Source organism: Nonomuraea sp. NPDC001684 (genome assembly GCF_053596515.1).
In genome coordinates this window covers 1-53,531 of the sequence record NZ_JBSFGJ010000011.1, presented here as the reverse complement: position 1 = coordinate 53,531, position 53,531 = coordinate 1, and the positions used below count along the sequence as shown (strand labels likewise).

The 53,531-nt window shown below is 72.6% G+C and carries 61 protein-coding genes and 1 pseudogene (1 of these 62 running past the window's edge); 36 read left to right on the top strand and 26 right to left on the bottom strand.

Annotation, left to right across the window (positions count from 1 at the left end):
• The 7 genes in view from ACWCSD_RS04405 to alc are tightly spaced (at most 16 nt apart) and all read left to right on the top strand, a layout consistent with a single transcriptional unit that may run on beyond the window.
• Positions 1 to 384 carry the 3' portion of an ABC transporter ATP-binding protein gene (locus ACWCSD_RS04405; RefSeq protein WP_397154229.1) on the top strand. Its footprint begins 546 nt before the window's first position, so the window shows 384 of its 930 coding nt (coding positions 547–930); its start codon lies beyond the left edge, outside the window; its stop codon occupies positions 382 to 384.
• A gap of 16 nt (positions 385 to 400) precedes the next feature.
• Positions 401 to 1,186 (top strand): ABC transporter ATP-binding protein, encoded by a 786-nt coding sequence (locus tag ACWCSD_RS04400; RefSeq protein ID WP_449913033.1) that lies wholly within the window; start codon positions 401 to 403, stop codon positions 1,184 to 1,186.
• Positions 1,183 to 2,637, top strand: coding sequence for an amidohydrolase family protein (locus ACWCSD_RS04395; protein ID WP_449913032.1), 1,455 nt, complete (start codon positions 1,183 to 1,185; stop codon positions 2,635 to 2,637). Before ACWCSD_RS04400 ends, ACWCSD_RS04395 begins: the two co-directional genes overlap by 4 nt.
• Complete coding sequence (locus ACWCSD_RS04390; RefSeq protein WP_449913030.1) at positions 2,634 to 3,887, top strand: DUF6986 family protein; 1,254 nt, start codon at positions 2,634 to 2,636, stop codon at positions 3,885 to 3,887. The genes ACWCSD_RS04395 and ACWCSD_RS04390 overlap by 4 nt, the downstream gene beginning before the upstream one ends.
• Position 3,888: 1 nt before the next feature.
• Positions 3,889 to 4,671 carry an aspartate/glutamate racemase family protein gene (locus ACWCSD_RS04385; protein ID WP_449913028.1) on the top strand — a complete coding sequence of 261 codons (783 nt, stop codon included), beginning with the start codon at positions 3,889 to 3,891 and terminating at the stop codon, positions 4,669 to 4,671.
• Positions 4,671 to 6,011, top strand: coding sequence for an allantoinase AllB (gene allB / locus ACWCSD_RS04380; RefSeq protein WP_449913027.1), 1,341 nt, complete (start codon positions 4,671 to 4,673; stop codon positions 6,009 to 6,011). The genes ACWCSD_RS04385 and allB overlap by 1 nt, the downstream gene beginning before the upstream one ends.
• On the top strand, positions 6,008 to 7,162 hold the full coding sequence (gene alc, locus ACWCSD_RS04375; protein ID WP_449913026.1) for an allantoicase: 1,155 nt from the start codon (positions 6,008 to 6,010) through the stop codon (positions 7,160 to 7,162). Before allB ends, alc begins: the two co-directional genes overlap by 4 nt.
• Before the next feature lie 2 nt (positions 7,163 to 7,164).
• Here alc and ACWCSD_RS04370 read toward each other — a convergent pair whose 3' ends face one another.
• The 4 genes from ACWCSD_RS04370 to ACWCSD_RS04355 form a co-directional block, all read right to left on the bottom strand.
• Complete coding sequence (locus ACWCSD_RS04370) at positions 7,165 to 7,686, bottom strand: EF-hand domain-containing protein (RefSeq protein ID WP_387679623.1); 522 nt, start codon at positions 7,684 to 7,686, stop codon at positions 7,165 to 7,167.
• A gap of 97 nt (positions 7,687 to 7,783) precedes the next feature.
• Positions 7,784 to 8,230 (bottom strand): hypothetical protein, encoded by a 447-nt coding sequence (locus ACWCSD_RS04365; RefSeq protein ID WP_449913025.1) that lies wholly within the window; start codon positions 8,228 to 8,230, stop codon positions 7,784 to 7,786.
• Positions 8,227 to 9,609 carry an ATP-binding protein gene (locus tag ACWCSD_RS04360; RefSeq protein WP_449913024.1) on the bottom strand — a complete coding sequence of 461 codons (1,383 nt, stop codon included), beginning with the start codon at positions 9,607 to 9,609 and terminating at the stop codon, positions 8,227 to 8,229. Before ACWCSD_RS04360 ends, ACWCSD_RS04365 begins: the two co-directional genes overlap by 4 nt.
• A complete protein-coding gene (locus tag ACWCSD_RS04355) occupies positions 9,606 to 10,280 on the bottom strand; it encodes a response regulator (RefSeq protein WP_449913022.1) in 675 nt (224 codons plus the stop codon). Before ACWCSD_RS04355 ends, ACWCSD_RS04360 begins: the two co-directional genes overlap by 4 nt.
• A gap of 138 nt (positions 10,281 to 10,418) precedes the next feature.
• Here ACWCSD_RS04355 and ACWCSD_RS04350 point away from each other — a divergent pair, with 138 nt between their 5' ends.
• The 3 genes from ACWCSD_RS04350 (at position 10,419) to ACWCSD_RS04340 (ending at position 12,247) form a co-directional block, all read left to right on the top strand.
• Positions 10,419 to 10,922: a hypothetical protein gene (locus ACWCSD_RS04350; protein ID WP_449913021.1), complete on the top strand. Its 504-nt coding sequence runs from the start codon at positions 10,419 to 10,421 to the stop codon at positions 10,920 to 10,922.
• Between the two features lie 172 nt (positions 10,923 to 11,094).
• Positions 11,095 to 11,430, top strand: coding sequence for a hypothetical protein (locus ACWCSD_RS04345; protein ID WP_397154249.1), 336 nt, complete (start codon positions 11,095 to 11,097; stop codon positions 11,428 to 11,430).
• Between the two features lie 10 nt (positions 11,431 to 11,440).
• Complete coding sequence (locus ACWCSD_RS04340; RefSeq protein ID WP_449913020.1) at positions 11,441 to 12,247, top strand: inositol monophosphatase family protein; 807 nt, start codon at positions 11,441 to 11,443, stop codon at positions 12,245 to 12,247.
• Positions 12,248 to 12,272: 25 nt separating this feature from the next.
• On the opposite strand, the gene ACWCSD_RS04335 is transcribed toward ACWCSD_RS04340, so the two are convergent.
• The 3 genes from ACWCSD_RS04335 to ACWCSD_RS04325 form a co-directional block, all read right to left on the bottom strand.
• On the bottom strand, positions 12,273 to 12,737 hold the full coding sequence (locus tag ACWCSD_RS04335; RefSeq protein WP_449913018.1) for an HIT family protein: 465 nt from the start codon (positions 12,735 to 12,737) through the stop codon (positions 12,273 to 12,275).
• Positions 12,738 to 12,846: 109 nt separating this feature from the next.
• Positions 12,847 to 13,458, bottom strand: coding sequence for a hypothetical protein (locus ACWCSD_RS04330; protein ID WP_449913017.1), 612 nt, complete (start codon positions 13,456 to 13,458; stop codon positions 12,847 to 12,849).
• 70 nt (positions 13,459 to 13,528) lie between these two features.
• Positions 13,529 to 14,575 (bottom strand): trypsin-like serine peptidase, encoded by a 1,047-nt coding sequence (locus ACWCSD_RS04325; RefSeq protein WP_449913015.1) that lies wholly within the window; start codon positions 14,573 to 14,575, stop codon positions 13,529 to 13,531.
• Positions 14,576 to 14,749: 174 nt separating this feature from the next.
• On the opposite strand from ACWCSD_RS04325, the gene ACWCSD_RS04320 reads away from it, so the two are divergent.
• Complete coding sequence (locus ACWCSD_RS04320; protein ID WP_387679639.1) at positions 14,750 to 14,881, top strand: hypothetical protein; 132 nt, start codon at positions 14,750 to 14,752, stop codon at positions 14,879 to 14,881.
• Positions 14,882 to 14,886: 5 nt separating this feature from the next.
• Here the strand turns inward: ACWCSD_RS04320 and ACWCSD_RS04315 are convergent, their stop codons facing one another.
• On the bottom strand, positions 14,887 to 15,645 hold the full coding sequence (locus ACWCSD_RS04315) for an NAD(P)H-binding protein (protein WP_397154257.1): 759 nt from the start codon (positions 15,643 to 15,645) through the stop codon (positions 14,887 to 14,889).
• Positions 15,646 to 15,811: 166 nt separating this feature from the next.
• Here ACWCSD_RS04315 and ACWCSD_RS04310 point away from each other — a divergent pair, with 166 nt between their 5' ends.
• Positions 15,812 to 16,699, top strand: a complete 888-nt coding sequence (locus tag ACWCSD_RS04310) for a maleylpyruvate isomerase N-terminal domain-containing protein (protein WP_449913013.1) — start codon at positions 15,812 to 15,814, stop codon at positions 16,697 to 16,699.
• Between the two features lie 41 nt (positions 16,700 to 16,740).
• The gene (locus ACWCSD_RS04305; protein ID WP_352327393.1) at positions 16,741 to 16,968 is read left to right on the top strand and encodes a hypothetical protein; all 228 of its coding nucleotides are present in this window, start codon (positions 16,741 to 16,743) and stop codon (positions 16,966 to 16,968) included.
• Positions 16,969 to 17,124: 156 nt separating this feature from the next.
• Here the strand turns inward: ACWCSD_RS04305 and ACWCSD_RS04300 are convergent, their stop codons facing one another.
• Positions 17,125 to 18,924, bottom strand: coding sequence for an alkyl/aryl-sulfatase (locus tag ACWCSD_RS04300; protein ID WP_352355665.1), 1,800 nt, complete (start codon positions 18,922 to 18,924; stop codon positions 17,125 to 17,127).
• Between the two features lie 160 nt (positions 18,925 to 19,084).
• Between ACWCSD_RS04300 and ACWCSD_RS04295 the strand changes: the two genes are divergently transcribed.
• From ACWCSD_RS04295 to ACWCSD_RS04275, 5 genes are all read left to right on the top strand, one after another.
• Complete coding sequence (locus ACWCSD_RS04295; protein WP_449913012.1) at positions 19,085 to 19,711, top strand: HAD family hydrolase; 627 nt, start codon at positions 19,085 to 19,087, stop codon at positions 19,709 to 19,711.
• Positions 19,708 to 20,166 carry a GNAT family N-acetyltransferase gene (locus tag ACWCSD_RS04290; protein WP_397154263.1) on the top strand — a complete coding sequence of 153 codons (459 nt, stop codon included), beginning with the start codon at positions 19,708 to 19,710 and terminating at the stop codon, positions 20,164 to 20,166. The genes ACWCSD_RS04295 and ACWCSD_RS04290 overlap by 4 nt, the downstream gene beginning before the upstream one ends.
• Before the next feature lie 18 nt (positions 20,167 to 20,184).
• On the top strand, positions 20,185 to 21,123 hold the full coding sequence (locus ACWCSD_RS04285) for a ribose-phosphate diphosphokinase (RefSeq protein ID WP_387679652.1): 939 nt from the start codon (positions 20,185 to 20,187) through the stop codon (positions 21,121 to 21,123).
• A gap of 54 nt (positions 21,124 to 21,177) precedes the next feature.
• Positions 21,178 to 21,924 (top strand): nucleotidyltransferase domain-containing protein, encoded by a 747-nt coding sequence (locus ACWCSD_RS04280; protein ID WP_449913009.1) that lies wholly within the window; start codon positions 21,178 to 21,180, stop codon positions 21,922 to 21,924.
• A 100-nt stretch (positions 21,925 to 22,024) separates the two neighbouring features.
• The gene (locus ACWCSD_RS04275) at positions 22,025 to 22,663 is read left to right on the top strand and encodes a maleylpyruvate isomerase N-terminal domain-containing protein (RefSeq protein WP_449913007.1); all 639 of its coding nucleotides are present in this window, start codon (positions 22,025 to 22,027) and stop codon (positions 22,661 to 22,663) included.
• A gap of 13 nt (positions 22,664 to 22,676) precedes the next feature.
• On the opposite strand, the gene ACWCSD_RS04270 is transcribed toward ACWCSD_RS04275, so the two are convergent.
• Positions 22,677 to 23,246: a TetR/AcrR family transcriptional regulator gene (locus ACWCSD_RS04270; RefSeq protein ID WP_449913005.1), complete on the bottom strand. Its 570-nt coding sequence runs from the start codon at positions 23,244 to 23,246 to the stop codon at positions 22,677 to 22,679.
• A 73-nt stretch (positions 23,247 to 23,319) separates the two neighbouring features.
• On the opposite strand from ACWCSD_RS04270, the gene ACWCSD_RS04265 reads away from it, so the two are divergent.
• Entirely contained in the window at positions 23,320 to 24,495 is a 1,176-nt protein-coding gene (locus tag ACWCSD_RS04265; RefSeq protein ID WP_397154271.1) for an FAD-dependent monooxygenase, read from the top strand.
• A 60-nt stretch (positions 24,496 to 24,555) separates the two neighbouring features.
• Entirely contained in the window at positions 24,556 to 25,380 is an 825-nt protein-coding gene (locus ACWCSD_RS04260; protein ID WP_449913004.1) for an NmrA family NAD(P)-binding protein, read from the top strand.
• Position 25,381: 1 nt separating this feature from the next.
• Here the strand turns inward: ACWCSD_RS04260 and ACWCSD_RS04255 are convergent, their stop codons facing one another.
• From ACWCSD_RS04255 to ACWCSD_RS04235, 5 genes are read right to left on the bottom strand one after another with little or no spacing between them, the layout of a single operon-like run.
• The gene (locus tag ACWCSD_RS04255; protein ID WP_358289613.1) at positions 25,382 to 26,386 is read right to left on the bottom strand and encodes an ABC transporter ATP-binding protein; all 1,005 of its coding nucleotides are present in this window, start codon (positions 26,384 to 26,386) and stop codon (positions 25,382 to 25,384) included.
• Positions 26,383 to 27,363, bottom strand: a complete 981-nt coding sequence (locus ACWCSD_RS04250; RefSeq protein WP_387679670.1) for an ABC transporter ATP-binding protein — start codon at positions 27,361 to 27,363, stop codon at positions 26,383 to 26,385. The genes ACWCSD_RS04255 and ACWCSD_RS04250 overlap by 4 nt, the downstream gene beginning before the upstream one ends.
• Positions 27,360 to 28,241, bottom strand: coding sequence for an ABC transporter permease (locus ACWCSD_RS04245; RefSeq protein ID WP_397154276.1), 882 nt, complete (start codon positions 28,239 to 28,241; stop codon positions 27,360 to 27,362). Before ACWCSD_RS04245 ends, ACWCSD_RS04250 begins: the two co-directional genes overlap by 4 nt.
• The gene (locus ACWCSD_RS04240; RefSeq protein ID WP_449913002.1) at positions 28,238 to 29,293 is read right to left on the bottom strand and encodes an ABC transporter permease; all 1,056 of its coding nucleotides are present in this window, start codon (positions 29,291 to 29,293) and stop codon (positions 28,238 to 28,240) included. The genes ACWCSD_RS04245 and ACWCSD_RS04240 overlap by 4 nt, the downstream gene beginning before the upstream one ends.
• Positions 29,290 to 31,110, bottom strand: coding sequence for an ABC transporter substrate-binding protein (locus ACWCSD_RS04235; protein ID WP_449913001.1), 1,821 nt, complete (start codon positions 31,108 to 31,110; stop codon positions 29,290 to 29,292). Before ACWCSD_RS04235 ends, ACWCSD_RS04240 begins: the two co-directional genes overlap by 4 nt.
• Positions 31,111 to 31,256: 146 nt before the next feature.
• Here ACWCSD_RS04235 and ACWCSD_RS04230 point away from each other — a divergent pair, with 146 nt between their 5' ends.
• Positions 31,257 to 31,607 (top strand): ribosomal maturation YjgA family protein, encoded by a 351-nt coding sequence (locus ACWCSD_RS04230; RefSeq protein WP_387679680.1) that lies wholly within the window; start codon positions 31,257 to 31,259, stop codon positions 31,605 to 31,607.
• Between the two features lie 4 nt (positions 31,608 to 31,611).
• On the opposite strand, the gene ACWCSD_RS04225 is transcribed toward ACWCSD_RS04230, so the two are convergent.
• A complete protein-coding gene (locus ACWCSD_RS04225; RefSeq protein WP_352325934.1) occupies positions 31,612 to 31,872 on the bottom strand; it encodes a heavy-metal-associated domain-containing protein in 261 nt (86 codons plus the stop codon).
• A 110-nt stretch (positions 31,873 to 31,982) separates the two neighbouring features.
• Between ACWCSD_RS04225 and ACWCSD_RS04220 the strand changes: the two genes are divergently transcribed.
• Positions 31,983 to 32,528, top strand: coding sequence for a type 1 glutamine amidotransferase domain-containing protein (locus ACWCSD_RS04220; RefSeq protein WP_397154283.1), 546 nt, complete (start codon positions 31,983 to 31,985; stop codon positions 32,526 to 32,528).
• Between the two features lie 86 nt (positions 32,529 to 32,614).
• Here the strand turns inward: ACWCSD_RS04220 and ACWCSD_RS04215 are convergent, their stop codons facing one another.
• Positions 32,615 to 33,169, bottom strand: a complete 555-nt coding sequence (locus ACWCSD_RS04215; protein WP_387679880.1) for a TetR/AcrR family transcriptional regulator — start codon at positions 33,167 to 33,169, stop codon at positions 32,615 to 32,617.
• A 92-nt stretch (positions 33,170 to 33,261) separates the two neighbouring features.
• Here ACWCSD_RS04215 and ACWCSD_RS04210 point away from each other — a divergent pair, with 92 nt between their 5' ends.
• From ACWCSD_RS04210 to ACWCSD_RS04195, 4 genes are all read left to right on the top strand, one after another.
• Positions 33,262 to 34,176: a zinc-binding dehydrogenase gene (locus ACWCSD_RS04210; RefSeq protein ID WP_449913000.1), complete on the top strand. Its 915-nt coding sequence runs from the start codon at positions 33,262 to 33,264 to the stop codon at positions 34,174 to 34,176.
• Positions 34,177 to 34,273: 97 nt separating this feature from the next.
• Positions 34,274 to 35,797 (top strand): amino acid permease, encoded by a 1,524-nt coding sequence (locus ACWCSD_RS04205; protein ID WP_449912998.1) that lies wholly within the window; start codon positions 34,274 to 34,276, stop codon positions 35,795 to 35,797.
• Between the two features lie 117 nt (positions 35,798 to 35,914).
• Positions 35,915 to 36,751 (top strand): alpha/beta fold hydrolase, encoded by an 837-nt coding sequence (locus ACWCSD_RS04200; protein WP_397154288.1) that lies wholly within the window; start codon positions 35,915 to 35,917, stop codon positions 36,749 to 36,751.
• On the top strand, positions 36,744 to 37,298 hold the full coding sequence (locus ACWCSD_RS04195; protein WP_397154290.1) for a TetR/AcrR family transcriptional regulator: 555 nt from the start codon (positions 36,744 to 36,746) through the stop codon (positions 37,296 to 37,298). The genes ACWCSD_RS04200 and ACWCSD_RS04195 overlap by 8 nt, the downstream gene beginning before the upstream one ends.
• Positions 37,299 to 37,302: 4 nt before the next feature.
• Here the strand turns inward: ACWCSD_RS04195 and lipB are convergent, their stop codons facing one another.
• Both lipB and ACWCSD_RS04185 read right to left on the bottom strand, forming a co-directional pair.
• Entirely contained in the window at positions 37,303 to 37,938 is a 636-nt protein-coding gene (gene lipB, locus ACWCSD_RS04190) for a lipoyl(octanoyl) transferase LipB (RefSeq protein ID WP_352355707.1), read from the bottom strand.
• Positions 37,935 to 38,483, bottom strand: a complete 549-nt coding sequence (locus ACWCSD_RS04185) for a TetR family transcriptional regulator (protein WP_449912997.1) — start codon at positions 38,481 to 38,483, stop codon at positions 37,935 to 37,937. Before ACWCSD_RS04185 ends, lipB begins: the two co-directional genes overlap by 4 nt.
• A 67-nt stretch (positions 38,484 to 38,550) precedes the next feature.
• Here ACWCSD_RS04185 and ACWCSD_RS04180 point away from each other — a divergent pair.
• A pseudogene (locus ACWCSD_RS04180) lies at positions 38,551 to 39,903 on the top strand (FAD-dependent monooxygenase); the annotation flags it as partial.
• A 21-nt stretch (positions 39,904 to 39,924) separates the two neighbouring features.
• Here the strand turns inward: ACWCSD_RS04180 and ACWCSD_RS04175 are convergent.
• The 3 genes from ACWCSD_RS04175 to ACWCSD_RS04165 form a co-directional block, all read right to left on the bottom strand.
• Positions 39,925 to 40,053, bottom strand: coding sequence for a PspC domain-containing protein (locus tag ACWCSD_RS04175; RefSeq protein WP_397214255.1), 129 nt, complete (start codon positions 40,051 to 40,053; stop codon positions 39,925 to 39,927).
• A 122-nt stretch (positions 40,054 to 40,175) separates the two neighbouring features.
• Entirely contained in the window at positions 40,176 to 40,685 is a 510-nt protein-coding gene (locus ACWCSD_RS04170) for an HAD domain-containing protein (RefSeq protein WP_449912996.1), read from the bottom strand.
• A complete protein-coding gene (locus ACWCSD_RS04165; RefSeq protein WP_358289656.1) occupies positions 40,682 to 41,602 on the bottom strand; it encodes an AraC family transcriptional regulator in 921 nt (306 codons plus the stop codon). The genes ACWCSD_RS04170 and ACWCSD_RS04165 overlap by 4 nt, the downstream gene beginning before the upstream one ends.
• 75 nt (positions 41,603 to 41,677) lie before the next feature.
• Here ACWCSD_RS04165 and ACWCSD_RS04160 point away from each other — a divergent pair, with 75 nt between their 5' ends.
• Together ACWCSD_RS04160 and ACWCSD_RS04155 are read left to right on the top strand one after the other, a co-directional pair.
• Positions 41,678 to 42,490, top strand: a complete 813-nt coding sequence (locus ACWCSD_RS04160) for an NmrA family NAD(P)-binding protein (protein WP_449912994.1) — start codon at positions 41,678 to 41,680, stop codon at positions 42,488 to 42,490.
• A 109-nt stretch (positions 42,491 to 42,599) separates the two neighbouring features.
• Entirely contained in the window at positions 42,600 to 43,424 is an 825-nt protein-coding gene (locus ACWCSD_RS04155) for an undecaprenyl-diphosphate phosphatase (RefSeq protein WP_397154300.1), read from the top strand.
• Here ACWCSD_RS04155 and ACWCSD_RS04150 read toward each other — a convergent pair.
• Complete coding sequence (locus ACWCSD_RS04150) at positions 43,421 to 44,107, bottom strand: hypothetical protein (RefSeq protein WP_449912993.1); 687 nt, start codon at positions 44,105 to 44,107, stop codon at positions 43,421 to 43,423. The two genes, ACWCSD_RS04155 and ACWCSD_RS04150, sit on opposite strands and share 4 nt — an antisense overlap.
• Before the next feature lie 80 nt (positions 44,108 to 44,187).
• Positions 44,188 to 45,021 (bottom strand): hypothetical protein, encoded by an 834-nt coding sequence (locus ACWCSD_RS04145; protein WP_449912992.1) that lies wholly within the window; start codon positions 45,019 to 45,021, stop codon positions 44,188 to 44,190.
• Between ACWCSD_RS04145 and ACWCSD_RS04140 the strand changes: the two genes are divergently transcribed.
• A complete protein-coding gene (locus ACWCSD_RS04140) occupies positions 44,999 to 45,307 on the top strand; it encodes a TetR/AcrR family transcriptional regulator (RefSeq protein ID WP_397154306.1) in 309 nt (102 codons plus the stop codon). The genes ACWCSD_RS04145 and ACWCSD_RS04140 overlap by 23 nt on opposite strands.
• Here ACWCSD_RS04140 and ACWCSD_RS04135 read toward each other — a convergent pair.
• A complete protein-coding gene (locus tag ACWCSD_RS04135) occupies positions 45,256 to 46,407 on the bottom strand; it encodes an MFS transporter (protein WP_397154308.1) in 1,152 nt (383 codons plus the stop codon). The two genes, ACWCSD_RS04140 and ACWCSD_RS04135, sit on opposite strands and share 52 nt — an antisense overlap.
• A gap of 89 nt (positions 46,408 to 46,496) precedes the next feature.
• On the opposite strand from ACWCSD_RS04135, the gene ACWCSD_RS04130 reads away from it, so the two are divergent.
• From ACWCSD_RS04130 to ACWCSD_RS04120, 3 genes are read left to right on the top strand one after another with little or no spacing between them, the layout of a single operon-like run.
• Positions 46,497 to 46,814 (top strand): ArsR/SmtB family transcription factor, encoded by a 318-nt coding sequence (locus ACWCSD_RS04130; protein WP_352321025.1) that lies wholly within the window; start codon positions 46,497 to 46,499, stop codon positions 46,812 to 46,814.
• Entirely contained in the window at positions 46,801 to 49,188 is a 2,388-nt protein-coding gene (hrpB, locus tag ACWCSD_RS04125; RefSeq protein ID WP_449912991.1) for an ATP-dependent helicase HrpB, read from the top strand. The genes ACWCSD_RS04130 and hrpB overlap by 14 nt, the downstream gene beginning before the upstream one ends.
• Positions 49,185 to 49,874: a hypothetical protein gene (locus ACWCSD_RS04120; RefSeq protein WP_449912989.1), complete on the top strand. Its 690-nt coding sequence runs from the start codon at positions 49,185 to 49,187 to the stop codon at positions 49,872 to 49,874. The genes hrpB and ACWCSD_RS04120 overlap by 4 nt, the downstream gene beginning before the upstream one ends.
• A gap of 14 nt (positions 49,875 to 49,888) precedes the next feature.
• On the opposite strand, the gene ACWCSD_RS04115 is transcribed toward ACWCSD_RS04120, so the two are convergent.
• Positions 49,889 to 51,067 (bottom strand): threonine synthase, encoded by a 1,179-nt coding sequence (locus ACWCSD_RS04115; RefSeq protein WP_449912988.1) that lies wholly within the window; start codon positions 51,065 to 51,067, stop codon positions 49,889 to 49,891.
• Between the two features lie 57 nt (positions 51,068 to 51,124).
• Here ACWCSD_RS04115 and ACWCSD_RS04110 point away from each other — a divergent pair, with 57 nt between their 5' ends.
• The 3 genes from ACWCSD_RS04110 to ACWCSD_RS04100 form a co-directional block, all read left to right on the top strand.
• On the top strand, positions 51,125 to 51,952 hold the full coding sequence (locus ACWCSD_RS04110; protein WP_358289681.1) for an SPFH domain-containing protein: 828 nt from the start codon (positions 51,125 to 51,127) through the stop codon (positions 51,950 to 51,952).
• Positions 51,945 to 52,118, top strand: coding sequence for a hypothetical protein (locus ACWCSD_RS04105; RefSeq protein ID WP_352321015.1), 174 nt, complete (start codon positions 51,945 to 51,947; stop codon positions 52,116 to 52,118). The genes ACWCSD_RS04110 and ACWCSD_RS04105 overlap by 8 nt, the downstream gene beginning before the upstream one ends.
• Before the next feature lie 19 nt (positions 52,119 to 52,137).
• Positions 52,138 to 53,531: amidase (locus ACWCSD_RS04100; RefSeq protein WP_449912986.1), on the top strand; the 1,394-nt coding region annotated here is incomplete at its 3' end.

Below are 53,531 nucleotides of genomic sequence, written 5' to 3'. Positions count from 1 at the left end.
GTGACCACCCAGTCCGAGGTCATGGCCATCCTGGACGAGCTGCGCCGCGAGCGCGGCATGGCCATGCTGCTGATCACCCACGACCTGGAGCTGGCCGCCGCGACCTGCGACCGGCTGGCGGTGATGTACGCGGGCCGCATCGTGGAGGACCTCGACGGCGAGCCGCGCCACCCCTACACCCGCGGCCTCATGAGGTCGCGGCCGAGCCTTGAGGAGGCCGCGCACCGGCTGCCGGTGATCCCCGGACGGCCCGTGGCGGCCTTCGAGGCCGAGGACGGCTGCGCGTTCGCGCCACGCTGCGAGCTGGCCGAGCCGCGCTGCCGGGAGAGCCGGCCGCCGTCCGTCCGCGGCGTCGCCTGCCTGAGAGCGGAGGAGACGGCATGAGAGCGGAGGAAGCGGCATGAGCGTGATCGAAGCGCAGCGGCTGCGGAAGGTGTACGGCCCGGCCACCGCGGTGGACGAGGTCTCCTTCACCGTGGCCGAGGGCGAGTCGCTGGCCGTCGTGGGCGAGTCCGGGTCGGGGAAGACCACCGTCGCCCGCATGCTGCTCGGCCTGGAGACGCCCACCAGCGGCACGATCAGCGTCTGCGGGCGTCCGCGGGCGGCGGGCCGGGTCTCGGCGGCGGAGCGGCGCAGGCGGGCACGGGAGATCCAGATCGTCTTCCAGGACCCCTATTCGTCGCTGGACAAACTGCAGCGGGTCGGCGACGTCGTCGAGACCAGCCTTGCCCTGCACTTCCCGCTCACCTCCGCCGAGCGCCGGAAGAAGGCGCTGGACCTGCTCGAATCGGTGGGCCTGGCCGAACGGCACGCGGCGATGCTGCCCAGGCAGCTGTCCGGCGGGCAGCGCCAGCGCGTGGCCATCGCCCGCGCCCTGGCGGTGGAGCCGCGGGTGCTGGTGCTGGACGAGGCGGTCGCCGCGCTCGACGTGTCGATCCAGGCGCAGATACTCAACCTGCTCGCCGACATCCGCGAGCGGCGCTCGATCAGCTACGTCTTCATCTCCCACGACCTGGCCGTGGTCAACCAGATCAGCGACACGGCCGTGGTGATGCGGCACGGCCGCGTCGTGGAACGCGGAGCCACCCGCACCCTGCTGCGCGAGCCGCAGGAGGAGTACACCCGCGCCCTGCTGGCCGCCGTGCCCAGGCCCGGGTGGAAGCCGACCCGGAGGAACACACAGTGAGCACGCTGATCAGGGCGTCGTTCGTCATCGGCTTCGACGGCGAGGACCACGTCATCCACCGCGACGCGTGCGTCGTCTACGACGGCGACCGGATCGTCCACGTCGGCCGTTCCTACGAAGGGCCGGTCGAGGAGGTGATCGACGCCGGTGAGGCGATCGTCGGGCCCGGCTTCATCGACCTGGACGCGCTGGCCGACATCGACCACGCCGTCCTCGACACCTGGCACGCCGACTCCAGCGGGCTGAACTGGTCGCACGACTACGCCGTCAACCGGCGCCGGGCCGTCTTCCCGCCGGAGGACACGCTCTTCATGCGGGAGTACGCGCTCACCCAGCTCATCCGCAACGGCATCACCACCGCGATGCCGATCGCCGCCGAGACGCACAGCGCGTGGGCGGAGTCGTACGAGGAGCTGGCCGGCGTCGTGGAGATCGCCGGGCGGCTCGGCCTGCGCATGTACCTGGGGCCGTCCTACCGCTCGGGCGTGCCGGTGCTGCGCGCCGACGGCGGCCGGGACGTGCACTGGGAGCCCGGACTCGGTGAGCGGGTGCTCGCCGACGCCGTCCGCTTCGTCCGGGACGTCGACGGCGCCCACGACGGCCGGATCCGGGGTGCGCTGCTGCCGTGCCGCATCGAGACCGTCACCCTCGACCTGCTGCGCGCCACCGCCCAGGCCGCGGAGGAACTCGACTGCCTGGTGCGCCTGCACTGCATGCAGGGGCTGACGGAGCTGCGGCTGCTGCGCGAATGGTACGACCGGCACCCCCTGGACGTGCTGGCCGAGGTGGGCCTGCTCGGCCCCCGGCTGCTGGTGCCGCACGCCCTGTACCTCGGCGATCCCGGCACGCCGTTCGAGGGATCGCCGGACCGGCTCGCGGCGCTGGCGGGGATCGTGCACTGCCCCCTCACCTTCGCCAGGTACGGCGACGCGCTGCGCGACTTCGACCGTTACCGGGCGGCCGGCGTGACGGTGTCGCTGGGCACCGACTCCTTCCCGCCCGACATGATCCGCAACATGGACTACGGCAACAACCTGGCCAAACTCGTCACCGGACGGCTGGACGCGGGCTCGGCCGCCGACTACTACCGGGCCGCCACCCTGGGCGGCGCCCGCGCGCTGGGCCGGGACGACCTGGGCAGGCTCGCCCCCGGCGCCAAGGCCGACCTGGTCGTCGTGGACCTCTCCGGCCCGCGCACCGGCCCGGTCGACGACCCGATCAGGACGATGCTGATGAACTGCACGGGCGCCGACGTGTCCACCGTGGTGATCGACGGCCGGCCGGTGATGCGCGACCGGACGATTCCCGGCGTGGACGAGGAGTCGATGCGGCTGCGCGCGCAGAGCTACTTCGAGACGATGAAGGCCGCCTACTCCGAGCGCGACCACCTGCGCCGCGACCCGGCGCTGCTGTTCCCGGCGTCCTTCCGCGTCGTCGAGGACGGCTCATGACCGACGCGACCTTCCTGTCCGGGCTCGCCGCCGAGCTCGACGTCCGGCTCGCCGCCGCGGACGAGCGGCTGCGCACGGCCTACCCCGGCGAGCCGGCCACCCGGCAGCCGGTGCACACGGTGTACGTGCCGGCCGACCGCTACACGGCGGACACCGTACCGGCGTGGGGCCGACGGGCGCTGGCGGCGCTGGCCGAGCACGGCCGCACCGCCACGGAGTTCGCCGACGCGCTCGGCCTGCCGCCGCGGACGGCGGCGGAGGTGTACGACCAGGTCCGGGCCAAGCTGGCCCGCGAACCGGTCGAAGACCTCAGGATCGACTTCGAGGACGGCTACGGCCACCGCCCGGACGCCGACGAGGACGCCGCCGCCAGGACCGCCGCGAAGGCCCTGGCCGAGGCCACCGCAGCCGGCGCCGGCTCGCCGTTCTGCGGGATCCGGTTCAAGAGCTTCGAGGCGCCGACCCGGCGGCGCGGCCTGCGCACCCTGGCGATCTTCCTGGAGACCCTCGGACCGCCGCCCGGCGGCTTCGTCGTCACGCTGCCGAAGGTGACCTCGGTCGAGCAGGTGGAGGCGATGGCGCTGGCCGCCGGACGGCTGGAGGCGGCGTACGGGCTGGCGGGCGGGAGCCTGCGGTTCGAGCTCCAGGTGGAGACGCCGCAGGCGATACTCGGCGCGGACGGCGTCTCGCCGCTGCCGTCGATGATCCGCGCCGCGGCCGGGCGCTGCGCGGGCCTGCACTACGGCACCTACGACTACTCGGCGGCGCTCGGGGTGTCGGCGGCGTACCAGAGCGCGGAGCATCCGGTCGCCGACCATGCCAAGGCGGTGATGCAGGTCGCCGCCGCCGGCACCGGCGTACGCGTCTGCGACGGGTCGACCAACGTGCTGCCGGTGGGCGACGGCGACGCCGTCCGCGCCGCCTGGCGGCTGCACGCGCGCCTGGTCCTGCGTGCCCTGGAGGGCGGCCTCTACCAGGGCTGGGACCTGCATCCCGGGCAGCTTCCGAGCCGGTACGCCGCCGTCCACTCCTTCTTCAGGGAGGGGCTGCCGGCCGCCGCCGCCCGGCTGCGCGGCTATCGCGAACGCCGGACGTCCGGCTTCCTGGACGAGCCGGCGACCGTCCGCGCGATGGCCGGGTTCCTCGCCCGGGGCCTCGACTGCGGCGCGATCGGCGCGGCCGAGCTGGGCGCCCTGGCCGGGGTCACGCCGTCCGAGCTGCGCGCCATGCGCGCCGGGGCGGGTGGCTGACGTGCGCATCCTGATCGTGAACGTGAACACCACCCGGTCGATGACCGACACGATCCGCGCCCAGGCGGCGGCGCACGCCTCGCCGGGGGTCGAGATCGTCGCCCTCACCCCGTCGTTCGGGCCGGAGTCGGTGGAGGGGAACTTCGAGAGCTACCTGGCGGCGGTCGCCGTGATGGACCGGGTCGTCCGCTACGACGAGCCGTACGACGCGGTGATCCAGGCCGGGTACGGCGAGCACGGCCGCGAGGGGTTGCAGGAGCTGCTCGACGTCCCCGTGGTGGACATCACCGAGGCGGCCGCGCAGGTCGCGATGCTGATCGGGCGTACGTACTCGGTGGTCACCACGCTGGACCGCGCCGTGCCGCAGATCGAGGACCGGCTGCGGCTCGCCGGGCTGGCCGGCCGGTGCGCGTCGATCAGGGCCAGCGGGCTGTCGGTCCTGGAGCTGGAGGAGGATCCCGGCCGGGCCGTCGAGGCGATCGTCGCCCAGGCCCGGGAGGCCGTCACCGGCGACCGGGCCGAGGTGATCTGCCTGGGATGCGGTGGCATGGCGGGACTCGACCAGAAGATCACCGCGGCCACCGGGGTGCCCGTGGTCGACGGCGTGGCCGCGGCGGTCGCGCTCGCCGAGGGGCTCGTCCGGCTCGGCCTCACCACGAGCAAGGTGCGCACGTACGGGACGCCGCGCCCCAAGACCGTGACCGGGTGGCCGATCACCGGCGGGGCCGCGGCCGTCGCCGGGCCGGTCCGCGCGGGACGGCGCAGCCATGGAGGTGTCGCCTGATGGCCCGGCTGGACCTGCTGTTCCGGGCCCGTCGCGTGGTCACCGACGCCGGAGAGGTGGCACGCAGCATCGGCGTGCGGGACGGGACGATCGTCGCGGTCGAACCGCTGGAGGCCGACCTGGCGGCCGCCGAGGTCGTCCGGCTCGGCGACGACGAGGTGCTGCTGCCCGGCCTGGTGGACAGCCACGTGCACGTGAACGACCCCGGACGGACCGAGTGGGAGGGGTTCGCGAGCGCCACCCGGGCGGCCGCGGCCGGCGGCGTCACGACGATCGTCGACATGCCGCTGAACAGCGTCCCGCCCACCACCGACGCGGCGGCGCTGCGGGTGAAGCGGGCGACCGCCCGCGGGCAGGCGCACGTGGACGTCGGCTTCTGGGGCGGCGCGGTGCCGGGCAACCTGCGCGAGCTGCGCGGGCTGCACGACGCGGGCGTGTTCGGGTTCAAGAGCTTCCTGCTGCACTCGGGCGTGCCGGAGTTCCCTCCCCTGGAGCCGGCCGAGCTGGCGGACGCGCTCCGCGAGCTGCGGTCGTTCGACGCGCTGATGATCGTGCACGCCGAGGACCCGCAGGTGATCGAGCACGCGCCGCCCGCGCGCGGCGCGAGCTACCGCGACTTCCTGCGCTCCCGCCCGCGCGGCGCGGAGAACCTCGCGGTCGCGCAGGTCATCGAGCTGGCCCGCCGGACCGGCTGCCGGGTACACATTCTGCACCTGTCCAGCTCGGACGCGCTGCCGATGATCCGCTCGGCGCGGGACGACGGCGTGCGGATCACCGTGGAGACCTGCCCGCACTACCTGACGTTCAGCGCCGAGGAGATCGCCGAGGGGGCCACCCTGTTCAAGTGCTGCCCGCCGATCCGCGAGGCGGCCAACCGTGAGTCGCTCTGGCGGGGGCTCGCCGACGGCACGATCGACTGCGTCGTCTCCGACCACTCGCCGTGCACGCCGGAGCTCAAGCGGCTCGACACCGGCGACTTCGGCCTCGCCTGGGGCGGCATCGCGTCGCTGCAGCTCGGCCTGCCCGCGGTGTGGACCGAGGCCAGGCGCCGCGGCCACCCGCTGACCGACGTGGCGCGCTGGATGGCCGGCCGCCCCGCGCAGGTGGCGGGGCTGTCCGGCAAGGGCCGGATCGCGCCGGGCCACCAGGCCGACTTCTGCGTGTTCGCGCCCGACGAGCTGTTCGTGGCCGACAAGGACCGGCTGCACCACCGCAACCCCGTGACGCCCTACCACGGCCGCACGCTCGCCGGCGTGGTTCGCGGAAGCTGGCTGCGCGGCGAACGCATCGACATCGACGGCCCGCCGCGGGGCCGGCTGCTCACCCGAGGAGAAGCATGACCTTCACCCACTTCCCGGACCTGGCCTCGCGCGCGCTGGCCGGCAGTGTCGTGCACGCCAACGACGAGCTGTTCGCCGAGCGGGAGAACCTGATCAAGCCCGCCCCCGCCGCGTTCTCGACGGAGGACTTCGGCCACAAGGGCAAGGTGTACGACGGCTGGGAGACCCGTCGCCGGCGCGAGCCGGGGAACGACTACGCGATCGTCCGGCTCGGCGTGCCCGGCGTGGTGCGCGGGGTGGTGATCGACACCGCCTGGTTCAAGGGCAACTACCCGCCGTACGCCTCGGTGGAGGCGGCCGGCGTCGAGGGCGCGCCGTCACCGGCCGAGCTGGAGCGGGCGAACTGGGAGACGATCGTCGGGAAGAGCGCGATCAGGGGCGACGCCGAGAACGCGTTCGAGGTCGCGGACCGGCGGCGCTGGACGCACGTGCGGCTGAGCATCTACCCCGACGGCGGGGTGGCCCGGTTCCGGGTGCACGGCGAGCCGGTGCCCGACCCGCGCCTGCTGGACGGCACGATCGACCTGGCCGCGCTGGAGCACGGCGGCAACGTGGTGGCCTGCTCCGACACGTTCTACTCCTCGCCGGTGCAGCTGCTGCTGCCCGGCCGGGCCCGGATCATGGGCGACGGCTGGGAGAACGCCCGCCGCCGCGACGGCGGCAACGACCACGTGACGGTCCGGCTGGCGGGCCGCGGGCGGGTGCGCCGGGTGGAGATCGACACGTCGTACTTCGTCGGCAACGCGGCCGGCTGGGCCTCGCTGAGCGGAACCGACGCGGGCCATTCAGACGTGGACGGTCTGGACGCGGAGTGGTTCGAGCTGATCCCGAAGACCCGGTTGCAGCCGGACACCCGGCACTTCCTGCGCCCGGTGTCGGCCGCGCCCGTGACGCACGTCCGCCTGGACGTCTTCCCCGACGGCGGCCTGGCCCGGCTCAGGGTGCACGGCGAGCTGGACGCCGACGCCCACCGCGCGGCCATGTTGCGCTGGCTCGACCTGCTGCCGGCCGGGCACGCCGTCGAGGTGCTCCGCGGGGCCGGCGTGCCCGGCCGGACCGCCGAGGAGCTCGTCGGCCGCCGGCCGTTCGCCGACGGCGACGTGCTGCCCCCGGCGCTGCTCCGGCCGGCGGGGCCGCCTTTCCGGCCTTGAGGTCATTCGGGCGGCGCGCCGAACACGTACGAGCCGGGGGCGTCCGGGTCGTCGCCGGCCCAGAACTCGGTCCAGTGGAGGCGGAACTCCTCGCGCGAGAGGTGGCCGTCGCCGTCCAGGTCGAGGCGGGGGAAGATGTCGTCGGTCGCCGAGGGGGCGCCGTTCCACGTCTCGATCAGCGCGCCGTACTCCGCACGGGAGATGAGGCCGTCGCCGTTGAGGTCGATGGCCTCGAACATCGCGTCGGCGGTGCCGGTGACCGCGTCGGTCATGTCGCCGAGCACGTCGACCACGCTGAGCACCTGGTCGAGGGAGACGCCGGCGTCGCCGCCCGAGGCGGCCCTGAGCACCGGCCACCAGCCGGTCATGACGGAGGTCAGCCGCTCCGGGCCGGCCGGCCCGGCGAGGGCCGACCAGCGGTGGGCGAGCGCCTGGAAGTCGGCCTGGGTCAGCCGGCCGTCGCCGTCGACGTCCATCGCCCGGAAGACTCCGCCGACCTTCTTGCGCTGGAACTCGCTGGCCACATCTGCCTCCACTCTTCGGGGAGACTCAATGCTGTCGAGTGATCACTTTTCGTGACCATAGTCGTTTGAGTGACTAATCCGTTACGTAGTGTGGAGGTCAGGTGAAGTCGGCGCAGCGGGCCTGCCCCTTGCCCGGCACGGTCACCCGTACGTCGTCCACCTCCACGCCGCGCTCGGCGGCGGTGGCGGCGGCGATCGTGCAGACGAGCTGCCCGGTCGCCATCCGCGGCAGCCGGGATGTCGAGGCCCCCAGGACGAACGCGTCGCCGGTCACCCGGACGGCCAGGCTCTTCGGCAGGCTGGTGCCGAAGGCGCGCTCGCGTTCCTGCGCGGTGGGGCCGCCGGTCAGCAGCACGACGGTTTCGGCGGCCGGCAGCGGGCCCTCGGGGCGGGTGACGGGCGCGAGCCGGCCATGCCGCACGAAGTACAGGGCGGTGCCCTGGACGAAGCCGCGGGGCGCCTCTCCGGCGCGGATCACGTCGGTGGGGCCGACTCCGCAGGCCGTGCAGGCGGTCAGGATCAGGGCGAGCGGCCAGGCTCTCACGGACGGTTCCTCGGCAGGGTGAGGGTGAAGACGGCGCCAGGACCGGGGGCGACGGTGAGGTCGCCGCCGTGCAGCAGGGCGTTCTCGCGGGCGATGGCCAGGCCGAGGCCGCTGCCTTCGGAGCGGGCGCGCGCGACGTCGGCCTTGTAGAAGCGCTCGAAGACGTGCGGGAGCACGTCGGTGGGCAGGCCGGGCCCCTGGTCGGAGACCTCGACGGCGACCGCCCGGCCGGTGGCGCGCACCCGGACGGCGACGGGCGGCGCGCCGTGCCGCAGCGCGTTGCCGACGAGGTTGGCGACGATGACGTCCAGGCGGCGCGGGTCGAGGGGAACCCGGACGTCCGGGGACGGCAGGTCCGCGATGACGTCGGAACTCCAGCCGCGGGACCGCAGGCAGGCCGCGACGGCGGCGCCGACGTCCACGTCGTTGAGGTTGAGCGCGGCGGCTCCGGCGTCGAAGCGGGAGATCTCCATCAGGTCGTCGACGAGCGCGCTGAGCCGGGCGACCTCGGCGGTGATCAGCCTGGCGGCGGTTCCGGCGTCGGCGTCCAGCCGGGCGGCGCCCGCTTCGAGGACGTCGGTGACGGCGGTGGCGGCGGCCAGCGGCGTGCGCAGCTCGTGGGAGACGTCCGCGACGAACCGCCGTGACCTGGCCTCCATCTCGCGCAGCTCGCCGACCGAACGTTCCAGCGCGGCGGCCGTCTCGTTGAAGCGTCCGGCCAGCCGGGCCAGCTCGTCGCCGCCGTGGACGGGCAGGCGGGTCTCCAGCCGTCCCTCGCCCAGCTGCCGGGCCGCCCGGTCCAGGTCGGCGACCGGCCGCAGGACGCCGCGCGCGGCCAGCAGCCCGGCCAGCACCGCCAGCAGCACGACGGGCACGGCCGCCGCCTGCGCGGCGCGCAGCACGGCCGTCTCGTCGGAGGCGGCCTGCCCGAGCGACTCGACGAGGTAGACGCTGATCCCCGACGGCGTGCCGCCGGCGCGGAGCATGACCCTGCTGCCGGCCACGAGGTACGGCACGCCGTCGCGCTGCACCCGCTGCCAGGCCAGCTCCGGCCACCGCAGGACGGTCGCGCGCAGCTCGGCGGTGACGCGGGCGTCGCCCGGCACGGCGCCGTCCCTGACGACGTAGACCTTGCGGTCGCCGATCTCCAGGCCCTCGGCCAGCAGGGCCAGTTCCTCGTCGCCGGCGGGCAGCGCCACGTCGCGGGACAGCAGCAGCACCCGGTTCCTGAAGTCCTTCAGCGACCGGTCCTGCGCCCCGGCCAGCAGGTTGGTGCGCGCCTTGTAGTACGTCAGCCCCGCGGCCCCCACCGCGCTCAGCCCGCCCACCAGCACGAACGTGATCACCAGCCGGACCCGCAACCCCCGCAGCCAGTTCATGCCGGCCCGAAGCGGTAGCCGAATCCGCGCACGGTCTGCACGTACCTCGGCTCGGCGGGCACGTCCTCGATCTTGGACCGCAGCCGCTGCACGCAGGCGTCCACCAGCCGCGAGTCGCCCAGGTAGTCGTGCTCCCACACCGACTCCAGCAACTGCTGCCTGTTGAAGACCTGGCCCGGCGTGGCCGACAGGTGCAGCAGCAGCCGCAACTCCATCGGCGGCAGCGCGACCTGCCGGCCGTTCCTGCTCACGGTGAGGGAGGAGCGGTCCACGCACAACCCGCCGTACCTCTCCACGGGTGAGGGCACACCGTCCGTACGGCGCAGCACCGCCCTGATCCGGGCCTCCAGGACCTGCGGGCGCACCGGCTTGACCACGTAGTCGTCCGCGCCCGCCTCCAGCCCGCCGACCACGTCGAAGTCGTCGCCCCGCGCGCTCAGCATCACGATCGAGGTGGACGTGGTCGCACGGATGCGACGGCACACCTCGAACCCGTCGATGCCGGGCAGCATGAGGTCGAGCACCACCACGTCGGGGGCGAAGCGGGCCAGCCGGTCCAGCCCCTCCTCCCCGGACGCCGCCGATCGCACCTCGTGGTCCCGGCCCTTGAGGGCGAGCGTCAGAGCGTCCCTGACGTGGGGATCGTCCTCGATCAGCAAGACACGGGCCATGCGTTCCAGTATCGGCGGCCTGGCATGCCGGTTTGTGCGCCTTCGGAAGCTATTACACGTTCATGACATGGAGCGGACGGGCTCCTCACAACGGCGGGCCACGGTGTTGACCGCCAGCCGAATCCATTGGAGGAAACCGTGTTGATCAGCAAGCGGCGTCTCGCCGTCCTGGTCGCCCTGCCCGTCCTCGCCCTGAGCGCGGCGTGCGGGACGCAGAGCCTCGCCAGCTCGTCCAGCCCCGCGCCCGACTCCGGCAAACCGACCTGGCACGAGACCGCGGTGAAGTTCGCCGGATGCATGCGGGAGAACGGGATCGACATCCCGGACCCGGTCAAGGGGCAGGACCTCGACACCAGCGCCGTCACCAAGGTCACCCAGGCCAAGCTCGACGCCGCCATGAAGGCGTGCAAGGAGTGGGACTCGGCGCTGCTCGGCGGCTCCGAACCGGCCACGCCGGAGGAGGACGCCAAGTTCGCCGCGTGGGCGCAGTGTCTGCGCAAGGGCGGCGTCTGGCAGCCCGTCACCAAGGGTGAGGAGATGCCGGCCGGGTTCGAGCAGGTCAAGCCCGGCTCGGCCGCCGAGAAGCAGGTCTTCGAGGGCTGCGACCTGCTCCGGCCGCCCGCCCCGTACGAGGAGAACTAGCCCCCGCACCCCCGCCGGGCCATGCCCTTCCCTCTGCGGTCGCTCTGCTGGATGGGGGGAGGGTCGGCGGGACTCCGGCCGGTCGCGGCTCCTGGCGTCAGGAGCCGTGGCCGGCCGTTCACGACCCGGCCGGGCCCGGCGTCCGGCCGGTCACGGGGGCTAGGCTGGGCGCATGGGTCATGCGAAGACGTCGTTCGTCTGCCTGCCGTGCCGGGCCTCGTACAAGCAGCCCTACCCGCTGCCCGGCGACCGGGGCCGGTCGTGCCCGCGGTGCGGCGAGCCGCTGATCCACGTGGGCTCCGCCTTCGCGGCTCCCCGGCGGCGCGACACCGCGGCCTGGCGGGTGCTGTCGCTGCTGCTGCACGCGGGCGTCGGCTTCCACAAGAGTTGTTGCGGCGGGCCCGGCTACCGGCCGCGCACGCTCGGCGCGGCCCGCGCGCGGATGGCGCACGCGCGGGCCACCGGAGAGCCGTTCGCCAAGGCCCTGACGCGTCCCGAACTGCCCTAGGACGGCCCGCATGACCATCGACGTCCGGACGCTGCTGCCCGTCGCCGAGCGGGCCGCGTCGATCGCCGGCGAGATCATCACGACCCGGGCGCCCGGCGTCGTCACCGCCAAGGGCGACCGCGACATGGCCACCGAGGTCGATTACGCCGTCGAGCACGCCGTACGCGAGTTCCTCTCGAAGGAGACGCCCGAGCTGGGCTTCCTCGGCGAGGAGGAGGGCGCGAGCCGGCCGGGCCAGGGCCTGACCTGGGTGCTCGACCCCGTGGACGGCACGGCCAACTTCCTGCACGGCATCCCGCTGTGCGGGGTCTCCCTGGGCCTGGTCGACGGGGACGTGCCGCTGCTCGGCGTCGTCGGCCTGCCGTTCCTCGGCGTCCGCTACTCGGCCGCCCAAGGCGCCGGGGCGACGGCCAACGGCTCGCCCGTCCAGGTCAGCGGCGCCGCGGAACTTCAGGACGCCGTCGTCGCCCTGGGCGACTACGCGGTGGGCGCGGACGCGGCGGAACGCAACCGTCCCCGCTTCGCCCTGACCCAGGAACTGGCCGCGCGAGTCCAGCGCGTCAGGATGCTCGGCTCAGCGGCGATCGACCTCGTGTGGGTGGCCGACGGCAAGGTCGACGCGAGCGTCATGCTCAGCAACAACCCGTGGGACACCGCGGCGGGCGTCGTCATCGCCCGCGAGGCCGGAGCCCTGGTGGTCGACCTCGACGGCAGCCCCCACGACATGGCCTCCCGGGCGACCATCGCGACGAGCCCCGCCCTGGCCCCCGAGCTCCTGAAGCTCCTCACCGCCGCCCTTCCGCACGCCTGGGAATAGGTCTGGCCGGTCCCGGGGCCCCGCTTCAGCCGCCGGCGCTGCCCTGAGCCCCGTGGGCCGCGTACAGCACACCGAGTCGCCGGTCGATCTCCGCACGCACCGGGTCGTGCCGCGGGCCGAGGGCGAATCGCCGGTCGGTCCAGCTGTCGGGCGGATACAGCCACACCGGCCGGCCGGCCAGGTGGTCCGGTTCCCACTCGTACCGCGGCCAGACGTGAGCGTGCAGGAACGGGTCGGTGTTGCCGAGGATCTCCAGGTTGACCCGCCGGAACGCCGGGTCCAGCGCGCCGCAGGCCCGCTCGACCGCCTCGCCGAGCAGCTCCATGTCCGACAGGAAGGCCATCCGCCTGGCCCGGGGCAGGTCGGACAGCCGCTGCACGCCGGGCTCGTCCGTCAGGAGAACCGAGTATCCCGGCAGGAACTGCGTGTCACCGATCACGGCGAAGCCGGCGTCCAGCCGCCTGAGCACCGTGGGGTTCCGGCCCGCCAACGCACTGCCGACCCTGTCCCCCCGCCAGTCACCACCCACGGCCCCCGACCCTACACACAAGCCCCCGCAACTCACCGGCGAGCAGGACGGCGTCCCCGGCCCGTCGTACTCAGGACAGTTCGCCGACCAGGGCGACGACATGCCCTCCATCGACGGCGCACCACCAGACCGGCCCGCGGTCCGGCCCTCCGACGTGCAGCCCACGATCGTGCACGGGACAGACGGGCCACACCGTCCAGGTGAGTTCCATGACGGTCTCCTGGACCGCCTCGGCGAGAGACAGCAGCGCTGTCTGTGCGTCGCTGCCCGCTTCCGGCGGGATCCCGTTGCCGTGGTAGGAACCCTCGAACTCCACCTGCGCGTCGTGACGGCCGCGCGACGGGTCGGTGATCAGGCGCAGCGGGCCGGTGATCCCGCCTGCTCGGACGTCGCGTTCCACGATCTTCAGCGCCTGCTCCAGCGTCGCCCACAGCTGGGGATCGAGGGTGAAGCCCGGCCGGAAGTCGATGTCGTCGAGAAGGCCCTCCCCCAGACGGGCCAGGTCGGCACCGTTCAGCCGGGCAGCGGAGGACTCCAGGAGCTCCCGCGTGGTCGCAGTGCTCAGGCCCCATTCCTCCAGCAGGGAGGCCAGTTCGAGGACGGTCCGGGCGTCGAGGCCGCCGTCCCGCAGAGCCACGTGGACGCGGCTCGCCAGCTCGTGGGCTTGCTCTTCAGGATGCACATCGCAGTATCCCGCAGCCCGCTTTCGCCGCCACCGGGCCCCGCGGATCGGCAGGGCCCGGGCGTTTCTCCTACGGCAGGATGATGGAGCCGCTCCACTGGGTGACCGCGTCGGAGTAGACCTCGCGCAGTTCGCCGTCGAAGTACGGCGAGAAGCTCTTGTCGTAGCGCAGGTCGCCGTCGGTGTCGGCGACGCTGATGGTGATCGCGTTGAGGTGGCCCACGCGCCTGGTCTTGTCGTAGCGCAGCAGCCAGGACGAGCCGAGGGAGCCCTCACCGGGGAACGGGGAATCGACGGCGGCGAGTTCCTCGGCCTTCAGGCTGGGCGCCTGGGCGGCGGACGTGCGTCCCGAGAAGGTTTCCAGGGTGTCGCCCGGCTGCGGGTGGGAGCCGTCCGGGTGGACGCCGGCCGGGAAGCCGAAGACGTCCACCGAGGAGTCGAGCGGCTGGTTCCAGGCCAGGCCCTGTCCGCCGACCTGGTCGACCAGCCTGCCGGTGTCGGTCAGCTCGCCCGTGGGAGAGGAGGTGACGCCGTTGTAGACGGTGACGAAGGCGTAGTCGCGGTCGTAGTCGCCGTACGCGGGGAAGTCGAAGTGGGTGAAGAGCTGCTTTCCGACGTAGAGGCCGGACGGAGCGGCGCCGGCGGAGTATCCGGGGACGAAGACCCACTTGCCGAGCCCCCCGCCGTACTGCTGTTCGTAGGCGCAGTGGCCGGCGGTGGCCACGACGTTGCGGTACTGCGACTGCACGGCGGTGCCGGTGCACCAGTGCGGCAGGCCGTCGGCGCCGACGAAGAACACCTTGCCCGAGCTGACGGGCCCCTTGCCGGCGCTTCCCGCACCGTCGGGCGGGAGCACGGGCGGGACGGTGCCGGGCTTGCCGTCGGCAACGGCCGAACCGCTGAGAATGACCTTGTCGATGTCGGTCTGGACGGCGTAGGGGGTGGCGTTCGCCAGGTTGGCGCCGCCGTTGCCCAGCCAGAACGCGGCCACCTCGACAGCGGACGTCTGCGTGACCGTCAACGGGTAGCTCGCCGTGGCGACCGATCCGGCGGCGGGCGCGGCCATGAGGCCGGAAACCAGGAGGCCGGTGGCCAACACGCCCAGCGTTGTCTTCATCTGGCCCTCTCCACTCTGCTCGGGGGGTAACGGCTTTTCGAACATACGATCGCCGCCGAGGGCTGACGCTACCCCGCCGAACTCAAGATGATCAACACTTTTAACAGCCGGCTGTCAACACGGGCCCCGCGCACGAGCGCTTGGCGGGCCGGCGGCGATCGATAGCATCGCCGGATGGAGGATGATCTGCCGTCTCAGCACTTTTCCGACGCGAGCATGGCCATCGGTGTCGGAGTCGTCGTGTTCCTGATTCTGCTGCCCACCATCGTCTGGATCGCCGTGGTGATGTCGCGCAGTCGCAGGTAGGGCGGTCAGAGGGTGGCGTGGAGGTGGGAGAGCATCGTGCGGGCGGGGTGGCCGAGGATGTTCTCCAGGTCGGGGGTCTGTCTCTCCAGGGCGCCGGCGCGGATCCGGGCGTTCAGCCAGGCCATCGGGCCGGGGGCGGCGTCGGGGACCTCGCGGTAGGGCACGCCCAGCGCCCGCGCCACCTCCGGGTGGGTCCACAGCGGCCCGGTGAAGTCGTAGGCGCGGCCCTCGTGGCCGTCGCCGGTCAGCACGTTGGCCGCCGCCTCGGCCAGGTCGGACCGGAACGCGGTGTTCAGGCCGCGCCCTCCGCCGCTCCCGGTCAGCTCACCGCCCGAGACCCGGGGGACGAACGCGTCGCTGTAGAACGGGTGGCGCAGGATCGTGCACGGCAGGCCGCTGCGCAGGAGGGCCTGCTCGGTGGCGTGGTGGGCCTCGGTCATGCCGGTGGCGACGGTGTCGGCGTCCAGGAAGCTGGTGTAGACGACGGCGCCGACGCCCACGTCCGCGGCGGCCGCGAGGGCGGCCAGGTGGTGGCCGATCCGGCGGCCGGGGTCGAGCTCCGGCGAGGAGATCAGGAGCAGGCGGGCGGCGCCCTCGAACGCCGTGCGCAGGCTCGCCGGATCGTCGTAGTCGCCCCGCCGCACCGGGACGCCCTCGGGCGCGCGGGCGGGATCGCGCACGGCGGCGACGACGTCCGCCCTGGTGCGCAGCCGGTCGATGACGAGACGGCCGAGCGCGCCCGACGCCGCCGAGATAACGATCATGAGGCTCCCTCTGATCAGGATGGGTGCTGAAAGTGAACTGCCACCGCGTCCTGCGACGCCACCGCTTTTCGCCCGGGACGGTCCCACGACGGCCCCAGAGGAGCATTTCCGGAGAAGACCGCCCAGGTCACCCGGGTTAGCGTGATCGTGGACCTCTGGAGAGAACATGGACGAGCTCATCACGTACGGCAAATGGGCCTCGGTGCGCGGCTCGCTCAAGGCGGCCACCGACCGGTTCGCGAAGCTGGTCTCCATCGTCGATCCCCACGCCATGGCGACCCGGGAGTGGACCGTCGCCGAGACCGCGGCCCACGTCACCGCGATCGCCTCGCTCTACACCTGCGTGGTGCGCGGCGACGTGACCACGCCCTTCCCGGAGCTCGCCGAGCCGATACTCGGCGCGAACGTCGACACGGTGAGCGCCCTGAACGAGCTGGCGTTCGAGCACTTCCCCGAGCGGGACCCGGTCGCCCTGGCCGAGCGGCTGCGCGGCGACGTCCGGGAGATCCTGCGCGCCGGCGCGGAGGCCGATCCGGCGACGCCGGTCCCGTGGCTGGGCGACGCGCGGGTGCCCGTCGCGGGCGTGCTGGCCCACCTGCTGAACGAGCTGCTGCTGCACGGCTGGGACATCGCCCGCGCGACCCGTACCCCCTGGTCGGTGCCCGCGCGGGACGCCGGGCTGTTCTTCGACCTGTTCCTCATCGGGATGATCAGGAACGACTACGGACGCCTGATGGACACCGGGACGCCCGCCCCGCCCCGGCGGATCACCGTCGGGTTCCACTCCGCGCACACCGCGCCGGCGGCGCTGGCGCTGGACCGCGGGCGGGTGTCGGTGGCCGAGATGGGGCCGCAGGTGGACGCGCACGTGCGGTTCGACCCGGCGGCGCTGAACCTGTTGCTGTTCGGCCGGATGTCCAGGGCGCGGGCCGCGCTCACGGGCAAGGTGGCGGTCTGGGGGCGGCGTCCGTGGCTGCTGCCGGCCTTCCTGCGGTTCGTACGGCTGCCCACGACGACGGTCCCGCGCTCACGCGCCGAGTCCATACAGGTGTGAACGCCACAAAGTATTCACCCGGTGGGCGCATACTGGAGGAGATGAAGCGAGCCAGCGGCGATTCTCGTCGTCACCTGCCCACAAGTCCCTTCAAACCGCCGCCTCCGGCGCCACCCGCGGAGCAGTTCGACATGCACGACCGGGTGAGCCACGACCGATTCGGCCTCGGTGTCGTCATCGGTGTGGAGGACGACGTCGCCGTACTGGTCGACTTCGGATCCCGGCAGGAACGGATCACGACGCCGTTCAACAAGCTGTACAAACTCTGAGAGCCGGTCCGCGACGCCCGTGTGCCCCGAGGGCCGCATGGGCGGGACCGACGCGCGGCGTGCCCGGCTGAGGGCGCCGGGGTTCAGTGACTCACGGGGACAGACGCTCGTGGGTCGATGGCGCGCGGAGTGGAGTCGCGGAGTGGAGTCGGCGGCTCAGGGGGTGACGATGGCGAAGTCGCGGGCCGGTGAGTCGAGCACGGCGACCAGCCGCTGCAGCGCCGTGATGTCGCCCTCCCGCTCCACCCCCTCCACGCCCTTGCCGGCCAGCAGGCCGAGCAGCTGGGCCCTGGTGAGGCGGAGCGTGAGGTCCACGGGCTCCTCCGGCGGGTTCAGCCGCTGGACGAGCACGCCGTTGGACAGCGTGGTGCGGTACAGCTCCCCCAGGTCCGTCAGGTGCCAGTCGATCGACAGGCTCTCGTGCCAGGCCTTGGGGCCGTCCACGCGGATGGCGAGGGAGTCGAAGATCTGCTCCACGGTCAGGGCCGCGAGCAGGTCGGGCGAGGTGGTGGTGACGCGGGTGGGGGCGATGCCGTCGGTCAGCTCCATGGCCCCCGTCAGGTACGAGTTGCGCCACGTCCCGTTCTCCGCGCCCTGGCCGAGCCGGGTGTAGACCTCGGCCAGCAGGTCCCTGGCCGCCTTGTTGCCCTCGTCGGCGAAGACGGCGTGGTTGAGCAGCTGGACGGCGAAGCGCAGGTCGTTCTCCTCGATGTAGCGGCGGGCGAAGGCCACGACGGCCGCGCCGCCGCCCATGCACTCGACGTACCGGATCGCGCTCTCCCTGGGCGGGTGCTCCCACAGGTGGGCGGGGTTGCCGTCGTACCAGCCGAGGTAGCGCTGGTAGACGGCCTTGACGTTGTGGCTGACCGAGCCGTAGTAGCCGTGGGTGTGCCAGACCTGTTCCAGCGCGGGCGGCACCCGCATCTGCTCGGCGATCTCGGCGCCGGTCAGTCCCTTGTTGAGCAGGCGCAGGGTCTGGTCGTGCAGGTAGGCGTACAGGTCTCGCTGTTCCTGGAGGAACCGGACGATGTTGCTCTTTCCCCAGGTCGGCCAGTGGTGGGAGGCGAAGGCGACCTCGGCCCGGTCGGCGAGCAGCGTGAGGGTCTCCGACAGATAGCGGGCCCAGACGCGGGCGTCGCGCACCTGGGCGCCGCGCAGCGTGAGGATGTTGTGCAGGTTGTGGGTGGCGTTCTCGGCCAGGCACAGGGCGTCGCGGTCGGGGAAGAGGAAGTTCATCTCGGCGGGGGCCTCGGTGCCGGGGGTGAGCTGGAAGACGATCCGCACCCCGTCCACGATCTCCTCCTGGCCGGTGCGGCTGACGTCCACGGTGGGCGGGATGAGGGACGTGGTGCCGGTCGAGGACGTCATGCCGAGACCGCAGCCGATCTGGCCGTCCGGGGCGTGCGGCAGGGCCAGGCCGAACATGTAGCCGGCGCGGCGGTTCATGGCGGGGCCGGCGTAGACGTTCTCGGAGACCGCGTGGTCCATGAAGCCGGCGGGGGCCAGGATCGGCACGTTGCCGTCGGTGACGCCGCGCACGCCGCCGAAGTGGTCGACGTGGCTGTGGGTGTAGACGACGCCGGTGACCGGCCGGTCGCCGCGGTGGCGGCGGTAGAGCGCGAGCGCGGCGGCGGCGCACTCGGTGGAGACCAGCGGGTCGATGACGATGACGCCGACGTCGCCCTCGACCAGGGTCATGTTCGACAGGTCCAGGCCGCGTACCTGGTAGATGCCGTCGGCGACCTCGTACAGGCCCTGTTTGGCGCAGAGCTGGCTCTGCCGCCACAGGCTGGGATGAGCGGTTTCGGGGCATTCGGCGTTGAGAAAGGCGTAGGAGTCGTTGTCCCAGACGACCTCGCCGCTTCTCGACTTGACCACGGCGGGGGTCAACTTCGCGATGAAGCCGCGATCGGCGTCCTCGAAGTCGCCCGTGTCATGAAATGGAAGGTCTGCCATGTCTGCTCGCATGCCCCTGAATGGACGCTCGTAGCTCAACAACCAGCCCCAATAGCATGAAACTCGGGCAATAAGGACAGGGAGCGGCGGCGTAGCGACTCGGACGGTGTGATTGGGTGGTTCCAGGCTGATCTCATCGGGGGTGGTCATGGAAGCGTGCGTGTTCGACCTCGACGGCGTGCTCGTCGACTCCGAACCCGTCTGGGAGCAGGTGCGGCGCGCCTTCGTCGCCGACCACGGCGGCACCTGGCAGCCCGACACGCAGTCCAGGCTGATGGGCATGAGCACCGGCGAGTGGGCGGCCTACCTGCACGAGCTGGGGGTGCGCCTGACGCCCGACGAGATCGCCGAGGGCGTGGTCGACCAGATGGCCGAGCGCTACCAGGACGGCGTGCCGCTGCTGCCGGGCGCCCGCGAGGCCGTGCGCCGGCTGGCCGGGCACTTCACCCTCGGCCTGGCCAGCTCGTCGCCGCGGCGGCTGATCGACGTGGTGCTGGACGCGGCCGAGCTGCGCGAGTACTTCGTGACGACGGTCTCCACGGAGGAGGTCGCGCGCGGCAAGCCCGCCCCCGACGGCTACCTTGAGGCCGCCCGGCGGCTGGAGATCTACCCGAAGGACTGCGTGGCGGTCGAGGACTCCAGCAACGGGCTGCGTTCGGCGCACGCGGCCGGCATGCGGGTGATCGCCGTGCCGCATCCCGGCTACCCGCCCGACGACGACGCCCTCGCTCTCGCCTGGCAGGTCCTGCCCGACCTCGACGCGCTCACGATCGAGGCGCTGACGTGACGACCGGCGGCATGGGCGTCCGCCTCCGGACGCCGGCCGACCTGGACGCCTGCGCCGACGCCCTGGCCCTGGTGCACGCCGCCGACCGCTACCCCGTCGACTGGCCGGCCGACCCGCAGGGCTGGCTGACTCCGGGCGACCTCCTGCGCGCCTGGGTGGCGGTCGAGGAGGGCCAGGTGCTCGGCCACGTGGGCCTGGCCGGCACCGACGAGGGCCCGCAGGTCACCCGGCTCTTCGTGGTGCCCGCCGCCCGGGGCCGCGGGCTGGCTCCCGTGCTGCTGGACACCGTGCGGAAGGCCGCAGGAACGCCCGTCGTCCTGGAGGTCTCCGACGAGGGCCGGGCGGCCGTCGCGCTCTACGAGCGGCTGGGCTGGCGCCGCGTCGGCAGCACCCGCGCTCGATGGCTCAACGCCGCGGGCGAACCCGCCCTGCTCCACCACTACGTGAGCCCGTGAGGCTATCCTTTGGGAATCGTGCGAGACATCACGGTTTTCAGTGGCAGCGCCCACCCCGAGCTGGCCGAGGAGATCTGCTCCCATCTCGGAACCCCGCTCCACCCCGTCAAGGTCGCCCGCTTCGCCAACGACGCGCTTGAGGTGCAGCTCCAGGCCAACTGCCGCGAGCGCGACGTGTTCCTCATCCAGCCCCTGGTACCGCCGACGCAGGAGAACCTGGTCGAGCTGCTGCTCATGATCGACGCGGCGCGCGGCGCGTCCGCGGCCAGGACGACCGTGGTGCTGCCGCATTACGCCTACGCCAGATCAGACAAGAAGGACGCGCCACGCATCTCCATCGGCGCGCGCCTGGTCGCCGACCTGATGGTGGCCGCGGGCGCGAACCGGGTGCTGGCCATGACGCTGCACTCGCCGCAGGTGCACGGCTTCTTCAGCGTGCCGGTCGACCACCTGCACGCGCTGCGCGAGCTGGCCGCGCACTTCCGCCGCCACGACCTGTCGAACGCCGTCGTCGTCTCCCCCGACCTGGGCAACGCCAAGGAGGCCGCGCACTTCGCCCGGCTGCTCGGCACGGGCGTCGCGATGGGCGCCAAGCAGCGCTTCGCCGACGACCGCGTGGTGATCAGCTCGGTCATCGGCGAGGTCGCCGGCAAGGACGTGATCATCCTGGACGACGAGATCGCCAAGGGCAGCACGGTCATCGAGCTGCTGGGCCGGCTGCGTGAGCAGGGCGTCAACTCCGTCCGGGTGGCGTGCACGCACGGGCTGTTCGCGGGCGGGGCGATCGAGCGGCTGAGCGCGTTCCCCGAGGTCATGGAGATCGTCTGCACGAACACCGTGCCGCCGCCCAAGCCGAGTGACAAGCTGACCGTGTTGTCGATCGCGCCGGCACTGGCCGAGGCCATGCGCCGGATCCACGACGGCGAGTCGGTGAGCGCTCTGTTCAGCACGTCCTGACGGCCCGCCCCGGTGATCTTCCGGGACGGCCGGGAATGGATCATAGTGGACATCATGCATGCGGCCACAGACGTCCTGCTCCGGCGGTTCCGAGACGGCGTGGGCGAGATCGTGCCCCTGGTGTCACTGTGGGCGCACGGCTCGCTGGGCGCCGGCGACTACCAGCCGGGGCGCAGCGACCTCGACCTGATCGCGGTGGTCGAGACACCGGTCACGATGGAGCAGTGGCGCCGGATCAAGGGGCTGCACCGCGGGCTCGACCTGCCGCTCGCCGACCTCCTCCACTGCTCCTACCTGCCGCTGGAGGAGCTGGCGGACCCGCGGGTCGAGCACGTGACGTGGGCCCACGAGGAGATCTTCCGCCGTCCGGTGACGGCGGTGACCCGCCGCGAGCTGCACACGGCCCCGCTCGTGCTGCACGGGCCGCCGCCCGCCGAACTCCTGCCGGCCGTATCCGACGCCGTGCTGGCCGACTTCGTCCGTACGGACCTGCGCGAGTTCTGGCTGGACAAGACCCGAGGGCGGCGGCGCTGGCTGCGGGACGTCTGGGTGGACCTCGGCCTGCTGACCGTCGCCAGAGCCTCGGTCACGCTGCGGGAGGGCCGGTTGATCACCAAGCGGGAGGCCCTGGACGTGCTGGCCGGGATGGGCGCGCCGGAGGCCGTCCTGGCCGACGTGCGCGCCCGCCGGTACGGCACGCCGCGCCCGGTGCTGAGCCGCTTCAGAAGGGGCAGGCTGACCCGCGCCTTCGTCCGGTCGGCCATCGGGAAGGTGCTGGCGGAGGGCCCCGGCGAGAGCTGAGCCCGCCCCCGTCTCAGTGGGCAGGACGGCGGCCCTCCGCGGATCGCCGAGGGATAGTCTTGGCCCCGAGTTACCACCTGAACCGGGGAAAGGGCGGCATATGGGGGAGATCAGGCAGTCCTATCTGGTGGCCGCGGCGTCGGCGATGTCGCTGCTGCGTGACCCGGCCGTGCGGGCGGCGTGGGACAAGCCCAGCGCGCTGACCGAGTTCAGCGTCGCGGGCCTGGCCGGGCACCTGGCCCACCAGATCGTCCGGGTCGTCGACGTGCTCGACTCCGGCGAGCAGCCCGGGGCGCCGATCCCGCTCATCGAGCACTACACGAGGTCGCCGTGGGTGCAGGCCGGCCTCGACCACGAGAGCAACGTCAGCGTCCGGGTGGGCGGCCAGGCGGCCGCCGCGGACGGGCACGCCGCGCTCGTCGAGCGCACGCAGGCGCTGCTGGACCGGCTGCTGGCCGAGCTGCCCGCCGAGCCGGCGGACCGGGTCGTGCGGCTGCCGTGGACCGGCTGGTCGCTGCGGCTCGACGACTTCCTGCTCACCAGGGTGATGGAGCTGGTCGTGCACTCCGACGACCTGGCCGCCAGCGTGGGCGTCGAGACGCCGGAGCTGCCGCCGTCGATCAACGAGCCGGTCGTGGAGCTGCTGGCCCGCCTGGCGGTGCACCGGCACGGCGCGACCGCCGTCATCCGCACCCTCAGCAGGGCCGAACGCGCCCCCGCCACGATAAGCGCCTTCTAGCCCCCAGCCCGTTTCACGCCCCGACCACCAGGCGCAGGGCCTCGGCCACCTCGCGCCCGGACAACGCGCTGTCCGGGTCGAGCAGCCACTGCGCCAGGAACCCCGTCAGCATGGCCTGGTAGAGCGAGCCCACCAGCCGGGCCCGTTCGGGGTCCGTCTCCGCCCGCACGTCCTGGAACAGCTCGGCGAGCCCCAGCCGCGCGCCGTTGATCGCCGGGACGAGCTGCTCGCGCAGCTCCGGCACGTGATCGATCTGCCCGAGCAGCTCAAGCTGGGTGATCCAGAGCGGCCGCAGCCGGTCGAACGACTCCACCACCCGGTCCCACGCCGCCTCGAAGCGCTCCAGCGGTGAGGCGCCCTCCTCGGCGTCGGCGACGAGCGTCCGCGCCAGGTCGTCGCCCCATTCCTGCATCACCTCGAACAGCGCCTCGTTCATCAGCGCGTCCTTGGACTTGAAGTGGTAGCCGATGCCCGCGAGGCTCACGCCCGACGCGGTCGCGATGTCGCGCGCGGTGGTACGCGAGTAGCCCTTCTCGATCAGGCAACGCTTCGCCCCGGCCAGCAGGTCTTCCCTGTTTCCCATGCCCAGACGTTAACACGAACGTCTGAAAACATCGTCCTAGACAAGCGTCTGAGACGGATGTACTGTTCTCGGCATGAAGAACGTCCTGATCTCCGGCGCGAGCATCGCCGGCACCTCGCTGGCCTACTGGCTGCGCCGCCACGGCTGCACCGTCACCGTCGTCGAGCGCGCTCCGGCCGTCCGCACCGGCGGCTACAAGGTCGACATCCGCGGCGCCGCCCTCGACGTGATCGAGCGCATGGGCCTGCTGGACGCGGTCACCGCCCGCAGCACCGGCATGCGCGTCGCCACCCACTACGACCGCAAGGGCCGCCGGGTGGCCACCATGGACGCCGACCTGTTCGGCGGGCGCGCGGGCGACGACGTCGAGATCATGCGCGGCGACCTCAACGAGCTCCTGTACGACCTCACCCGCGACGACGCCGAATACCTCTTCGGCGACTCCGTCACCGCCGTCTCCGACGACGGCCTGGTCACCTTCGAGCATGCCGCGCCCCGCCGGTTCGACCTGATCGTCGGCGCGGACGGCATGCGCTCCAACATCCGCAGGATCGTGTTCGGACAGGACGCCCAGTTCGTCCGCGACCTGGGCTACTACGTCTCGATCTCCACCGTCCCCAACACCCTGGGCCTGGACCGCGAGGAGGCCGTGCACGCCGCCCCCGGCCGCACCGCCAACGTCTACAGCACCCGCCAGGACGACGCCGCCAAGGCGCTGTTCATGTGGGCCTCCCAGCCGCTGTCCTACGACCACCGCGACACCGCCCGCCAGAAGGACCTGCTGGCCGAGGCCATGGCGGGGGTCGAGTGGGAGGTGCCGGCGCTGCTCGGCGCGGTGCGCGACGCCGACGACTTCTACTTCGACTCGGTCAGCCAGGTGCACATGGACAGCTGGTCGAAGGGCCGGGTCGTGCTGCTCGGGGACGCCGCCTACTGCGCCTCGCCGGCCTCCGGACAGGGCACGAGCCTGGCGATCGTGGGCGCGTACGTGCTGGCGGGCGAGCTGGCCGGGGGCGGCGGCGCGGCGGGCTACGAGCGGGAGATGCGGGAGTTCGTCCGGGTCAACCAGGAGCTGGGCCCGGTGAACGTCAGGGGCATGGTGATGGGCTCACGGCTGGCGCTGTGGTTCCAGCTCAGGATGCTCAGGCTGCTGCCGTACCTGCCGGGCAAGGAGAAGGTCGTCGAGCGGATCGCCGGGGCGATCCACCGGGCGGCCGTGGCGATCCGGCTCAAGAACTACTCGGAATGAAGTGTTCCGTTCTGCTACAGTAAGAGCAGAACGTTCCGTTCCGAAAGAAGTGGGGTTCACATGACCATCCTCGTCACCGGTGCCACCGGGACCGTCGGCCGCCTCGTCGTCGAGGAGCTCCTCCAGGCCGGCCAGAAGGTCCGCGCACTGACCAGGAACCCCGCCAAGGCCGCCCTTCCCGAGGGCGTCGAGGTCGTCGGCGGCGATCTCGCCGAACCGGCCTCCCTGGCCGCCGCCTTCGAGGGCGTCACCGGGGCGCACTTCATCAACTTCGCCGGCGACGACTACGCCCCGCTGCCCGACGGCGCCGGGCTCGCCGAGCTGGCCGTCAAGGCGGGCGTGCGCCGGGTCACCGTGCTCGGCGGCCGCGAGGACGGCGAGCTGGAGCAGGCGCTCGCCGCCACCGACCTGGAGTGGACGCTGCTCCACCCGGTCGAGTTCATGGCCAACACGCTCCAGTGGTGGGCGCACACGATCAGGACGGAAGGCGTCATCAAGGAGCCGTTCGGCGACCGGCTGAGCGCCCTGGTGCACGAGCGGGACATCGCCGCGGTGGCCGCGAAGGTCCTGACCGAGGGCGGCCACGGCGGCCGGACGTACGTGCTGACCGGCCCCCGCGCGATCACCCTGCGGGAGAAGGTCGCCGTCCTGGCCGAGGCCGTCGGCAGGGACGTCGGCTTCGTCGAGCTCACCGTGGACGAGGCGCGGGCCAAGTGGCGCGCCGACGGCATGGGCGAGCAGACCATCGAGTTCCTGGTCGGCGCGCTGGGCAACACGCCGGAGGTCGGCTACACGGTCGTCCCGACCGTCCGGGAGATCACCGGCCGGGACGCGCGTGACTTCGCCGAGTGGGCGCGCGAGCACGCCGACGCGTTCCGCGGGTGAGCTACCCGGTGACCGCCGCGTAGTGGCAGGCGGCCTGGGCGTCGGGGACCGCGGGCAGGATGCTCAGCGCCTGCGACCGGCAGGCCGCGTCCACGCCCGCCTCCGCCGCGCGGCCGGAGGCCAGCACGTGGCAGCGGGGATGGAACCGGCAGCCACCCGGCACCCTGGTCGGGTCCGGCGGCTCGCCGGACAGCACGATCCGCTCGGGCGACTCCGGCAACACCGACATCAGCGCCTGCGTGTACGGATGCCGCGGCGCCGTCAGCACCTGCTCCACCGGCCCCGACTCGACGATCCGCCCCAGGTACATGACCGCGACCCGGTCGGCGATGTTCCAGGCCAGGCCAAGGTCATGGGTGACGACCAGGGCCGACAGGCCGAGGTCGGTCTTGAGCTTGAGCATCAGCGCCAGGATCTCGCCGCGCACGGAGGCGTCGAGCGAGGCCACGGGCTCGTCGGCGATCAGCACCTTCGGGTCGAGGGCGAGCGCGCCGGCGATCACGACGCGCTGCCGCTGTCCGCCGGACAGCTCGTGCGGGTAGCGCAGGAAGAACCGCTCGGGCGGTCGCAGCCCGGCCCTGGACAGGGCCGAGGCCACGATCTCCTCCTCGTCGGGCAGGCCGTGGATGCGCGGCCCCTCGGCGACCGCCTCGTAGACGGTCTGGCGGGGGTTGAGCGAGCCCATCGGGTCCTGCAGGACGAGCTGGACCTGGCGGCGGTAGGACCGGAGCGCCTTGGAGCCGTAGTTCAGCGCGTTGCCGTCGTAGCGGACCTCGCCGGACGTGGGGCGTTCGAGGCCGAGCAGCGTGCGGGCCAGCGTGGTCTTGCCGCAGCCCGACTCGCCGACCAAGGCCACGATCTCGCCCTGGCCGATCGCCAGGTTGACGCCGTCGACGGCGCGGGCGCTGCGGCCCCGCGAGGAGAACGCGACGTGCAGGTCACGGGCCTCCAGCAGCGCGCCCTTGCCCGTCGAGACGGTCTCGGCCGCGGTCTGCGTCTCGGTCATGAAGCCTCGACCTCCTCCTTGGAGCGTACGTGCACGCAGGCCGCGGCGTGGCGGGGACCGGCGGGCCACAGCTCGACGTCGAGGCCCGCGCATTCGTCCAGCGCGACCGGGCAGCGCGGGTGGAACGCGCAGCCGGTCGGGAGCTGCATCGGGTCCGGCGGGTCGCCGCCGAGCCCCTTGGGGGCCAGCCGCGAGACCGGGTCGCCCACGGTGGGGAACGCGGCCGCCAGCGCCCGGCTGTAGGGGTGGCGGGCGTCGTGGAACACCTCGCGGGACGGGCCGTGCTCGACCACCCGGCCGGCGTACATGACCGCGAGCTGGTCGCAGACGTCGGCCAGGACCGACAGGTCGTGCGAGATCATGATCAGGGAGATGCCGTGCTCGGCGATCAGCTCCTTGATCAGCGTCAGGACCTGCGCCTGGACCATCACGTCGAGCGCGGTGGTGGGCTCGTCGGCGATGATCAGGCGGGGCGAGCAGGCCAGCGCCATCGCGATCATCACGCGCTGCCGCTGTCCGCCGGACAGCTCGTGCGGGTAGCTGCGGGCCCGCCAGGCGGGCAGGCCGACCTGTTCGAGCAGCTCGCCGACGCGCTTGCGGGCGCCGTCCGGCTTGGCCAGGCCGTGCACGAGCAGCGGTTCGGCGATCTGCTCGCCGATCCGGCGCACGGGGTTGAGGCCGTGCTGCGCGCCCTGGAACACGATCGAGGCCTCGGCCCAGCGCACGGCCCGCATGCGTCCCCACTTCATGGTGAGGACGTCGTCGCCGTCGAGCAGGATCCGGCCGCCGACGCGCGTGCTCTTGGGCAGGAGCCTGAGCAGCGCCATGGCCAGCGTCGACTTGCCGGATCCCGACTCGCCGGCGACTCCGAGCGCCGCTCCGGGGTCGAGGGTCAGCGACACGCCGCGCACCGCGGGCACCTCGCCCGACGCGATGCGGTAGGTCACCGACAGGTCGTCCAGTTCGAGGAGACTCATGCCGCCCTCCTGAGCCTTGGGTTCAGCACGGCCTCCAGCGCCCGTCCGACGAGGGTGAACGCCATGACGACCACGAGGATGGCCAGACCGGGGAGGATGATGTACCACCACGCGCCCTCGTTGGCCGCGCCGTAGTCGTAGGAGCCGCGCAGCATGGTGCCCCACGACGTCTTGTTCGCGCTGGCGCCGAGGAAGGCCAGCGTGGACTCGGTGACGATCGCGCTGGCCACCTCCAGCGTCGTGCTGGCCAGCAGCAGCGGCGCCACGTTGGGCAGCACGTGCCGGGTGGTGATGTGCCAGTGGCCGCCGCCGAGCGCCTTGGAGCGTTCGATGTAGGGCCGGGCCTCGACGGCGAAGGTCTGCGCCCTGATCAGCCGGGCGGTGGACGGCCAGGTGGTGACCCCGATCGCCATGATGATGGTGAACGTGCTGCCGCCGAGGATGGCCGCCAGCACCAGCGCGGTCACCAGCGAGGGCAGCACCAGGAACCAGTCGGTGACCCGCATCAGCGCGCCGCCGAGCCAGCCGCCGAAGTGCCCGGCGGCGATGCCGATGACCATGCCGATCACGATGCTGAGCAGGGCGGCGAGGAAGCCGATGAGCAGCGAGGCGCGCGAGCCCCACCAGATCATCAGCAGGATCGACCGGCCCGACTCGTCGGTGCCGAAGGGGAAGTCCAGGCCAGGGGCTTGGAACTTCTCGCCCGGCGCGTCGATGACGCTCGTCACGCCCTCGTCGATGAACAGCGGCGCGACCAGCGCGAGCACCACGGCCACCAGCAGGACGACCATCCCGGCCACCCCGGCGCGGTGCCTGCGGAAGTCGGTCCAGAAGTTGGTCAGCGCCTGCCGCCTGCGCGTGGCAGCGACACTCGTCATGCCGACCTCACCCTCGGGTCGAGAACGTGGTAGAGCAGGTCGGCCAGCGTGTTCATGAGGATCACGGCCACAGTGATGAGCATGAACGTGCCCTGCATGAGCGTGAAGTCGGGGACCCGGACCGCCCGGTAGAACAGCTGCCCGAGGCCCGGCCAGGTGTAGATCGTCTCCACGGTGACCGCGCCGCCGACCACGAAGCCGATGCGCATGAAGACCAGCGTCACCGTGGGCAGCAGGGCGTTGGGCACCGCGTGGCGGCGGCGTACCTCGTCGTCGCGCAGGCCCTTGGCGCGGGCCACCGTGACGTAGTCCTGGCTGACCTCCTCCAGCAACGACGACCGCATGACCAGCAGGTACTGGGCGTAGATCACCGCCACCAGGGTCAGGCACGGCAGCACCATGTGCGAGGCCACGTCGAGCACGTAGGCGAACCCGTCGGGCGCGTCGACGCTCTCGATGCCGCGGAAGGGCAGGATGCCGGGGATCGGGCCGATGCCCACGCCCAGCACCATCATCAGCAGCAGGCCGAGCCAGAACGTCGGCACCGACCACAACACCAGCGACAGACCGGTGGAGAAGCGGTCGAACCGGCTCCCCCGCCGCCATCCGGCCCTGGTGCCCTGCCAGATGCCCAGGCTGACCGCGATGACCAGACCGGTCCCGGCCAGCAGCAGCGTCGGGCCGATGCGCTCGCCGATGAGGTCGAGCACCGGCCGCTTGTACTCGTACGACGTGCCCAGGTCGAGCCTGAGCGTCTTGCCGACGAAGTCGAAGAACTGATCGATCACCGGCTTGTCGAGACCGAGCCGGTGACGTTCCATGTCGAGCTGCGCCGGGGTCATGTTGCGGCCCTGCGCCAGGTTCCGCACCGGATCGCCGGGCAGCAGGCGGAAGACGAAGAACGTCCCGACGATCACCGCGGCGATGCTGAACAGCGCCCCGCCGACCTTCGACAACGCGTACTTCAGCGTGCCGCGGCGGGCGGGGCTGTCCTCACCAGGGCCCGCCGCCTGGACGGCGGCGGGCTCTGCTGCTTCGAGCGGTGTGGTCATTCGCGCTCGTCCGCGACGCTCTTGCGCCGCCTGGTCAGGAAGAAGGCCACGAGGCCGATGACGACCACGCCGCCGACCACGCCGACGATGAGACCGGTGTTGGAGCCGGAGTCGCCGCCCGCGCCGGAGCCGCCCGCCGCGGACGCCTTGACGTCGGCCGTGTAGAACGGCCAGTAGCCGCTGCCGCCGTACAGCAGGCCCTTGTCCTCGGGGATCGGGGTGATGCTGGTGATCCGGTCCTTGCGGTACCCCTCAAGGTCGTTGGGGTAGTAGATCGCGATGACGGGGGCGTCGGTGTAGAGCCGCTCCTCCATCTGCTTGATGAGCTCGGCGCGCTTGGGCCGGTCGAGCTCCTTGAGCTGCTCCTGGTAGAGCTTCTCGAAGGTCGGGTCGCAGTAGAACGACTCGGTGCCGCCGCCCTCGCCGCCCGGCGCCGGCCTGCGGCTGCACAGGTGGGTGGCCAGGATCTCCTCGGGGTCGGGGTTGACCGACCAGCCACTGATCGCGATGTCGAACAGCGCCGTGACGCCGGTCTCCTCGGTGAACTTGCTGGAGTCGAGCTTCTGGGTGGTCAGCGTGATGCCGATCTCCTTCCAGAAGCCGGTCAGGTACTCGGCGAGCTTGTCCTCGATCGGCGTGTCGGTGTGGATGCTGAAGCGGAACTCCAGCTTGCGCTTGCCGTCGGGCATCGTCCGGACGCCGTCGGCGCCCTTCTTGTAGCCGGCGTCGTCGAGGATCTTGTTCGCCTTGGCCACGTCGAAGGTGACCTTCTTCTCGCCCGTGGCCTCCCAGAAGAAGTCCTTGTACATGGGCGGGATGATCGAGCCGTCGGCGGGCTTGGCCAGGCCGCTCTGGACCTCGTCGACCAGCTTCTGCTTGTCGATGGCGAAGTGCAGCGCCTGGCGCACCTTCGGGTCCTTCAGCGCCGGGTGGCCGTCGCCGATGGGCTTGTTGTCGGTGGTCGTGGCGCCGTGGTTGATCTGCAGGTACGCGGCCCGGCGGCCCTGGGTGTTCCACGCCTCGATGTTCGGGTCGTTCTGGATGGCCTGGAACTCCGGCGGCGTCATGCGGCCGAGCAGGTCGATGTCGCCCTTCTTGAGCCCGGCGATGGCGGCCTGCGGGTTGTCATAGAAGATGAACTGGAGCTCGTCGATCTTCGGCTTGCCCCGCCAGTAGTTGGGGTTGGCCTGCAGCTTGACGTACTGGTCCTTCTTCTGCTCGACCGCGATGAACGGGCCGCTGCCCACGGTCGGGTACGTCTCCGCGTCGTAGTTGGCCATGTCGGTGACCTTCTCCCACACATGCTTGGGCATGATCGGGACCGGGTTCTCCAGCATGGACGCCTGCGGGGCCTTGGTCTTGATGACCAGGTCCTGGCCGTTGGCGGTGACGCTCTCGAAGTTCTCCACGGCGGGGCCGTTGGCCGTCTTGGCCGCCTCGTCCGTCATCATCTTGTTGAACGTCCAGGCGGCGTCCTCGGCCGTGACCGGCTGGCCGTCGGACCACTTGGTGTTACGGATCTTGAACGTCCAGGTGAGCCCGTCGTCGGACGTCGTCCACGACTCGGCGAGATCGGGGCTGGGCTGGAGCGTCTTGGAGTCAGGGACGGTGAGGAAGCCGTACATCGTGCGCTGGATCGCGGTGGAGACCAGCCGGACCGCCAGGAACGGGTTCATGGAGTCCATCGCCTGGGTGGCGCCGACGCGTAGGATCTTCTTCCCCGCCGCAGGTTCCTGGGCCTGGGCCGCCGTGGCGCCTTGGCCGGCCACTAACAGCGCGACGCCCAGCACAGCCAGGCGTGCGAACCATTTCCTCATGATGCCTCACCTTCAGGCGGGGGATTCCTGTGTAGATGAAGGCACACCATACGGAGACCGCGTGTCAACGAGTCGCGGAAAATTGTTTCATTCTCGTTTCCTTTTGCGGTGTAAATTTTCAGTAGGCTTGGCACTACCGTGATCGGGTGCCCCGCCTGCCCGTTCTCCTCGCCGCCGTCGCGACCGTCGTGGCCGGGCTCGGCGTCCGGGTGTTGTGGGACGGGCCCGTGCCCAAATACGCCGGTGACGCGCTCTACACCGTACTGATCTACGCGCTCGTCGTGCTGGCGCTGCCGCGGGTGCGGCCGTGGGTCGCCGCGACGGTGTCGGGCGGGCTGAGCTGGGCGATCGAGTTCGCCCAGCTCGGTGAGATCCCGGCAGTCCTGCGGCCGCTGCTGGGCAGCACCTTCAACCCGCCCGACCTGCTCTGGTACGCCGTCGGCGCGGCCGCCGCGTGCGCCGCGCACACCCTGTGGGCCCGGCGCCGATCCCCCTGAGGGGTCAGTGGCAGCCGCCCGAGCCGCAGCACGACCCGGCCTGCGGCAGCAGCTCGCGGCCGCCGCCCAGCTCGTAGCCGGCCTCGACGACGGCCGACTCGATGACGGCCTGGTCGATCGGCGCGCTGCTGGTCACGACCATCTCCTTGGCCGCGAGGTCGACCTCGACGGCCTGGACCCCGTCGACCTTGCCGACCTCGGCCCGCACCGAGCTGACGCAGTGGCCACAGGTCATGCCCTCGACCTGGTACGCGGTGATCACCATGCCCGAACTCCTCTTCTCTAGGCTTCGCGGCCCACTATATACCCCCCCAGGGTAGGGAGTGCATACTTCCCCGGTGTCCGGATAGGGGAGGCGAAAACGAAGGGACAGTCATGTCGAACGGCAAGACCATCGCGTTCCTGGTCGCTCCCGAAGGGGTCGAGCAGGTGGAGCTCACCGAGCCGTGGAAGGCGGTCAAGCAGGCGGGCGGCACGCCCAAGCTGGTCTCCACGTCCTCCGGGAAGATCCAGGCGTTCAACCATCTGGACAAGGCCGACACCTTCACCGTGGACGCCACGGTGGACGACGCCGACCCCGGCGACTTCGACGCCCTGCTGCTCCCCGGGGGCGTCGCCAACCCCGACTTCCTGCGCACGGTGCCGCAGGCGGTCCGGTTCGCGCGCGCCTTCTTCGACGCCGGCAAGCCGGTGGCCGCCATCTGCCACGCCCCCTGGACGCTGGTCGAGGCGGACGTCGTGCGCGGGCGTACGCTCACGTCCTGGCCGAGCCTGCAGACCGACCTGCGCAACGCCGGCGCGACCTGGAAGGACCAGGAGGTCGTGGTCTGCACGGACGGCCCGAACACCCTGGTCACCAGCCGCAAACCGGACGACCTCAAGGCCTTCTGCCAGGCCGCCACGGACGCCTTCTCGGCCTAGCCCGGCAAAACGACCCGAGGCCGGGCCCGCGGCCGCGTCGGCCCGGCCCGAGCCCGGCCCGAGGCCGCCTCGGGCCCTTGGTGGGGTCAGGCGCGCAGGAGGGCCTCGGCGACGCCGCGCACCGAGGCCCTGAGCCGGTCGGCGCCGCCCTCGGCCATCACGTGCCGGGCGAGGTCGGCGTCGAAGGAGGCCAGCAACGTGTGGGCGGCGAACTCGGCGTCGAGCCCCGGCGCCGCCGCCGCGACCAGCCCCGTCACGTGGGCGTGCCACCGCAGATAGGTGGGGTCGCGGTATTTGTCGGCCGCGCAGGCCCGTTCGTGCGCGGCGAACAGCGCCAGGTTGCGCTCGGCCAGCCCGGCCAGCTCGTCCAGGAACGCGAGCAGCCGCTCCCGCGGCGGCGCCCCCGGCCCGAGCGGCGAGCCGGGCGTCTCGATGGCCTCGGCCAGGGCGGCGGCGCGCTCGGCCAGCAGCTCCTGGAACAGGCCGGTCCTGCTGCCGAAGCGGCGGAACACCGTGCCCTTGCCCACCCCGGCCGCCGCGGCCACCCGGTCGAGCGAGATGTGCTCGGCGCCGTGGGCGTCCAGGAGCTCTTCGGCGGCCCGCAGGATCGCCTCCCGGTTGCGGGTCGCGTCTGATCGCACCAAGGCCCCTCCTTGCAAGCGGACTGTCGGTCCCCATAGTATCCCGGCAACGAAGCGGACCGCCGGTCCGCATGATGGCGGGAGGATCTCGTATGCGCGCACTGGTGGTCGGCCCCGGGGCCGTGGGACGGCTCGCCGACGTCCCCGAGCCCGTTCCGGGGGCCGGGCAGGCACTCGTCGAGGTGCGGCGGACGTCGGTCAACTTCAGTGAGTTGCGGCACATGGACCGCCTGCCGGAGGGCGTCGTGCTCGGCTACGACGCCGCGGGGGTGGTGCTGCGGCCCGCCGCCGACGGCACGGGCCCGGCCGAGGGCGCGCGGGTGGCGGCGTTCGGGGCGGGGGCGTGGGCGGAGCGGGCGGCGTTCGACACCGGCTCGCTCGCCGTGGTGCCCGACGGGGTGGACCTGACGGTGGCCGCCGCCCTGCCGATGTCCGGCCTGTCCGCCCTGCGCTCACTACGCGCCGCCGGCGTCTCCCTCGGATCGCGCGTGCTCGTGACGGGGGCGTCCGGCTCGGTCGGGACGCTGGCCGTGCGGCTCGCCAGGCTGGCCGGGGCCCACGTCGTCGCCTCGGTGAGCTCCCCCGCCCGCGCCAAGGCCCTCGGCCCGGACGTGGACGTCGTGACCGCCCTGGACGGCGTGGCCCCCGTGGACGTCGTGATCGAGCTGGTCGGCGGCCCGACCCTGGTGACCGCCTGGGGCCTGCTCAAGCCGGGCGGCAGCCTCCAGAGCGTCGGCTGGGCCGGCGGGCAGCCGGCCGTCTTCCCGCCCGGCTCGACCTTCTCCCTCGGCCCCGCCCGCTCGATGAACTCGTTCGGCGACGTCGGCTCCCCCGGCCCCGACCTGGCCTTCCTGCTCGGCCTCGTGGCCGCGGGCGACCTGACCGTCGAGATCGGCCGCCGCGTGCCCTGGGACCGCCTGGACGAGGCCGCCGCGGCCCAGCTCGACCGCACGGCCACGGGCAAGGTCGTGCTCGACATCGGCCCGGCCGGACACGCTCTCTCCTGACCACATCGAAACTCATCTGTCACGCCTTGTCCCTCGGGAAGAAATGGTCTAGACCTAGACCAAACAGAGCGTCCTCCGCGCCCCCCAGGGAGACCTCATGTCACTCGAAGAGGATTCCAGGCGACTCGCCGAGCTCGGCTACAAGCAGGAGCTGGCCCGGACCTGGAGCGGCTTCTCCAACTTCGCGATCTCCTTCTCCATCATCTCGATCCTCGCCGGCTGCTTCACGACCTTCGGGCAGGCCTGGAACAACGGCGGCCCCATCGCCATCTCGTGGGGCTGGCCGCTGATCTCCGCGTTCATCCTGATCATCGGTTTCTGCATGTCGGAGCTGGTCTCGGCGTTCCCGACGGCGGGCGGCATCTACTGGTGGGCCGCCACCATGGGCAAGCCGATCCACGGCTGGTTCACCGGCTGGCTCAACCTGATCGGCCTCATCGCGGTCACCGCGTCGGTCGACTACGGCTGCGCCACGTTCCTCAACATCACGATCAGCCGCCTGACCGGCGGCGCGTGGGAGGGGACGCTCCCCCAGGCGTTCCTGCTGTTCGTGATCATCCTCATCCTGCACGCGCTCATCAACATCTTCAGCCACCGGCTCATCTCGCTGCTGCAGAACATCAGCGTGTGGTGGCACGTCGCGGGCGCGGTCGTCATCGTGGCGATCCTGGTGTTCGCGCCGTCCGAGCACCAGTCGCTCGGCTTCGTGTTCGGCGGCACGATCAACAACTCCGGCTTCGGCGACGGCGGCGTGCCCTTCTGGCTGTACGTGCTGCCGCTCGGCTTCCTGCTCACCCAGTACACGATCACCGGGTTCGACGCCTGCGCCCACGTGTCGGAGGAGACGCAGGGCGCGGCCAGGACGGCCGCCCGCGGCCTGTGGCAGTCGATCTTCTACTCGGCGATCGGCGGCTGGATCCTGCTGCTGGCGTTCCTGTTCGCCGCGACCAACGTGGACGAGATCAACAAGCAGTCCGGCTTCGTCGGCGCCATCTTCGAGACCGCGCTCTCCTCCCCGCTGGCCACCGCGATCTTCGCGATCTCCACGATCGGCCAGTTCTTCTGCGGGATGAGCTGCGTGACCTCGATGTCGCGCATGACGTACGCGTTCTCGCGCGACGGCGCGGTGCCCGGCTGGCGGCTGTGGTCGAAGGTGGACCGCAACCGCACCCCGGTCAACGCGATCCTGGCCGGCTGCCTCATCGCCGCCCTGATCACCCTGCCCGCCCTGTACGCCCCGGCCGGCTCGACGACCCCGGTCGCCTTCTACGCCGTCGTGTCGATCGCGGTCATCGGCCTCTACCTGGCGTTCCTCATCCCGATCTGGCTGCGCCTGCGCATGGGCGACGCCTTCCGTCCCGGCCCGTGGACGCTCGGCCGCAAGTACCGGGTGCTGGGCTGGATCGCCTGCGTCGAGATCGTCATCGTGTCGATCTACTTCGTCATGCCGTTCTCCCCGGCCGGCGTCCCGGGCAACAAGGACTTCACCTGGACGTCGGTCAACTACGCGCCGATCGCGGTCGGCGTCGTGCTGATCGGCATCTGGTTGTGGTGGAGCCTGTCGGCCAAGCACTGGTTCACCGGCCCGCGCCGCACGATCGACGAGGTGCCGATCTCCTGAGCACCCTCTGGGCGGGCACGGCCGATCCGGCCGTGCCCGCCCCTTTTTGCTGCTTGACACCGCCTGGCTAAAGGCTTTAGCTTTAGGGCTATAAGAGTTAGCCGAGAGGGGTTGGACATGACGGAGTTCCTGGCGGTCGAGGGTGGACAGCTCGCCTACGAGGTGACCGGCGAAGGGCCGCTGATGGTGCTGGCGCACGGCATGGGCGTCGGGCGGCAGTCGTTCAGGTTCCTGGTGCCCGAGCTGGTGGCGGCGGGTTTCCGGGTGGCGACCACCGACCTGCGCGGCCATGGCGAGTCCAGCCGCGACTGGCCCTCCTACACCCGCACCGACGTCGCGGGCGACCTGCTCGCGCTGGTCCGCCACCTGGGCGGCCCGGCGGTCCTGGTGGGCCACTCGTTCGCGGGCGGGGCCGTCACGATCGCCGCCGCGCAGGCGCCCGAGCTGGTCAGCGCCGTGGTGGAGATCGGCCCGTTCACCCGGGTGCAGAAGATCGACGGCGGCGGCCTGCTGCGCAACGCCCGCCATCGCAAGGGGGCCATGCTGCTGCTCGGCGCGGCGCTCCTGCGCAGCATCGGCCTGTGGAAGAAGTACCTCGACCACGCCATGCCGGGCGTCAAGCCCGCCGACCACGCGGAGCACATCGCGGCGCTCGAAGCCGACCTGCGCCGGCCCGGCCGGATGGCCGTGGTCTCCAAGATGGGCCAGGTGCCCCCCACCGACGCCGGCGCGCGGCTTCCCGACCTGACCCGCGACGTCCTGGTCGTGATGGGCACGCTCGACCCCGACTGGGCCGACCCGCGCGCCGAGGCGGAGGGCGTCGTGGCCGCCATGCCCGCCGGGCGCGGCCGGATCGCCATGATCGAGGGCGCGGGCCACTACCCGCACGCCCAGTTCCCGGCCCAGGTGGCCGCCGAGGTGCTGGCGTTCGTCAAGGGGCGCGTGCATGCCTAGGGCGGCGTTGTCCCGGGACACGGTCGTCGACCTGGCGGTGTGCCTGGTGGACGAGAACGGGCCCGAGGCCCTGACGCTCTCGGCGCTGGCGGCCCGCGCCGGGGTCGCGACGCCGTCGTTGTACAAGCACGTGCGCAACCTGGCCGAGCTGCGCGAGCTGCTGTCGGTGCGGATCACCGACGAGATCACCGACGAACTGGCCCAGGCGGTGCTGGGCCGTTCCCGCGACGAGGCCGTCGGCGCGCTCATGGACGCCTGGCGCGCCTACGTCACCCGCCACCCGCACCGCTACGCGATGGTCATCCAGCAGCCGCACCCCGGCATGCGGGCGTCGGGCGAGCGCCTGATGGGCATCATGCTCGCGGCGCTGCGCGGCTACGGGCTGGAAGGCTCCGACGCGATCCACGCGGCCCGCTGCCTGCGCGCGACGGCGCACGGGTTCGCGGTGCTGGAGGCGTCGGGCGGGTTCGGCCTGCCCGAGCGGCTCGACGAGAGCTACGACCTGCTCAAGCACATGGTCGTGGCCGGGCTGACCACGCCCCGCTGAGCGGTCAGGACGCCTCGAAGGCGGCGGCCACGGCGGGCCGCACGTCCTGCATGGTGATGTCGCCCAGCTCGCGCTTGAGCGAGGTCATGTCCACGTCGGGCATGCCGCAGGCCACCGCCCAGTTCCAGGGCGTGAGGTCGCCGTCGACGTTGAGCGCGAACCCGTGGCTGGTGACGCCTCTGCTCTGGCGCATGCCGATCGAGATGATCTTGCGGCCGGTCGCGGACGTCCAGACGCCGGTCAGCAGCTCCGAGCCCGGCGGGGTGTCACGCCGCTCGGCGGGCAGGCCGAGCTTGCCCAGCGCCTCGACCAGGCGCAGCTCCACCTCCCGCACGTAGTCGACGATTCCCTCGTCCTCGCCGAGCTTGACGATGAGATAGCCCACGAGCTGGCCGGGGCCGTGGTAGGTGAGCTGCCCGCCGCGCCCGGTCTCCAGCACGGGGATGCCGCGCGCGGGGTCGGGCAGGTGCTCGGCGGGGGTGCGCCGGCCGACGGTGTAGACGGGCGGGTGGCTGAGCAGCCAGAGCGTGTCCGGCCGTTCGTCGCGCTGGCGCTGCCCGACGAGGTCGGTCATGCGCTCCATCGCCGTGTCGTAGTCGACCAGATCGTCCTGCAGAAGTGTCAGCGGCCTTGCCCTCATTCTTCGAGGATAAGACGCATCCCGGACACCAGCGCACGCAGCCCGAACTCGAAGTCGCCGTCGGGGTCCTCCACCGGCCGCGCGTCGAGCGGCACGGCGGGGCCGCGCTCGTCGATCGCCGAGCCGAGGGCGAACCTGCCGACCGCGATCAGCGCCCTGACCGCCTGCTCGCCGGTGAAACCCGCCTCGGTCAGCGGCCTGATGAGCGCCGGGAGCTCGGCCAGCCGGCGCGGCGTGGGCCGGGACCCGGCGTGCACGAGCGCGCCGTCCCGGTACGACAGCAGCGTGCCGCGGATCGCCCGGCCGCGGGACATGAGCCAGTTGTCCCATTCCTGACCCGGTTCGGGCACGTCAAGACGCTCCAGCGTGTCGGCGAGCATCTCCTCGGCCATCTCGTCGAGCAGCTCCTGCTTGTTCTTGAAGTGCCAGTAGAGGGCCGGCTGCTTCACGCCCAGCTCGTCGGCCAGCCTGCGGGTGGTCAGCCCGTCGATGCCCACCTCGTTGAGCAGCCGCAGGGCCGCGCGTACCGCCGTCCGCCGTTCCACGCTTGACAACTTATCAAAGATAAGGCTTTATCACTGATAAGCACTTATCGTCGATAAGGAGACGTGGATGGACGTCGTCATCGCCGGGGCCGGGCCGGTCGGGCTGATGCTGGCCTGCGAGCTGCGCCTGCGCGGCGTGCGCACCCTCGTGCTCGAACGGCTCGCCGCCCCCACCGGCCTGTCCAGGGCGCTCAACCTGCACCCCCGCTCGGTCGACACCTTCGCCATGCGCGGGCTGCTCGACCGGCTCGGCGACGCGCCCCGCCTGGACCTGCAGCACTTCGCCGGCATGCGGGTGCTCGACCTGACGGCCACGCGGACCCCGCACCCGTACGGGCTGCTGGTCCCGCAGTCGCGGGTGGAGGAGATCCTGGAGGCGCGGGCGCTGGAACTGGGCGCGGAGATCGTCCGGGGCCGGGCGGTGACCGGCCTGAGGCAGGACGGGTCGGGCGTGACGGTCGAGACCGGCGACGGCACGGCGTACCGGGCGGGCTGGCTCGTCGGCTGCGACGGCGGCCGGAGCACGGTGCGCAAGCTGGCCGGGATCGCCTTCCCCGGCACCCCCGCCACCCTGGCCGCCTACGTCGGCGACGTCACGGTGACCGGCGGCACGCCGACCGGCTGGGTCCGCACCGGCCACGGCCTGTTCCAGTGGCCGTTCGTCCGGCCCGACGGCACGACCAGGATCCTGACCGTCGACCACGGCCGGGTGCACCCGGACAGGGACGCGCCCGTGACGATCGAGGAGTTCGCGGCCAGCGTGCGCCGGCACCTCGGCGACGCCGCCCCCGAGATCACCGGGGCGACCTGGCTGTCCCGCTTCTCCGACGCGGCCAGGCAGACCGAGCGCTACCGGGCCGGCCGGGTGTTCCTGGCCGGCGACGCGGCCCACGTGCACATGCCGTTCGGCGGCCAGGGGATGAACACCGGCCTCCAGGACGCCGTCAACCTGGGCTGGAAACTGGCCCTGGCGGTGCGCGGGACGGCCCCGGCCGGGCTGCTCGACAGCTACCACGCCGAACGGCACCCGGTGGCCGCCGCCGTGCTGGCCAACACCCTGCAACAGGTCGAGCTGGCCGCGCCGGACGCCGGGACGACCCGGCTGCGCGACCTGTTCGCCCAGCTCATGACCGTCCCCGAGGCCAACAGGATGCTGGCCGAGGACGTGAGCGCGGTGTCGGTGCGGTACGCGACGGGCCCGAACCCGCTGGTCGGCGCCTTCATGCCCGAGGGCCGGCGGCTCGACGACGGGCGCGGGCTGCTCGTCACCTCCGACCCGGCCCTGCTCGCCTCGGGGGCGCGCTGGGCCGATCGGGTGGACGTGGCGCCCGGCGACCGCGGGCTGCTGGTGCGGCCCGACGGTTACGTGGCCTGGGCCGAACCCTGCGCGGAGCCCGCCGAGGCGGCGCTCACGCGGTGGTTCGGCGAGCCGGCGGACGCGTCAGTGGGAGTAGCCCCTCGGCTCCTCCGGGACGAGGATCCACATGGCGACGTAGACCACCCAGAGCGGCCCGGGGATGAGCGACAGCAGCAGCCAGAGGATGCGGACGAGGGTCGGGGGCAGGCCCATCTTGTCGGCGAGCCCGCCGCAGACGCCGGCCAGAATCCTGTGCTCCCTTGAGCGGTACATGCTGTTCCTCCGTGTCGTGATGACCTACCGGTAAAACGGACAGCAGTGCCGCCGATATCCCGCTAGGGACCCTGAGAAAACCCTGTAAGGGTCAGCCACTCATGAGCCATGCCCAGATGTTCCCTGGTCAGTCCATGTCTGGGATCGACGTGGATCAACAGGAAATTCTCCAGACCCTGATCGACCCTGAGGTACTGCTCGTCCTGCGCCCACACCTGGTCGTCGAACCACACGAACGGCCGCCGCCCGGCGTACGCGGCGACGTGCGGCGTCTTGAACATCTCGCCGTGCTCGGTACGGGTCCGCTCGGGGCCCATGGCGATGACCGGGAGCGTGGGCAGGCCGATCCTGGGAGAGATCCACTCGTTGGCGTGCTGCTCCCAGGTGGTGGCCCAGACCAGCTCGGCGCCCGTGGTCAGGGCCAGGTCGAGCAGCCGGCGGCCGTGGCGGGGGTTGAGGTGCACGGTGTAGACCTCGGTGCCGATCGTGCAGCGGTAGCGCCGGAAGTCGGGCGTCGGGCGGCCCATCGGGTTGAGCACGCCGTCGACGTCGAGCAGCAGCAGGGGTTTCACCTCGCCGCTCCGGCCCGGTGCTCCTGGGGGCTGACGCCGCGTACGCGCTTGAAGGCCGCGCTGAGCGCGAACGGGCTGCCGTAGCCGACCTTCCTGGCCACCGAGCCGATCGTGGCGTCGGGCTCGCGCAGCAGGTCGGCGGCGAGCGCGAGCCGCCAGTCGGTGAGGAAGGACATCGGCGGCTCCCCCACCAGGTCGGTGAACCGCCTGGCCAGCGCCGCCCTGGAGACCCCCACCTCGGTGGCGAGGGCGGCGACCGTCCAGGGGTGGGCGGGGTTGTTGTGCAACATCCGCATCGCCCTGCCCACGATCGGGTCGCCCATCGCGCGGTACCAGGCGGGCGCCTCGTGTGTGGCGAACCACGACCGCAGCACGGCGATCAGCAGCAGGTCGAGCAGCCGGTCGAGCACCGCGGACTGACCCGGGTCGTCCTTGACGATCTCGGCGCCGAGCAGCGCGATGACCGGCCCGCCGGGCTGCACGAGGAGCTGGGGCAGCGCGTCGAGCAGGCGCCTGCTGACCTCGCCCTCCAGCGTGTACGTGCCGGTGATCAGCACGGTGCCGCCCGCCGGGTCGTTGCCCCAGGTGCGCACGCCGAGGTCCATCGACTGGTACAGCGACTCGCCGTCGAGGGTGGTGCAGCGCTGGCCGGGGTGGATGACGATCTGCGGCGCGGTGCCGGGGGCGTCGGCCACCACGTACGGCTCCGGTCCCCGCAGGATGGCCACCTGCCCGGGTTCGAGGCGGGCCGGCTCGCCCTTGTCCGGCAGCACCCACGCCTCACCGGACACCAGGGCCACCAGGGTGAGCGGGGCCTCGTCCTGGATGCGCATCGACCACGGCGGGTCGAGGATGGACCGGAGCAGGAAGGCGCTCCGCGCTCTCGGTCCGTCGAGCAATGCCGCGAGCTGATCCATGGGCTAGACGATCGCATATGGCAACGCGCTTCTCAACCATGGAGAGTCTTATGGGTATGACGGCTTACTGGATGCATGACGATTTTGGTTCTGGGCGGAACCGGCAAGACCGGCCGCCGTGTCGCTGACCGGCTCACCTCTCTCGGCCTTCCCGTGCGGATCGGCTCCCGCTCGGCCACGCCGTCCTTCGACTGGGCGGACCGCTCCACCTGGGCCGCCGCGCTCGACGGCGTCGAGTCCGTGTACGTGGCCTACTACCCCGACCTGGCGTTGCCCGGCGCGTACGAGGACGTCCTGGAGCTCACCCGGCTCGCCGCGGACGCCGGGGTGCGGCGGCTGGTGCTGCTGTCGGGCCGGGGCGAGCCGGGCGCCGAGGCGAGCGAGCGGACCGTGCGGGAGTCCGGCCTCGACTGGACGATCGTGCGCTGCGGCTGGTTCATGCAGAACTTCAGCGAGGGCTTCCTGCTCGACCAGGTCCTCGACGGCGTGCTCGCGATCCCGGTGGCCGACGTGCCCGAGCCGTTCGTGGACGCCGACGACATCGCCGACGTGGCCGTGGCCGCCCTCACCCAGGACGGCCACGCGGGCCGCCTGTACGAGCTCACCGGCCCGAGGCTGCTGACGTTCGCCGACGCGGCGGCCGAGCTGTCGAAGGCCACGGGCCGCACGATCACCTCCATCGAGGTCACGCCGGAGGAGTACGTGGCCGGGGCCGTGGCGGCGGGCGTGCCGAAGGAGGAGGCCGAGGGCCTGACCGGGCTGTTCACCGAGGTGCTCGACGGCCGCAACGCCCACGTGACGGACGGCGTCCGGGAGGCGCTGGGCCGTCCGGCCCGCGACTTCGCCGACTACGCCAGTGCGAACGCCACGGCGTGGGCCGGACGCTGAGGACGGGCCGGCTCTCCCCCGGCCCGCTCAACCTGCTGGGCGGGCAACTGCGCGGCCCCCGTTTCCGCTAACCTCACCCTGGTCACTCCCGTAACCGGAAGGTGTAGTCGTGATCGGCTGGCTCGAAGCGGTGGTGCTGGGGCTCATCCAGGGGCTCACGGAGTTCCTGCCGATCTCCTCCAGCGCCCACATCCGTGTGGTCTCGGCCTTCTTCGGCTGGCAGGACCCGGGGGCGGCCTTCACGGCGGTCATCCAGCTCGGCACCGAGGCCGCGGTGCTCATCTACTTCCGCAAGGAACTGTGGGAGATCATCTCCACCTGGGTACGCTCGCTGTTCGACCGGGAGCTGCGCGGCCACTGGGCGGCCCGGATGGGCTGGTACGTCATCGTCGGCACGCTCCCGATCGGCGTGCTGGGCCTGGTGTTCAAGGACCAGATCGAGACCGTCTTCCGCGACCTGCGGCTGGTGGGCACGACGCTGATCGTCTTCGGCTGCATCCTGTGGTTCGCCGACCGCACCGCGCGCAACAAGCTGACGCTGGAGAAGCACCTCAGCTTCACCCACGCCATCGTCTACGGCTTCGCGCAGGCGCTGGCCCTCATCCCGGGCGTCTCCCGCTCGGGCGGCACGATCACGGCGGGCCTGCTGCTCGACTACCGCCGCGAGGACGCCGCCAAATACTCGTTCCTGCTGGCCATCCCCGCCGTGCTGGCCTCCGGGGCGTTCGAGCTGAAGGACATCGGCGAGGGGCAGGCCCCCGCGTGGGGGCCCACCATCCTGGCGACGCTGATCTCGTTCGCCGTCGGCTACGCGGCGGTGGCCTGGTTCCTGAAGTACATCAGCACCCACCGGTTCACCGCGTTCGTGATCTACCGCATCCTGCTCGGCTTCTTCGTCATCCTGGCGGTCACCCTGGGCTGGATCCCGGCCTAGGCCGACACGGCCGTCCGGTCGACGGCGGGCGAGGGGTAGTAGGCCGCCCACGCCTCGTCGCCCATGCGCAGCACCTTCAGGCCGGTCCAGCCGAGGCCGGCGACGGGCAGGGCCCAGAACAGCACGGTCACGGGGCCGTACTCGACGGGGAAGGAGACGACGTACCCGACGAAGACCAGCAGCGGCACCCACCAGCCGACGAACCCGGCCCGCCACACGGCGACGACCAGCAGCGGCAGGCCCAGCACGGCGAAGAACATCCACGGCATCTGGAAGCCGAAGATCACGCCGGGCAGGTTCAGCATCTCGTCGAGGATCTTCTGCGCCTGCTCCGGCGGGTTGTGCCGGCCCAGCCACCACTCGACGGGGTCGATCATCAGCAGGGCCGACGTCGAGATGTAGCCGATGGCCGTCGCCGCCCCGGCGATGTGGCCGAGCACGGTGGCCTTGCGCCTGGTGAGGTGCACCAGGGCGATGGCCGCCAGGCCCATGAGCATCCAGCTCCAGTGGTAGAGCGCCGACTCGGCCTGGGCCAGCGCGGGGTTGTCGCCGTAGCTGACCGCCTCGCGGGAGTCGCCCCACGTGCCGGGGTCGATGACGACGGCCACGAACTGCAGGAGCGGGGCCGCGATGAGCAACGTGCCCGCCGCGACGCGGCGGAAGGTCACCTGGTTCCTGAACATGGCGGCGACGGTACGTGCCGCCGCCGCCACCCGTCGTCCGCCTGCGGGGCGACCGCAGGTCACCTCCGAGGCGGAGAAGATCAGACGGCCACCGGCGTGCGCGGGGCGGCGGAGGCCGGCTGCGCCCGGCGGCCGGGCAGGGCGAGCAGGACCAGGCCGAGCAGCGCCCACAGGGCCAGCACCCCGACCGGCGTCCACAGGGCGGCCCCGCCGAAGAACACCGTGTTGCGCACCGCCTCGGCGGCCGGGCCCACGGGCAGGACGCTGCCGACGGCGGCGTACCACTCGGGGATGTAACGGGCGCCGAGCGGCCCGCCGCTGGCCGGGAGCCCGATCGGGACGAACAGCAGCGCCGCCACCCCGACCCCCGGCGTGCCGATGACCTTGACCAGCCCAGCGACCACCAGGCCGACCGCCAGCGCGATGCCCGCCGAGACCGCCACCAGCGGGCCGAAGCTGCCCGGCAGCGCGCCGAACACCACGTCGGCCAGCCACGCGACGGCCGTGCCCGCCACCAGCGCGCCCGCGGCCAGGACGCCCGTCCGCGCCGCCGCGCCCAGGCCCGGCGCGACCCGGGCGAGCAGCACGGCCAGCGCGATCCCCGGCAGGAGCACGCTGAGCACGTAGAACATGCCGGAGATGCCGCCGGCGTCACCGGGCGGCAGCGGGACGGCGTCCTCGACCTCCAGGGTGCGGCCCTGCGCCTGCGCGGCCCCCTGGAAGGCGGCGGTGATCACCGTGGCGCCGGTGCGGCCGCCCGCGCTCGCCACCACCAGCCTGCCCTCTCCCGGGACGAGCACGGCGTCCACCTCCCGCTCCAGCAGCGCGGCCCGCGCGGCCTCGGCCGACCCGTACGGGCTCAGCGTGAACGCCCCCGGCCGCCGCCCGTCGATGCCGCTCTGGAGCTGCCGCACCTGCCCGGCGGGCGCGACGACGGCGACGGCCGCGCTGCTGAAGGAGCTGCTGGGCCGGGAGCTGCTCGCCCCGATCGCCCGCCGGCTGCCCGGCGCCCATCCCGAGGTCCGCGCGCTGCTGGCGGCCTCGCAGCTGCTCGGCCTGGCCATGATCCGCTACATGCTGAGGCTCGACCCGCTGGCCTCGCTGCCCGCCGGCCAGGTCGCGGCCCTGACCGCGCCCAACGTCCAGCGTTACCTGACGGGCACGCTCTCGCTCGACGACATCGCCGCCGCCCGGGGGTAGGTCGCCAGGGTGAACAGCAGCGCCGCCACGCCGAGCCCGGTGGCCAGCACGACCACCCCGGCCCTGCCGTAGGCGTCCAGGGCCACGCCGCCCGCGATGCCGGCCGCGAACAGGCCGACGTACTGGGCGGACGACAGCAGGCCGAGCCCGATGGGCACGTTGTCCGGCACCGCGGCCACCGTCCTGAACTGCTGGGCCGGCGCGACCAGCCAGCCGAGCGCGCCCCACAGCAGCGCCCAGACCAGCGCGATCGGCATGGCCAGGTTCGCGACGGGGATCAGGGCCAGGAAGACCGTGGAGGCGGCCAGGCCGATCAGCACCATCCGGCGCGGCCCGTAGGCGTCGGTGAGGCGCCCGCCGAGCTGGTTGCCCACGATGCCGCCGAGCCCCCACGCCCACAATACGGCCGGCAGCGGCAGGTCGAACAGCGACCCGATGTAGGTGTAGGCGGTGAACCCGGCGCCGAACATCAGCAGCTGGGTGACCAGCACCACCAGCACCCGCCGGTCGGCCAGGGGCGCGAACCGCTCGCCGAGCCGTCCCGACACGGCGACCCGCACGTCCGGCACGAGCGCCGCCACCCCGGCGAAGCCGATCACGCCCAGCCCGACGACCAGCCACATCGTGGCCCGCCAGCCCGAGACCGAGCCCAGCCAGGTGCCCAGCGGCACGCCGACGGCCGAGGAGACGCTCAGCCCGCCCATCACCAGCGCCAGCGCCCGCCCGCGCCGCTCGGGCGAGGTCAGCGCGTTGGCCACGCCCGAGGCGGTCGGGGTGAACATCGCCGCCCCGGCCGCGGCCACCACCCGCGTGGCCATGACCAGCGGGTACGTCGGAGCCAACGCGGTCAGCACGTTGCCCGCGACGAACACGGCCAGCGCCAGCAGCAGCAGCCGCTTGCGCGACAGCCGGGCGGTGAGCGCGGCCAGCAACGGGGACAGCAGCGCGTACGCCAGGGCGAACACGGTCATGAGCTGCCCGGCGGCGGACGTGGAGATCCCGAGGTCCGCGGAGATGGGGGTGAGCAGCCCGGCGGTGACGAACATGCCAGTACCGATGGCGAAATTTCCGGCAGCAAGGGGGTAGAGCCGGGAACTCATGGAACCTCCAGCCAATTAGTTGGACGGGCATCAAACTGTCATTACAGTTGGATAGTTGTCAAACAATCAGAGCGAGGTAGGGTGCCACCATGCGCCTGCTACCGCACCCCGCGAAGGAGGACATCCAGCTCACCGAGGTCCTGCGTGCGCTCGCCGACCCCGTCCGGCTGGAGATCGTGGTCCGCCTGGCCACCCTGGGCGAGATGACGTGCACCGCCGCGGGCGACCATCTCGGCGTCCACAAGTCGACGGCGTCCCACCACTACCGCTCGCTGCGCGAGGCCGGCGTGATCGTCTCCAAGCAGGAGGGCCGGCTCAAGTACATCAGCCTGCGCCGCGGCGACCTCGACGAACGTTTCCCCGGCCTGCTCGACTCCGTGTTGTCGGCCTCGCATGCCCCCGCCTGACCGGCTGCCGATCCACGACGCGCTCCCCGAGCTGCTCGCCACGCTGGAGCGCCACGGCACGGCGGTGCTCACCGCGCCGCCCGGCACGGGCAAGACCACGGTCGTGCCCCTGGCGCTGGCCGAAACCGGGCTGCGGGTGCTGGTCGCCGAGCCCCGGCGGCTGGCCGTGCGCGCGGCGGCCCGGCGCATGGGCGTCAGCTACACGATCCGCGGCGAGCGGCACACCGGGGCCAACCCCATGGTCGAGGTCGTCACCACCGGCGTGCTGCTCCAGCGGCTCCAGCGCGACCAGGAGCTCGCCGGGGTCGACGCGGTCGTGCTCGACGAGTGCCACGAACGCCATCTCGACGCCGACACCGCCCTCGCGTTCCTGCTCGACGTGCGCGAGACGCTCCGCCCCGACCTGCGGCTGCTGGCCACCTCGGCCACCGCCGACGCGGCCCCCTGGTCACAGCTGATCGGCGGGCCCGTGGTGGCCGCCTCGGGGACGGCCCATCCCGTGGAGACCGTGTGGGCGCCGCCGGAACGTCCGGTCGCGCCGCCCCACGGCCTGCGCGTCGATCCGGCGCTGCTGTCGCACGTGGCCTCGGTCGTCCGGCGGGCGTACGCCGAGCGCGACGGCGACGTGCTGTGCTTCCTGCCCGGTGTGGGGGAGATCGCCCGGGTCGCCGGGATGCTGGGCGACCTCGACGTGCTCCAGGTGCACGGTCAGGCGCCGGCGCGCGTCCAGGACGCCGTCCTGTCGCCCGGGGCCGGCCGCCGGGTCGTGCTGGCCACGTCGGTGGCCGAGTCGAGCCTGACGGTGCCGGGCGTCCGCGTGGTGGTGGACTCGGGGCTGGCCCGCGAACCCCGTACCGACCACGCCAGGGGGCTCGGCTCGCTCACCACGGTCAGGGTCTCGAAGGCGTCCGCCGACCAGCGGGCCGGCCGCGCCGGGCGGGAGGCCCCCGGGGCCGTGTACCGCTGCTGGACGGCGGCCGAGCACGAACGCCTGGCCGACCACGCGCGGCCGGAGATCGCGCTGGCCGACCTGACCGGGTTCGCCCTCCAGGCGGCCTGCTGGGGCGACGCGGACGCGGCCGGCCTCGCCCTCCTCGACCGGCCGCCGCCCGCCGCGATGGCGGCCGCCGTCCGCACGCTTGAGGCGCTGGGCGCGCTGGAGGCCGGCCGGGTGACCGGTCGCGGGCGGCGCATGGCGCTCGCCGGCGTGCATCCCCGCCTGGCCAGGGCCCTGCTCGACCTCGGCCCGCGGGCCGCCGAGGTGGTGGCGCTGCTGTCGGAGCAGCTGCCCAGGGACGCGGGCGACGACCTCGCGGAGGTCTGGCGTGCGGCCCGCAGCGGCGGCACCGGCTTCGCGGCCCGCTGGCGTCAGGAGACCAGGCGCCTCGCCCGCGCCTCCGGCCAGGGGCCGGACGGGCGAGAGGTGGGTGACGACGCGCTGGCCGGCATGGCGGTGGCGCTGGCGTTCCCGGAACGGGTGGCGCGGCGGCGCGGCGGCGGCTATCTCATGGCGTCGGGCACGCAGGCCCAGCTCGCCGAGGGCTCCAGGCTGTCCACCGCGCCGTGGCTGGCGATCGCCGTCGCCGACCGGCCCACGGGCTCGGCCTCGGCCCGGGTGCGCCAGGCCGTGGTGATCGACGAGGAGATCGCCCGGCTGGCCCTGCCCGTCACGGTCGAGGAGGAGGTCGCCTGGCGGGTGCCGCCGGGCGAGCGGCGCGGCGACGTGTCGGCCCGCGTGGTCGAGCGCCTGGGCGCGATCGAGCTGTCCGCCACGCCGCTCAAGGACGCCGACGTGCGCCCCGCCATCCTGCACGGCCTGCGCACCGAAGACCTCCTGACCTGGACGAGACAGGCGAAGGACCTCAAGGACCGCCTGACCTTCGCCCACCGCGCGCTCGGCCCCCCGTGGCCCGCCACCGACGACCTGATCGCCCTGGCCGACCAGTGGCTGGAGCCGGAGCTGTCCAGGGCCCGCCGCCGTGCCGACGTCGAACGCATCGACGTGGCCGCCGCCCTGCGCCGCCTGATCCCGTGGAGCGAGCGCCTGGAGAACGTGGCCCCCGAACGCGTCGAGGTGCCCAGCGGCTCGCAGATCAGGATCGACTACTCCGGCGAGCAGCCGGTGCTCGCGGTGAAGCTGCAGGAGCTGTTCGGCTGGCAGGAGACGCCGCGGATCGCCGGCGTCCCCCTGCTGGTCCACCTGCTGTCCCCGGCGGGCCGTCCGGTGGCGGTGACCGCGGACCTGGCCTCGTTCTGGCGCGAGGGCTACCGGTCCGTACGGGCCGAGCTGAGAGGCCGCTACCCTAAGCACCCATGGCCGGAGGATCCGCTCACCGCGCCGCCGACCCGCCGCGTCAACCGGAGCAGACCTTGATCGACGAAGCCGTCCGCGACAACGCCGCCTGGTGCGACACGATGTGCCGGGCGCACGGCCGTCCCGGCGTCTTCGGGCCGCTCGCCTGGACCAACCCGGCCAGGACGCCCGTCCTGTACCCCGACGCCGTCACGCTCTCCCCCGACGCCAGGCCGGCCGACGTGCTCGGCCACATCGACGCGGGTTCGGGCGCCTCGGTCAAGGACAGCTTCGGCACGCTCGACCTGCCGGGCTTCGACGTGCTGTTCACCGCCCAGTGGATCGCCCGGCCCGCACCCGGCGCGCCCGAACGTCCCCTCCGGGCGGCCACCGGCGACCCGATCGTGTGGGAGGTGGCCGCCGATCCCAGGGCGCTGGCGGAGTGGGCGCAGGCGTGCTTCTCCGGCGGCGCGCCCGGCCTGTTCCCGCCCGCGCTGCTCGACGAGCCGCATGTGCGGCTGGTGTGCGGCCGCATCGGGGCCGACGTGGTCTGCGGCGCGGCGCTCAGCGCGAGCGGCACGGTGACGGGCGTCTCGAACGTCTTCGCCTCGGGCTGCGACGAGTCCGCCGCCTGGGAGGGCACGGTGGCGATGGCGGCCGAGCTGTTCCCCGGCCGCCCGCTGGTCGGCTACGAGAGCGACCCGTCGGCCGCCCTCGCCCACGGCTTCACCACCCTCGGCCCCCTCCGCATCCTGCTCAAGCCCTGACAGACCGGGCGCGATCAGTCCGTCAGGTCGGCCACCGTCAAACCGGTGCGGACCGGATGGGCCGCCTCGCCCACCCCCATGTCCTTGAACCCGCTCGACGTGCCCACGCACACCACCGGCCCGTCGAAGTCCCGGCGCAGCTTCCGGTAGCCCGCCAGGCCCGCCGCCCCCGACAGCTCCTGCCATATGCCCTGCCGCGCCAGGTCGCGCTGGGCGGCGCGCATCTCGTCGTCCGTCACGAGCACCGCCTCGCCGCCGCTGTCGCGCACCGCCAGCACGCCCCGGTGGCCGCCGACCGACCCCGCGATCCCGTAGGCCCGGCTGGCCCCCAGCTCGACGACCGCCGCGGGTGAGCCCTCGGCCAGGGCCCGCGCGTTGGGGCCGCCCGCGGCCGGCTCGCAGGAGAACATCCGCGGCACGTCCCCGGCCAGGCCGAGCAGCCGCAGCTCGGTGAAGCCCTTCCACGTCCCGAACAGCAGCTCGGCGTACCCGGTGGGCGCGAAGACCGCCGCGGGCACCCGTCCGAGCTGGAGGAACAGCTCGTACGCGATCGTCTTGTAGCCCTCCGGGCCGAACGGGTGGCCGGTGTGGGTCACGGTCTGGTTGCTGACCGGGTGGTAGCCCAGCCGGTCCACGACCTCCCGCAGCAGCGGCCACCGCTCCTCCGCCGGCACGGAGAACACCTTGGCCCCGTAGGCCCGCACGAACGCCTGCACGCCGGCCGGCGAGTCCGCCGAGGCCAGCACGATGGCCGGCAGCCCGGCGCGGGCGGCGTACGCGGCGGCCGAGGCGCCGTGGTTGCCGGACGAGGCCACCACCACCCCGGCCGCCCCCTCCGCCAGGGCCGCGCTGACCGCCACCCGGTTCAGCCGGTCCTTGTGCGACCAGGTCGGGTTCTGGGACTCGTCCTTGACGTAGATCCCGTCGAACTCCAGCAGCGGCGTCCCGCCCTCCCCCAGCGTCGGCGCCTCCAGGGACGGCAGCAGCGGCGACCACCGCGCGATGTCCGGCCCCGGCTCCTGGTCGAACAGCCCCTTGTCGACGCCCGCGTAGTCGTAGACGACCTCGACCGGATAGGCGATCTCGGCGGTGCTGGTGCGCGGGCAGCCCCTGGTGAGCGGCGGGGACAGCGGGAACTCGATCGAAGGGTCACCCAGCGAGCGCTGGCGGAGGGCAAGTGAGGATCCGTTCACGCGCATGGAGTTTATATGGCTATCATGGTGATATCACTTCGATAGCAAGGAGTCGCGATGGAACGTCGTGCTTTCCGGGTCAACGGATTCCTCGTCCTGCTTGTCCTCCTCCTGCTGGGCGGCGCGGCGCTGGTCTCGATCAAGACGCTCGGCATAGCCTGGATCGTGCTCTTCGCGCTCGTGGCCTCCGGCTTCACCGTGGTCAACCCCAACGAGGCCAAGGTCGTGCAGTTCCTCGGCCGCTACGTCGGCACGGTCAACGTGGCGGGGCTGCAGTGGGTGACGCCGTTCACCACCAAGCGCCGCATCAGCCTCCGGGTGCGCAACTTCGAGACCGCCAAGCTCAAGGTCAACGACGCCGACGGCAACCCGGTCGAGATCGCCGCGGTGGTGGTCTACAAGGTCACCGACACGGCCAAGGCCGCCTTCTCCGTCGACGACTACGAGGAGTACATCGCGATCCAGTCCGAGGCCGCCGTGCGCCACCTCGCGACCACCCACCCGTACGACTCGCACGAGCCCGAGCGCACCAGCCTGCGCGACGGCGCCGAGGTCGCCGGCGAGCTGACCGCCGAGCTGCGCGAACGCACCGAGCTGGCCGGGATCGAGATCCTGGAGGCCCGCATCACCCACCTGGCCTACGCGCCGGAGATCGCCCAGGCCATGCTGGTGCGCCAGCAGGCCAGCCAGGTGGTGGCCGCCCGCACCAGGATCGTCGAGGGCGCGGTCGGCATGGTCCAGCTCGCGCTCGACCGGCTGGCCGCCGAGGGGGTCGTGGAGCTCGACGAGGAGCGCAAGGCCCAGATGGTCTCCAACCTCCTGGTCGTCCTGTGCGGCGACCGGGCGACCCAGCCGGTGGTGAACGCCGGCAGTCTGTATGCCTGAGCGGAAGAAGCTCCTCCTCCGCCTCGACCCGGCCGTCTACGACGCCATCGCCAAGTGGGCGGCCGACGACCTGCGCAGCATCAACGCGCAGATCGAGTTCGCGCTGCGGCTGGCGCTGAAGGAGGCCGGGCGGGAGCCCGGCAGGGGCTCTCGCAAGGAAGAGTGAAAACCTGCACACTCTAGACATGTTGTGGGCAGGCAGGACCGCCATCGAGATCGCGGCGGCCGTCCGGCGCGGCGACGTCACGGCCACGACCGTCGTGGAGGAGCACCTTCACCGCATCTCCGAGCGGGATTCCCGGGTCGGCGCCTTCCGACTGGTCAGGAAACAGGCGATGGACGAGGCGCGGGCCGTGGGCGACCGCCGCGACCTGGCCGACCTGCCGCTCGCCGGGGTCCCGGTGGCGGTCAAGGACAACCTGGAGGTGGCCGGCGAGCCCACCCGCGGCGGCTCGGCGGCCACGTCCGGCGCGCCCGCCCGGGAGGACCATCCGGCCGTGGCCCGGCTGCGCGCGGCGGGCGCGGTGATCGTCGGGCTGACGAACCTGCCGGAGCTGGGGCTGGTCGGCTTCGGCGACAGCCCGTACGGCGTCGTGCGCAACCCCTGGAACCTCGCCCGCACCGCCGGCGGCTCGTCCTCGGGCAGCGCGGCGGCGGTGGCGGCCGGGATGGTGCCGATCGCGCTCGGCAACGACGGCATGGGGTCGCTGCGCATCCCGGGCGCCTGCTGCGGCGTGCTGGCCGTCAAGCCGGGAACGGGCCTGGTCCCGCCGCCCGCCGACGACTGGGACGGCCTCACCGAGAACGGCCCCCTCGCCACGACCGCGGCCGACCTGTCGCTCGCGCTGTCCGTCCTGGCCGCCGACCCGGCGCTGGCCGAGGCGTGGCGTACCGGCCACCGGGTCGAGCCGAAGCCGCGCATGCTGCGCTCGGTCTGGGCCGACGACGACGAGGTGTGGGAGCCGCAACCGCCGCAGGACAGCCCGGAGCCGTTCGACCTGCGGGTGGCCTACGCCCCTCAGCCGCTGCCGCCGGGCCTGCCCGTGGACCGGGAGTTCCAGGCGGCGGTGCGAGCGGCCGCCGAGACGTTGCGGCACGCCGGGCACACCGTGGTCGAGCACCCGCACCGCCTGCCCGCCTGGCTCGGCCCCGCCGCTGTGGCCACCTGGCTCGGCCGGGCCGCCGCCGCCGCGGACGGTCTCGATCCGCACGGACTGGAACGCCGCACCCGCGCGCTCGCCCGCGCCGGCCGCGTGCTCACCAGGATCGGCCTGGACGGCCGGCGCGGCCGCGAACGCTGGAGCGGCTACGGCGCCGACACCTGGTTCGGCGACGCCGACGTGATGATCACGCCGGCGCTCGCCGCCCTGCCGCCGCGCGCCGACCGCTGGGGCGGGCGCGGCCTTCTGCCCAACCTGCTGGCCAACGTCAGGTACGCGCCCACCACGGGCCCGTGGAACCTGTGCGGCTGGCCCGCGATGGCCGTGCCGGTCGCCACGCACTCCAGCGCGCTGCCGATCGGCGTGCAGCTCGTGGCGCCGCCGGGCGGCGAGCCGCACCTGCTGGCCCTGGCCGCCCA

Bases quoted from the DNA above. Each gene is read 5' to 3' on its own strand.
- ACWCSD_RS04150 (WP_449912993.1), bottom strand. From the start codon at position 44,107: ATGTTCAGGAACCAGGTGACCTTCCGCCGCGTCGCGGCGGGCACGTTG.
- ACWCSD_RS04310 (WP_449913013.1), top strand. From the start codon at position 15,812: ATGGACGAGCTCATCACGTACGGCAAATGGGCCTCGGTGCGCGGCTCG.
- ACWCSD_RS04325 (WP_449913015.1), bottom strand. From the start codon at position 14,575: ATGAAGACAACGCTGGGCGTGTTGGCCACCGGCCTCCTGGTTTCCGGC.
- ACWCSD_RS04195 (WP_397154290.1), top strand. From the start codon at position 36,744: ATGCCTAGGGCGGCGTTGTCCCGGGACACGGTCGTCGACCTGGCGGTG.
- ACWCSD_RS04200 (WP_397154288.1), top strand. From the start codon at position 35,915: ATGACGGAGTTCCTGGCGGTCGAGGGTGGACAGCTCGCCTACGAGGTG.
- ACWCSD_RS04130 (WP_352321025.1), top strand. From the start codon at position 46,497: ATGCGCCTGCTACCGCACCCCGCGAAGGAGGACATCCAGCTCACCGAG.
- ACWCSD_RS04260 (WP_449913004.1), top strand. From the start codon at position 24,556: ATGACCATCCTCGTCACCGGTGCCACCGGGACCGTCGGCCGCCTCGTC.
- ACWCSD_RS04135 (WP_397154308.1), bottom strand. From the start codon at position 46,407: ATGAGTTCCCGGCTCTACCCCCTTGCTGCCGGAAATTTCGCCATCGGT.
- ACWCSD_RS04205 (WP_449912998.1), top strand. From the start codon at position 34,274: ATGTCACTCGAAGAGGATTCCAGGCGACTCGCCGAGCTCGGCTACAAG.
- alc (WP_449913026.1), top strand. From the start codon at position 6,008: ATGACCTTCACCCACTTCCCGGACCTGGCCTCGCGCGCGCTGGCCGGC.
- hrpB (WP_449912991.1), top strand. From the start codon at position 46,801: ATGCCCCCGCCTGACCGGCTGCCGATCCACGACGCGCTCCCCGAGCTG.
- ACWCSD_RS04355 (WP_449913022.1), bottom strand. From the start codon at position 10,280: ATGGCCCGTGTCTTGCTGATCGAGGACGATCCCCACGTCAGGGACGCT.
- ACWCSD_RS04140 (WP_397154306.1), top strand. From the start codon at position 44,999: ATGCCGCTCTGGAGCTGCCGCACCTGCCCGGCGGGCGCGACGACGGCG.
- ACWCSD_RS04300 (WP_352355665.1), bottom strand. From the start codon at position 18,924: ATGGCAGACCTTCCATTTCATGACACGGGCGACTTCGAGGACGCCGAT.
- ACWCSD_RS04240 (WP_449913002.1), bottom strand. From the start codon at position 29,293: ATGACCACACCGCTCGAAGCAGCAGAGCCCGCCGCCGTCCAGGCGGCG.
- ACWCSD_RS04275 (WP_449913007.1), top strand. From the start codon at position 22,025: ATGGGGGAGATCAGGCAGTCCTATCTGGTGGCCGCGGCGTCGGCGATG.
- ACWCSD_RS04360 (WP_449913024.1), bottom strand. From the start codon at position 9,609: ATGAACTGGCTGCGGGGGTTGCGGGTCCGGCTGGTGATCACGTTCGTG.
- ACWCSD_RS04390 (WP_449913030.1), top strand. From the start codon at position 2,634: ATGACCGACGCGACCTTCCTGTCCGGGCTCGCCGCCGAGCTCGACGTC.
- ACWCSD_RS04235 (WP_449913001.1), bottom strand. From the start codon at position 31,110: ATGAGGAAATGGTTCGCACGCCTGGCTGTGCTGGGCGTCGCGCTGTTA.
- ACWCSD_RS04340 (WP_449913020.1), top strand. From the start codon at position 11,441: ATGACCATCGACGTCCGGACGCTGCTGCCCGTCGCCGAGCGGGCCGCG.
- ACWCSD_RS04305 (WP_352327393.1), top strand. From the start codon at position 16,741: ATGAAGCGAGCCAGCGGCGATTCTCGTCGTCACCTGCCCACAAGTCCC.
- lipB (WP_352355707.1), bottom strand. From the start codon at position 37,938: ATGAGGGCAAGGCCGCTGACACTTCTGCAGGACGATCTGGTCGACTAC.
- ACWCSD_RS04320 (WP_387679639.1), top strand. From the start codon at position 14,750: ATGGAGGATGATCTGCCGTCTCAGCACTTTTCCGACGCGAGCATGGCC.
- ACWCSD_RS04250 (WP_387679670.1), bottom strand. From the start codon at position 27,363: ATGAGTCTCCTCGAACTGGACGACCTGTCGGTGACCTACCGCATCGCG.
- ACWCSD_RS04265 (WP_397154271.1), top strand. From the start codon at position 23,320: ATGAAGAACGTCCTGATCTCCGGCGCGAGCATCGCCGGCACCTCGCTG.
- ACWCSD_RS04210 (WP_449913000.1), top strand. From the start codon at position 33,262: ATGCGCGCACTGGTGGTCGGCCCCGGGGCCGTGGGACGGCTCGCCGAC.
- ACWCSD_RS04175 (WP_397214255.1), bottom strand. From the start codon at position 40,053: ATGGGCCTGCCCCCGACCCTCGTCCGCATCCTCTGGCTGCTGCTGTCG.
- ACWCSD_RS04255 (WP_358289613.1), bottom strand. From the start codon at position 26,386: ATGACCGAGACGCAGACCGCGGCCGAGACCGTCTCGACGGGCAAGGGC.
- ACWCSD_RS04105 (WP_352321015.1), top strand. From the start codon at position 51,945: ATGCCTGAGCGGAAGAAGCTCCTCCTCCGCCTCGACCCGGCCGTCTAC.
- ACWCSD_RS04165 (WP_358289656.1), bottom strand. From the start codon at position 41,602: ATGGATCAGCTCGCGGCATTGCTCGACGGACCGAGAGCGCGGAGCGCC.
- ACWCSD_RS04315 (WP_397154257.1), bottom strand. From the start codon at position 15,645: ATGATCGTTATCTCGGCGGCGTCGGGCGCGCTCGGCCGTCTCGTCATC.
- ACWCSD_RS04110 (WP_358289681.1), top strand. From the start codon at position 51,125: ATGGAACGTCGTGCTTTCCGGGTCAACGGATTCCTCGTCCTGCTTGTC.
- allB (WP_449913027.1), top strand. From the start codon at position 4,671: ATGGCCCGGCTGGACCTGCTGTTCCGGGCCCGTCGCGTGGTCACCGAC.
- ACWCSD_RS04220 (WP_397154283.1), top strand. From the start codon at position 31,983: ATGTCGAACGGCAAGACCATCGCGTTCCTGGTCGCTCCCGAAGGGGTC.
- ACWCSD_RS04270 (WP_449913005.1), bottom strand. From the start codon at position 23,246: ATGGGAAACAGGGAAGACCTGCTGGCCGGGGCGAAGCGTTGCCTGATC.
- ACWCSD_RS04345 (WP_397154249.1), top strand. From the start codon at position 11,095: ATGGGTCATGCGAAGACGTCGTTCGTCTGCCTGCCGTGCCGGGCCTCG.
- ACWCSD_RS04245 (WP_397154276.1), bottom strand. From the start codon at position 28,241: ATGACGAGTGTCGCTGCCACGCGCAGGCGGCAGGCGCTGACCAACTTC.
- ACWCSD_RS04225 (WP_352325934.1), bottom strand. From the start codon at position 31,872: ATGGTGATCACCGCGTACCAGGTCGAGGGCATGACCTGTGGCCACTGC.
- ACWCSD_RS04280 (WP_449913009.1), top strand. From the start codon at position 21,178: ATGCATGCGGCCACAGACGTCCTGCTCCGGCGGTTCCGAGACGGCGTG.
- ACWCSD_RS04160 (WP_449912994.1), top strand. From the start codon at position 41,678: ATGACGATTTTGGTTCTGGGCGGAACCGGCAAGACCGGCCGCCGTGTC.
- ACWCSD_RS04400 (WP_449913033.1), top strand. From the start codon at position 401: ATGAGCGTGATCGAAGCGCAGCGGCTGCGGAAGGTGTACGGCCCGGCC.